Source organism: Microbacterium sp. CH1, from assembly GCF_001595495.1.
Classification (GTDB): domain Bacteria; phylum Actinomycetota; class Actinomycetes; order Actinomycetales; family Microbacteriaceae; genus Microbacterium.
On sequence record NZ_LOSO01000001.1, the window covers coordinates 1 to 56,496 of the forward strand.

At 71.1% G+C, this 56,496-nt stretch carries 54 protein-coding genes and 1 tRNA gene (1 of these 55 only partly in view); 11 read left to right on the forward strand and 44 right to left on the reverse strand.

The window, feature by feature from the left end:
* Positions 1–60 precede the first annotated feature (60 nt).
* Complete coding sequence (locus AUV07_RS00005; RefSeq protein WP_062632769.1) at positions 61–741, forward strand: YqaJ viral recombinase family protein; 681 nt, start codon at positions 61–63, stop codon at positions 739–741.
* A 27-nt stretch (positions 742–768) separates the two neighbouring features.
* Here AUV07_RS00005 and AUV07_RS00010 read toward each other — a convergent pair whose 3' ends face one another.
* Positions 769–1,653 (reverse strand): LysR family transcriptional regulator ArgP, encoded by an 885-nt coding sequence (locus AUV07_RS00010; protein ID WP_062632771.1) that lies wholly within the window; start codon positions 1,651–1,653, stop codon positions 769–771.
* Between the two features lie 69 nt (positions 1,654–1,722).
* On the opposite strand from AUV07_RS00010, the gene lysE reads away from it, so the two are divergent.
* Positions 1,723–2,376, forward strand: coding sequence for an L-lysine exporter (gene lysE, locus AUV07_RS00015; RefSeq protein WP_062632773.1), 654 nt, complete (start codon positions 1,723–1,725; stop codon positions 2,374–2,376).
* Positions 2,377–2,380: 4 nt separating this feature from the next.
* Here lysE and AUV07_RS00020 read toward each other — a convergent pair whose 3' ends face one another.
* The 9 genes from AUV07_RS00020 to AUV07_RS00060 all read right to left on the reverse strand — a co-directional run bounded on the left by AUV07_RS00020 (position 2,381) and on the right by AUV07_RS00060 (position 8,149).
* The gene (locus AUV07_RS00020; RefSeq protein ID WP_062632775.1) at positions 2,381–2,737 is read right to left on the reverse strand and encodes an iron chaperone; all 357 of its coding nucleotides are present in this window, start codon (positions 2,735–2,737) and stop codon (positions 2,381–2,383) included.
* A gap of 40 nt (positions 2,738–2,777) precedes the next feature.
* Positions 2,778–3,581, reverse strand: coding sequence for an amino acid ABC transporter ATP-binding protein (locus tag AUV07_RS00025; RefSeq protein WP_062632777.1), 804 nt, complete (start codon positions 3,579–3,581; stop codon positions 2,778–2,780).
* A complete protein-coding gene (locus AUV07_RS00030) occupies positions 3,568–4,233 on the reverse strand; it encodes an amino acid ABC transporter permease (RefSeq protein WP_062632779.1) in 666 nt (221 codons plus the stop codon). Before AUV07_RS00030 ends, AUV07_RS00025 begins: the two co-directional genes overlap by 14 nt.
* Positions 4,234–4,236: 3 nt before the next feature.
* On the reverse strand, positions 4,237–5,052 hold the full coding sequence (locus AUV07_RS00035; protein ID WP_062632781.1) for an amino acid ABC transporter substrate-binding protein: 816 nt from the start codon (positions 5,050–5,052) through the stop codon (positions 4,237–4,239).
* 197 nt (positions 5,053–5,249) lie between these two features.
* Positions 5,250–5,939 (reverse strand): 50S ribosomal protein L1, encoded by a 690-nt coding sequence (gene rplA, locus AUV07_RS00040; RefSeq protein ID WP_025102336.1) that lies wholly within the window; start codon positions 5,937–5,939, stop codon positions 5,250–5,252.
* An 11-nt stretch (positions 5,940–5,950) separates the two neighbouring features.
* Entirely contained in the window at positions 5,951–6,382 is a 432-nt protein-coding gene (gene rplK / locus AUV07_RS00045) for a 50S ribosomal protein L11 (protein WP_025102337.1), read from the reverse strand.
* 305 nt (positions 6,383–6,687) lie between these two features.
* Entirely contained in the window at positions 6,688–7,722 is a 1,035-nt protein-coding gene (gene nusG, locus AUV07_RS00050; RefSeq protein WP_025102338.1) for a transcription termination/antitermination protein NusG, read from the reverse strand.
* A gap of 42 nt (positions 7,723–7,764) precedes the next feature.
* On the reverse strand, positions 7,765–8,037 hold the full coding sequence (gene secE / locus AUV07_RS00055; RefSeq protein ID WP_025102339.1) for a preprotein translocase subunit SecE: 273 nt from the start codon (positions 8,035–8,037) through the stop codon (positions 7,765–7,767).
* 39 nt (positions 8,038–8,076) lie between these two features.
* Positions 8,077–8,149, reverse strand: a tRNA-Trp gene (locus AUV07_RS00060).
* Positions 8,150–8,341: 192 nt separating this feature from the next.
* Here AUV07_RS00060 and AUV07_RS00065 point away from each other — a divergent pair.
* Positions 8,342–10,162: an HSP90 family protein gene (locus AUV07_RS00065; protein ID WP_062632783.1), complete on the forward strand. Its 1,821-nt coding sequence runs from the start codon at positions 8,342–8,344 to the stop codon at positions 10,160–10,162.
* A 28-nt stretch (positions 10,163–10,190) separates the two neighbouring features.
* Positions 10,191–12,983: a hypothetical protein gene (locus AUV07_RS00070; RefSeq protein WP_062632785.1), complete on the forward strand. Its 2,793-nt coding sequence runs from the start codon at positions 10,191–10,193 to the stop codon at positions 12,981–12,983.
* Positions 12,984–13,046: 63 nt separating this feature from the next.
* Here AUV07_RS00070 and poxB read toward each other — a convergent pair whose 3' ends face one another.
* From poxB to gabT, 8 genes are all read right to left on the reverse strand, one after another.
* On the reverse strand, positions 13,047–14,771 hold the full coding sequence (poxB, locus tag AUV07_RS00075) for a ubiquinone-dependent pyruvate dehydrogenase (protein ID WP_062632787.1): 1,725 nt from the start codon (positions 14,769–14,771) through the stop codon (positions 13,047–13,049).
* Positions 14,772–14,811: 40 nt separating this feature from the next.
* Entirely contained in the window at positions 14,812–15,249 is a 438-nt protein-coding gene (locus AUV07_RS00080; protein WP_062632789.1) for a pyridoxamine 5'-phosphate oxidase family protein, read from the reverse strand.
* 122 nt (positions 15,250–15,371) lie between these two features.
* The gene (locus AUV07_RS00085) at positions 15,372–16,736 is read right to left on the reverse strand and encodes an NAD-dependent succinate-semialdehyde dehydrogenase (RefSeq protein ID WP_062632791.1); all 1,365 of its coding nucleotides are present in this window, start codon (positions 16,734–16,736) and stop codon (positions 15,372–15,374) included.
* 145 nt (positions 16,737–16,881) lie between these two features.
* Positions 16,882–18,348: an NAD-dependent succinate-semialdehyde dehydrogenase gene (locus AUV07_RS00090; RefSeq protein WP_062632793.1), complete on the reverse strand. Its 1,467-nt coding sequence runs from the start codon at positions 18,346–18,348 to the stop codon at positions 16,882–16,884.
* Between the two features lie 14 nt (positions 18,349–18,362).
* Entirely contained in the window at positions 18,363–19,919 is a 1,557-nt protein-coding gene (locus AUV07_RS00095) for an APC family permease (RefSeq protein WP_062632795.1), read from the reverse strand.
* The gene (locus tag AUV07_RS00100; protein WP_062632797.1) at positions 19,919–20,803 is read right to left on the reverse strand and encodes a universal stress protein; all 885 of its coding nucleotides are present in this window, start codon (positions 20,801–20,803) and stop codon (positions 19,919–19,921) included. The genes AUV07_RS00095 and AUV07_RS00100 overlap by 1 nt, the downstream gene beginning before the upstream one ends.
* Positions 20,803–22,185, reverse strand: a complete 1,383-nt coding sequence (locus tag AUV07_RS00105; protein ID WP_062632799.1) for a flavin monoamine oxidase family protein — start codon at positions 22,183–22,185, stop codon at positions 20,803–20,805. Before AUV07_RS00105 ends, AUV07_RS00100 begins: the two co-directional genes overlap by 1 nt.
* 91 nt (positions 22,186–22,276) lie before the next feature.
* Positions 22,277–23,638 (reverse strand): 4-aminobutyrate--2-oxoglutarate transaminase, encoded by a 1,362-nt coding sequence (gene gabT, locus AUV07_RS00110; protein WP_062633027.1) that lies wholly within the window; start codon positions 23,636–23,638, stop codon positions 22,277–22,279.
* A gap of 93 nt (positions 23,639–23,731) precedes the next feature.
* Between gabT and AUV07_RS00115 the strand changes: the two genes are divergently transcribed.
* Entirely contained in the window at positions 23,732–25,240 is a 1,509-nt protein-coding gene (locus AUV07_RS00115) for a PucR family transcriptional regulator (protein WP_062632801.1), read from the forward strand.
* 129 nt (positions 25,241–25,369) lie between these two features.
* Here the strand turns inward: AUV07_RS00115 and AUV07_RS00120 are convergent, their stop codons facing one another.
* The 6 genes from AUV07_RS00120 to AUV07_RS00145 are packed head-to-tail and all read right to left on the reverse strand — an operon-like array spanning position 25,370 to position 30,354.
* On the reverse strand, positions 25,370–26,224 hold the full coding sequence (locus tag AUV07_RS00120; RefSeq protein WP_062632803.1) for a MurR/RpiR family transcriptional regulator: 855 nt from the start codon (positions 26,222–26,224) through the stop codon (positions 25,370–25,372).
* Complete coding sequence (phnE, locus tag AUV07_RS00125) at positions 26,211–27,026, reverse strand: phosphonate ABC transporter, permease protein PhnE (RefSeq protein ID WP_062632805.1); 816 nt, start codon at positions 27,024–27,026, stop codon at positions 26,211–26,213. Before phnE (AUV07_RS00125) ends, AUV07_RS00120 begins: the two co-directional genes overlap by 14 nt.
* Positions 27,023–27,850 carry a phosphonate ABC transporter, permease protein PhnE gene (phnE, locus tag AUV07_RS00130; protein WP_062632806.1) on the reverse strand — a complete coding sequence of 276 codons (828 nt, stop codon included), beginning with the start codon at positions 27,848–27,850 and terminating at the stop codon, positions 27,023–27,025. Before phnE (AUV07_RS00130) ends, phnE (AUV07_RS00125) begins: the two co-directional genes overlap by 4 nt.
* Positions 27,847–28,650, reverse strand: coding sequence for a phosphonate ABC transporter ATP-binding protein (gene phnC, locus AUV07_RS00135; RefSeq protein ID WP_062633029.1), 804 nt, complete (start codon positions 28,648–28,650; stop codon positions 27,847–27,849). The genes phnE (AUV07_RS00130) and phnC overlap by 4 nt, the downstream gene beginning before the upstream one ends.
* 22 nt (positions 28,651–28,672) lie before the next feature.
* Positions 28,673–29,662, reverse strand: coding sequence for a phosphate/phosphite/phosphonate ABC transporter substrate-binding protein (gene phnD / locus AUV07_RS00140; protein ID WP_062632808.1), 990 nt, complete (start codon positions 29,660–29,662; stop codon positions 28,673–28,675).
* Positions 29,663–29,664: 2 nt separating this feature from the next.
* Positions 29,665–30,354, reverse strand: a complete 690-nt coding sequence (locus AUV07_RS00145) for an HAD family hydrolase (protein ID WP_062632810.1) — start codon at positions 30,352–30,354, stop codon at positions 29,665–29,667.
* A 118-nt stretch (positions 30,355–30,472) separates the two neighbouring features.
* On the opposite strand from AUV07_RS00145, the gene AUV07_RS00150 reads away from it, so the two are divergent.
* Positions 30,473–31,123 carry an amino acid deaminase gene (locus AUV07_RS00150; protein ID WP_231868155.1) on the forward strand — a complete coding sequence of 217 codons (651 nt, stop codon included), beginning with the start codon at positions 30,473–30,475 and terminating at the stop codon, positions 31,121–31,123.
* A 133-nt stretch (positions 31,124–31,256) separates the two neighbouring features.
* Here the strand turns inward: AUV07_RS00150 and AUV07_RS00155 are convergent, their stop codons facing one another.
* A complete protein-coding gene (locus tag AUV07_RS00155) occupies positions 31,257–32,381 on the reverse strand; it encodes a DUF6226 family protein (protein WP_062632814.1) in 1,125 nt (374 codons plus the stop codon).
* A gap of 22 nt (positions 32,382–32,403) precedes the next feature.
* Complete coding sequence (locus AUV07_RS00160; protein WP_062632816.1) at positions 32,404–33,849, reverse strand: helix-turn-helix transcriptional regulator; 1,446 nt, start codon at positions 33,847–33,849, stop codon at positions 32,404–32,406.
* A 242-nt stretch (positions 33,850–34,091) separates the two neighbouring features.
* On the opposite strand from AUV07_RS00160, the gene aceA reads away from it, so the two are divergent.
* From aceA to AUV07_RS00175, 3 genes are all read left to right on the forward strand, one after another.
* Positions 34,092–35,417, forward strand: a complete 1,326-nt coding sequence (gene aceA / locus AUV07_RS00165; protein ID WP_062632818.1) for an isocitrate lyase — start codon at positions 34,092–34,094, stop codon at positions 35,415–35,417.
* Between the two features lie 109 nt (positions 35,418–35,526).
* The gene (aceB, locus tag AUV07_RS00170) at positions 35,527–37,161 is read left to right on the forward strand and encodes a malate synthase A (protein ID WP_062632820.1); all 1,635 of its coding nucleotides are present in this window, start codon (positions 35,527–35,529) and stop codon (positions 37,159–37,161) included.
* Between the two features lie 89 nt (positions 37,162–37,250).
* Positions 37,251–37,682, forward strand: coding sequence for a hypothetical protein (locus AUV07_RS00175; RefSeq protein WP_062632822.1), 432 nt, complete (start codon positions 37,251–37,253; stop codon positions 37,680–37,682).
* A gap of 16 nt (positions 37,683–37,698) precedes the next feature.
* Here the strand turns inward: AUV07_RS00175 and AUV07_RS00180 are convergent, their stop codons facing one another.
* Positions 37,699–38,217, reverse strand: a complete 519-nt coding sequence (locus AUV07_RS00180) for an Lrp/AsnC family transcriptional regulator (RefSeq protein WP_029989076.1) — start codon at positions 38,215–38,217, stop codon at positions 37,699–37,701.
* A gap of 107 nt (positions 38,218–38,324) precedes the next feature.
* On the opposite strand from AUV07_RS00180, the gene ald reads away from it, so the two are divergent.
* Together ald and AUV07_RS00190 are read left to right on the forward strand one after the other, a co-directional pair.
* Entirely contained in the window at positions 38,325–39,419 is a 1,095-nt protein-coding gene (gene ald / locus AUV07_RS00185; RefSeq protein WP_062632824.1) for an alanine dehydrogenase, read from the forward strand.
* Between the two features lie 81 nt (positions 39,420–39,500).
* Complete coding sequence (locus AUV07_RS00190; RefSeq protein ID WP_062632826.1) at positions 39,501–40,727, forward strand: pyridoxal phosphate-dependent aminotransferase; 1,227 nt, start codon at positions 39,501–39,503, stop codon at positions 40,725–40,727.
* Positions 40,728–40,823: 96 nt separating this feature from the next.
* Here AUV07_RS00190 and AUV07_RS00195 read toward each other — a convergent pair whose 3' ends face one another.
* The 17 genes from AUV07_RS00195 to AUV07_RS00275 form a co-directional block, all read right to left on the reverse strand.
* Positions 40,824–41,225, reverse strand: a complete 402-nt coding sequence (locus AUV07_RS00195; RefSeq protein ID WP_062632828.1) for a VOC family protein — start codon at positions 41,223–41,225, stop codon at positions 40,824–40,826.
* 93 nt (positions 41,226–41,318) lie between these two features.
* Positions 41,319–42,740: a GntP family transporter gene (locus AUV07_RS00200; RefSeq protein ID WP_062632830.1), complete on the reverse strand. Its 1,422-nt coding sequence runs from the start codon at positions 42,738–42,740 to the stop codon at positions 41,319–41,321.
* 39 nt (positions 42,741–42,779) lie between these two features.
* Positions 42,780–43,670 carry an NAD(P)-dependent oxidoreductase gene (locus tag AUV07_RS00205; RefSeq protein ID WP_062632832.1) on the reverse strand — a complete coding sequence of 297 codons (891 nt, stop codon included), beginning with the start codon at positions 43,668–43,670 and terminating at the stop codon, positions 42,780–42,782.
* Positions 43,667–45,094 carry a four-carbon acid sugar kinase family protein gene (locus AUV07_RS00210; protein ID WP_062632834.1) on the reverse strand — a complete coding sequence of 476 codons (1,428 nt, stop codon included), beginning with the start codon at positions 45,092–45,094 and terminating at the stop codon, positions 43,667–43,669. Before AUV07_RS00210 ends, AUV07_RS00205 begins: the two co-directional genes overlap by 4 nt.
* Before the next feature lie 136 nt (positions 45,095–45,230).
* On the reverse strand, positions 45,231–45,941 hold the full coding sequence (locus AUV07_RS00215; protein WP_062632836.1) for a FadR/GntR family transcriptional regulator: 711 nt from the start codon (positions 45,939–45,941) through the stop codon (positions 45,231–45,233).
* Complete coding sequence (locus AUV07_RS00220) at positions 45,938–47,068, reverse strand: UDP-N-acetylmuramate dehydrogenase (RefSeq protein ID WP_062632838.1); 1,131 nt, start codon at positions 47,066–47,068, stop codon at positions 45,938–45,940. Before AUV07_RS00220 ends, AUV07_RS00215 begins: the two co-directional genes overlap by 4 nt.
* The gene (locus AUV07_RS00225; RefSeq protein ID WP_062632840.1) at positions 47,065–47,469 is read right to left on the reverse strand and encodes a MaoC/PaaZ C-terminal domain-containing protein; all 405 of its coding nucleotides are present in this window, start codon (positions 47,467–47,469) and stop codon (positions 47,065–47,067) included. Before AUV07_RS00225 ends, AUV07_RS00220 begins: the two co-directional genes overlap by 4 nt.
* Positions 47,466–47,921: an FAS1-like dehydratase domain-containing protein gene (locus AUV07_RS00230; RefSeq protein ID WP_062632842.1), complete on the reverse strand. Its 456-nt coding sequence runs from the start codon at positions 47,919–47,921 to the stop codon at positions 47,466–47,468. Before AUV07_RS00230 ends, AUV07_RS00225 begins: the two co-directional genes overlap by 4 nt.
* Positions 47,922–47,979: 58 nt before the next feature.
* Entirely contained in the window at positions 47,980–49,182 is a 1,203-nt protein-coding gene (locus AUV07_RS00235) for a glycerate kinase family protein (protein ID WP_062632844.1), read from the reverse strand.
* Positions 49,183–49,283: 101 nt separating this feature from the next.
* Positions 49,284–50,843 carry an SLC13 family permease gene (locus AUV07_RS00240; RefSeq protein ID WP_157523833.1) on the reverse strand — a complete coding sequence of 520 codons (1,560 nt, stop codon included), beginning with the start codon at positions 50,841–50,843 and terminating at the stop codon, positions 49,284–49,286.
* Positions 50,840–51,499, reverse strand: coding sequence for a response regulator transcription factor (locus AUV07_RS00245; RefSeq protein WP_062632846.1), 660 nt, complete (start codon positions 51,497–51,499; stop codon positions 50,840–50,842). The genes AUV07_RS00240 and AUV07_RS00245 overlap by 4 nt, the downstream gene beginning before the upstream one ends.
* 1 nt (position 51,500) lies before the next feature.
* Complete coding sequence (locus AUV07_RS00250) at positions 51,501–52,970, reverse strand: sensor histidine kinase (protein WP_062633031.1); 1,470 nt, start codon at positions 52,968–52,970, stop codon at positions 51,501–51,503.
* Positions 52,963–53,271 (reverse strand): hypothetical protein, encoded by a 309-nt coding sequence (locus AUV07_RS00255; RefSeq protein ID WP_062632848.1) that lies wholly within the window; start codon positions 53,269–53,271, stop codon positions 52,963–52,965. Before AUV07_RS00255 ends, AUV07_RS00250 begins: the two co-directional genes overlap by 8 nt.
* A gap of 72 nt (positions 53,272–53,343) precedes the next feature.
* The gene (locus AUV07_RS00260) at positions 53,344–54,141 is read right to left on the reverse strand and encodes a sulfite exporter TauE/SafE family protein (protein WP_062632850.1); all 798 of its coding nucleotides are present in this window, start codon (positions 54,139–54,141) and stop codon (positions 53,344–53,346) included.
* A 46-nt stretch (positions 54,142–54,187) separates the two neighbouring features.
* Entirely contained in the window at positions 54,188–55,735 is a 1,548-nt protein-coding gene (locus AUV07_RS00265) for a tripartite tricarboxylate transporter permease (protein ID WP_062632853.1), read from the reverse strand.
* Entirely contained in the window at positions 55,735–56,295 is a 561-nt protein-coding gene (locus AUV07_RS00270; RefSeq protein WP_082802798.1) for a tripartite tricarboxylate transporter TctB family protein, read from the reverse strand. The genes AUV07_RS00265 and AUV07_RS00270 overlap by 1 nt, the downstream gene beginning before the upstream one ends.
* A gap of 1 nt (position 56,296) precedes the next feature.
* Positions 56,297–56,496, reverse strand: partial view of a Bug family tripartite tricarboxylate transporter substrate binding protein gene (locus tag AUV07_RS00275; protein ID WP_062632855.1) — the 3' end only. The gene runs 820 nt beyond the window's last position; 200 of the gene's 1,020 nt are visible here — the last part of the coding sequence; the start codon falls outside the window, past its right edge — the gene reads right to left on this strand; it ends in the stop codon at positions 56,297–56,299.

Genomic DNA, 56,496 nt, shown 5'->3' on the forward strand with positions numbered 1-56,496 from the left:
CGACGGGAGGGGGCGGCGTGTACGACGGGAACGGGGGTGGGGGAGAGTTAGAGTCTTCTGGTGACCCCGGAACTCCAAGCTCGCATCGTCGCGGACTCGCGCGACCGCGTGGCATGGATGAGGGCACGCTCTCGCGGCATCACGGCCACCGACGTCGCCGGGCTCACCAGCGAGCGCTCGATCGCCCGTGCTGCCGACGCCAAGCTCGGCGGCGGGCCGCGGTTCGGCGGCAACGCCTACACCGACCACGGCCGGCGCCGCGAGCCGGAGATCGCCGCCTGGGTCGCCGCGACGCACGGCATCTTCCCCTCCTCCGCGCTGTTCCGCGCCGAGATCGAGCACCGCCACCTGGCGACGCCCGATGGCATCTCGGTGGACGCGGACGGTCGCGTCAGCCTCGCGGAGATCAAGACCACCAACAAGGCCTTCCGGGGGATCCCCCGCACCTACCTGCGCCAGGTGTGGTGGCAGCAGCACGTGCTGGGCGCCGAGCGCACCCTGTTCGTGTGGGAGGAGCACGTCGACTTCTCCCCCGTCCACGACGAGCCCCGCTGCGTCTGGATCGACCGCGACGAGCGCGAGATCGCGAAACTCGTGGGGCTCGCCACCGACCTCATCGACGAGCTGTACCGCCGCACGACCGGACGCACGGTCCCGGCCCGCTCCGCGTCCCCGGTGGACAGCCGTCGCGAGCAGCTCCGCGAGCGTGACGCCTTCCGCGCCCTCGCTCTCGCCGACTGACCACCCGGCGACGCCGTCCCGGCCGTGTCAGGGTTCGCGAGCGAGCACCCGACGCGCCTCCCCCGCGACCTCGGACGCGATCGTGTCGAGGAGCGCGGAGCGCAGGGTCCACTGCTGCCAGTACAGCGCCACGCGCAGGATCGGACCGCCCAGCGCCACGAGTCCCGGCACCTCCTGCAGCCGCGGCACCATCCCCCAGCCGAGACCGAGGCCGACAGCCAGCGCATAGTCGTGCGACGCCGGGACGTAGTGCCGGGGAACGCCGGCCGCCGGCACTCCGCGCGCGGCCAGCCACTCGTGCTGCAGGGTGTCCCGGCGGTCGAAGTCGACGAACGGCGCGTGCGCCAGAGCATCGGGGGTCACGCCGTCCGGGAACCATCGGCGGGCGTAGGCGGGTTCGGCCATGGCGCGGTACTCGAGCACGCCGAGGGGCGCGACCGTGCACCCCGCGACCGCCGTGGCTTCGCTGGTGACCGCCGCCATGACGGTCCCGGATTCGAGCAGGCGGGCGGTGAAGTTCTGATCGTCGCGGTGCAGGTCGACATCGATGTCGTGCGCGGCGGAGAGCCGGGCCATCGGTGCCAAGAACCAGGTCGCCATCGAATCCGCGTTGACGGCGAGTGGCACGCTGATCCGCCGCCCCTCGGTGCTCCCCTCGATCCCGACTCCCGCGAGAGCATCCTCTTCCAGCAGAGCGATCTGCCGCGCGAGCCGCACGACGGACTCCCCCGCCTCGGTGAGGCGGACCGGCTTGCTGCGCACGAGGAGGATCCGCCCGAGCTGCTGCTCCAGCGCCTTGAGTCGCTGACTGACCGCGGACGGGGTGACCTGCAGCCGACGCGATGCCGCATCGAGGGTGCCCTCGTCGGCGACGGCGGCGAGCGTGGCGGCGAGCTCCGGGTCGATCCTCACATCAGTGATGCTAATGGTGCGGAAGGAATCTTCGCTGCACCTGATGCTCCGTCCTCCTAGGCTCGACGCATGCTCACCGTCCTCGCCGGTCTCGGCCTCGGTCTCTCCCTTATCGTCGCGATCGGCGCACAGAACGTGTTCGTGCTGCGTCAGGGAATCCGGCGCGAGCACGTCCTCGCCGTCGTGATCGTCTGCGCGCTCTCCGATGCCGTGCTGATCATCGCCGGTGTCGCCGGGCTCGGGTTCGTGCTGTCCGCCGCACCCTGGCTCGTCGTCGTGGCCCGCTGGGCAGGGGCGCTGTTCCTGCTCGGATACGGACTGCTTGCGGCGCGGCGGGCCTGGCGGGGCGGCGAGGAGCTGGTCGTCGACGGGGGCGACGCCCCGGTCCTGGAGGCGTCCGGGGGCACTGGCACGCTCACCCGCACCCGCCTCGCCCCGGTGATCCTCACGACCCTGGCGTTGACGTGGCTGAACCCGCATGTGTACCTCGACACGGTGCTGATGCTCGGGTCGATCGCGGCGACGCACGGGGAGGAGCGGTGGCTGTTCGCGGCCGGGGCGGTCGCGGCGAGCATCCTCTGGTTCGCGGCCCTCGGCTTCGGCGCCCGCTACCTCGGACGATGGCTGCGCACCCCGCGCTCCTGGCGCATCCTCGACGCGGTGATCGCGGTCGTGATGATCACGCTGGCGGTGAGCCTCGTGCTCCCGGTGCTCGGCGGCTAGGCGTTCACCCGGCGTCGATCTGCGACACCCGCGCCCGGATAAGCGCGCGGACCGCCTGCACCGGCAGGGGGTGCTCCGGCTGGAACCGGATCGTCCCCTTGTCGAGGCTGACCCCGGGGTGACCGGCGAGGAGGTCCGCCACGGCAGCGACCGCCTCGGGGCTGAACGGGTAGACGCCGATGTGCTTCTTCGCGCGCATCACCGAGAGCAGCGGCTTGCCGTCGTACACGAGCGCCGGCATGCCGTAGCCGGTGCCCTGCTCGGCCTCCGGCACCTCTTCACCGGCGATCGCGTACACACGATCGATCACCGCACGGTCCGCGGCGTCGAGGTCGGTCAGGTAGTCGTCGATGGTGCCCACGCACCGCATCCTGCCATCGAATCCTCTCGGGGTCGAGGGCTCACGCGCCGTCGAGGGGCCGGAGGATGCGCGTGAGGAACCGCTGCGTGCGCTCGTGCTGCGGAGCGCTGAACAGCTGGGCAGGTGGTCCCTGCTCCATGACGACGCCGCCATCCAGGAAGAGCACATGATCGGCTGCCTCCCGCGCGAAGCTCAGCTCATGCGTGACGACGGCCATCGTCCATCCCTCATCGGCGAGCTCCTTGATGACCAGCAGCACTTCTCCCACGAGCTCGGGGTCGAGCGCGCTCGTCGGCTCGTCGAACAGCAGCAGGTCCGGCTGCAGAGCCAGGGCGCGCACGATGCCGACGCGCTGCTGCTGCCCGCCGGAGAGCTGATGCGGCCTCGCGTCCGCCTTGTCGGCGAGGCCCACCCGGGCGAGCAGGGCCTGCGCTTCGGCGACGACCTCGGCCTTCGGACGCCCCTGCACCCGCCACGGCCCCTCGATCACGTTCTCCAGCACCGTCAGATGCGGGAAGAGGTTGTGGTGCTGGAACACCATCGCCGACCGATCGCGGAGCGCGAGCCGCTGCTGCTTCGCGACGCGCGGCTTCGGGCGGACCTCCGGTGCGAAGTCGATCTCCGGGCCTCCGGACATCGCGATGGTGCCGGCGTCCGGCGTCTCCAGGCCGTTCAGGGCTCGCAGGACGGTCGTCTTTCCGGAGCCGCTCGGCCCGATGAGCACCACGACCTCGCCGCGGTGCAGGGTGAGGTCGAAGCCTCGAAGCACCTCGGTGGCGCCGAAGCTCTTGTGCAGGCCGCGGGCGGTGAGCAGCGGTCCGGTCGTGGGTTCAGTGCGCGACACGACTGTCGAGCCTCCTCTCCAGGGCGCTCTGCCCGAAGGAGAGCACCAGGCAGATCACCCAGTAGACCAGCGCCGCAGCCAGATACAGCACCATGAACTCGAGCGTGGTGGAGGCGATCTGCTGCGCCACCTTGAACAGCTCCGTCACGAGGATCAGCGACGTGAGGGAGGTGTCCTTCACGAGCGAGATGAACGTGTTGGACAGCGGCGGCACCGACACCCGCGCGGCCTGCGGCAGGATGATGCGGGTCAGCGTGCGGGTGCGGTTCATGCCGATCGTGTACGCGGCCTCCCACTGCCCCTTCGGCACCGAGAGGATCGCCGCCCGCACGACCTCGGCGCCGTAGCCGCCGACGTTGAGCGAGAGCGCGATGATGGCGCTCGGCCACGGATCGAGGGTCACCCCGACGGACGGCAGGCCGTAGAAGATCACGAAGAGCTGCACGAGCATCGGCGTGCCGCGGATCACCGAGATGTAGAACCGCGCGATGCCGGACACCACCGGATGCACCGAGATCCGCATCAGCGCCATGCCGATCGCGATCACGAGCCCCAGCGCGAACGACACCAGGGCGAGCGGGATCGTCGCCGTCAGCCCCGCCCAGGCGATCGGCCCGAGCGAGGAGAAGAAGAGCTCCCAGGGATTCTGCATCGCCTACTGCGAGACGTCTTCGCCGAAGTACTTCTCGCTGATCTCGGCCAGGGTGCCGTCGGCACGGAGCGTGTCGAGCGCTTCGTCGACCGCATCGACGAGCGCCTCCTTGTCCTTCGTGAAGACGAAGGCCTGCTCACCGGCATCGTCGGTCTCCGCCGCGATCTTCAGGCCCGTCGGGCTGTTGGTCGTCTCGTAGTCGAGGAACGTCAGCTTGTCGTTGACGGTCGCGTCCACCCGGCCCTGTCGGAGGAGCTCCACGGCCTGCGCCCACCCCTCGACGCCCTCGACCTTGGCGCCGGACTCGGTGGCCAGCTCGTACCAGTTGCTCGTGAGGGACTGCGCCGTCGTCTTGCCCTCGAGGTCGTCGAAGGACGAGATGGAGTCGTCGTCCTCCTTCACCACGATCACGCCGGGCGACACCGTGTACGGGGTGCTGAAGAGGTACTTCGCCTCGCGCTCCTCGTTGATCGACACCTGGTTCGCGATCACGTCGAAGCGGCCCGCGTCGAGACCCGCGAAGATCGCGTCCCACTGCGTCTCCTGGAACTCGACCTTCAGGCCGAGCTCGTCGGCGACGGCCTGGATGATCTCGACGTCGTAGCCGGTGAGGTCGCCGGAGCCGCCGTCGCCGTGGAAGCTGAACGGGCGGTAGGTGCCCTCGGTCGCGACCGTCAGCGTGCCGTCCTTCACCAGGCCGAAGTCGGAGCCCGCGGCGCTCTCGCCGTCCGTGCTCGCAGGGGTGCTGGACCCGCTGCAGGCGGTCAGCGCGGCGGCGGCGACGACGAGTGCGGTGACGGCGATGAGACGACGGGACATGGACCCTCCTGGGGTGAGAAAGCGCGGGTGCGAGTTTACGCGACGACCGCGGGAACTCCCCCACAGTACGCGGCGCCTCCGACGTCCGCGCATCGGATGACGCCGGATGTCGCGGGCCGAACCGCCCCGGGAACGCAGAACGCCCCCGGGCGGACCCGGGGGCGTTCGGTGCGACAGGTGCGAGACCCGTCGACGCGTCAGATGGCGTTGACGTCCAGCGGGATGCCGGGGCCGAACGTGGTCGACACCGCACCCTTCTGGATGTAACGGCCCTTGGCGCTGGACGGCTTGAGGCGGACGATCTCCTCGAGCGCGGCGTCGATGTTCTCGTTCAGCTGCTCGGCCGAGAAGGAGGCCTTGCCGATGACGAAGTGCACGTTGGCGTGCTTGTCGACGCGGAACTCGATCTTTCCGCCCTTGATCTCTTCGACGGCCTTGGCCGGGTTCGGAGTCACGGTGCCGGTCTTCGGGTTCGGCATCAGGCCACGGGGACCGAGCACCTTGCCGAGACGGCCGACCTGGCCCATGAGCTCCGGGGTCGAGACCGCGGAGTCGAAGTTGGTCCAGCCGTCGGCGACCTTCTGGATGAGTTCGGCGCCGCCGACCTCATCGGCGCCGGCGGCGATCGCCGCCTCGGCCGCAGGGCCGGTGGCGAACACGATGACGCGGGCGGTCTTACCGGTGCCGTGGGGCAGGATGACGGTGCCGCGCACCATCTGGTCCGCCTTGCGGGGGTCGACAGCGAGCTTCAGCGCGACCTCGACGGTCGAGTCGAACTTCGCCGAACCCGTCTCCTTCGCGAGCGCGACGGCCTCGGACGGCGTGTAGAAACGGTCTGCCTCGATCTTCTCGGCGGCAGCCTTGTAAGCCTTGGACTTGGTAGCCATGATTATTCTCCTCAGCCCTCGACCGTGATGCCCATGGAACGGGCGGTGCCGGCGATGATCTTGGAGGCGGCCTCGATGTCGTTCGCGTTCAGGTCGGCCTGCTTCTGCTCGGCGATCTGACGGACCTGGTCCTTGGTGATCTTGCCGACCTTGACGGTGTGCGGGGTGGCCGAAGCCTTCTGCACGCCGGCGGCCTTCTTGATGAGCTCCGCCGCGGGCGGGGTCTTCAGGACGAAGGTGAAGCTGCGGTCCTCGTAGACGGTGATCTCGACGGGGATGACGTTGCCGCGCTGCGACTCGGTCGCGGCGTTGTACGCCTTGCAGAACTCCATGATGTTGACGCCATGCTGACCGAGCGCGGGGCCGATCGGCGGCGCCGGGTTGGCGGCACCGGCGTTGATCTGAAGCTTGATCAGGCCGGTCACCTTCTTCTTCGGTGCCATTCTCTTTCCTTTCCTCGAGGCGGATGCGAGCATCCGCTTCTCCCACGGCTCCGGCCTCTCCGGCCCGTGGTCGTCTGCGCGCCCTTCGACAAGCTCAGGGACCCATGCGGGCTATCGCACAAACCACGTAAGTCTACCTGATCACTCCCCCACTCGCGAGCCGGCCCCTTGCGTTCGAGCCGGCCCTGTGCGTGCGTCCGCAACGGGCCGGGAGACACGAAAGGGGGTGGGTCGGGGAAGAGAAAACGGCCGCCCCGGGAGGGACGGCCGTTCTCGTGCACTTCGGCAGGCTCAGTGACCCACGGTCAGATCATCTTGGTGACCTGGTCGAACGACAGCTCGACCGGGGTCTCGCGCTCGAAGAGCGAGACGAGGACCGTGAGCTTGCCGCTCTCCGGCTTGATCTCGCTGATCGAACCGGGAAGACCGGCGAACGAGCCCTCCTTGATCGTGATGGTCTCGCCGACCTCGAAGTCGACCTCGGCGGGAAGCGGACGGGCGACGGCGACGCCGCCCTTGGCCGCGATGTTCTTGGCGGTCGGGACGTCCTTGACCTCGACGAGGGACTTCAGCATGTTGAAGGCCTCTTCGAAGCGCAGCGGCGTCGGGTTGTGGGCGTTGCCCACGAAGCCGGTGACGCCGGGGGTGTGCCGCACGACCGACCAAGTGTCTTCCGTGAGCTCCATGCGCACCAGCACGTAGCCGGGGATGCGCACGCGGGTGACCATCTTGCGCTGGCCGTTCTTGATCTCGACGACGTCCTCCATCGGGACCTCGACCTGGTAGATCTCGTCCTCGACCTCGAGCGTCGACTTGCGCTGCTCGATGTTCGCCTTGACCTTGCGCTCGAAGCCGGCGTACGAGTGGATGACATACCACTTGCCGGGGAGCATGCGCAGGTCCATGCGGAAGGCCTCGTACGGGTCTTCCTCGGACGCCGACTCGTCCTCGTCGGACTCGGCGGCGGGACGGTCGTCCTCGCCGTTCACGTCGGGCCCCTCGTACGGGGTCACCTCGTCGGCCGCCTCGGCCTCCTGCTCCGCGACCTCTTCGGCCACGGAGTCGTTGAGGACCTCGGCGGCGGCTTCGGACTCCGCGGCCTCGTCCAGGTTCAGAGCGTCGTTCACGATGGCGTCCGCCTCCGGGTCGTCGATGTCGATGTCGATGTCTTCCGTCTCCTGCTCGCCGTCCTCGTCCTCGACGTGGACCGCGACGTGCTCGGCAGAGGTGACCGAGAGCTCCTCGGCGGCGAGCACGTTGCCCTCCTGGGCCTCGTCCTCCTCGCTGGACTGCTCTGCGGCGGTCGCCCAGTCGGCGTCGTCGGAATATCGTTCAGACACGTTGCTTCTTCTCCATAGCTGCGGCGGTCGCCGCGGGGGTCATCAGCCAGGGATTCCGAACACGTAGTGCGTCAGGAGCCCGAAGACGTAGTCGAGACCGTAGACGATGCCCATGACGATCAGGACGAAGACGAGCACCACACCCGTGAACTTGAAAAGCTCCTTGCGGGTCGGGGTGACGACCTTGCGCAGTTCGGCGATGACCTGGCGGATGAACAGGGCGATGCCCCCGAAGAACCGGGAGAAGGGGTTGCCCTTCTTCTGGCGCGTGGCGCCGGCCGCGACGACGTCGCCGCGCGGTTCGTCCTGATCCATCCTGAATGTACCTTTCGTGTGTCAGCGTGCGCTGACGCGCAGGGCGGACAGGAATCGAACCTGCAACCTGCGGTTTTGGAGACCGCTGCTCTGCCAATTGAGCTACCGCCCTAGAGACCCGGAGGTCTCGGGGATGCCCTCCCCACCCTGCCACCGGCCGATGTCGTAGACGCCAGGCACGGCGAAAGAATGCAGAGAACAACTGCTCACCAAGCATACGGCATCGATCCGGTGGTGCCGAACAGGAAGCCGAACCCGCGTTGTTGCTAGGCTCGGCGGGCGGACGAAGCAGGAAGGGACGCATGTGAGTGGGGATGTGCAGCAGTTCCAGGTGGACCTGCGCGGAGTCGTCGATCTGCTCAGCCGGCACATCTACTCCAGTCCCCGGGTCTATCTGCGGGAACTGCTCCAGAACGCGAGGGACGCGATCGCGGCGCGCCGTGAGGTCGACGGCGGCGGCAGCCGCATCCGGATCACGCCGCTGACCGCGCAGTCAGGCGAGTTCGTGCTCCGCGACGACGGCGTGGGATTGACCGCCACCGAGGTCGCCGATCTGCTCGCGACCGTCGGGCGCAGCTCCAAGCGGGACATCTTCGACCTCCCCCGGAGCGACTTCCTCGGCCAGTTCGGCATCGGGCTGCTGAGCTGCTTCATGGTCGCCGACACCATCGTCATCCGGTCCCGCAGCGCCAGAGGCGGCTCCGCGGTGGAGTGGACGGGCAGCGCGGACGGCACCTTCCGCGTCACGGAGATCGGTGACGACCTTCCGATCGGCACCAGCGTGCACCTCGTGCCGCGCTTCGATACCGACGAGCTGCTGCGGCCGGCGGCCGTACACGAGCTCGCGACCACCTTCGGGGAGTTCCTGCCGGTGCGGGTGACCATCGACGCGCCCGGTGGGGACATCGATGTGACGCGCGAGCCTCCCTTCCTCGACCCCGCCGCCGACGTCGAGGCGGCCGTGCAGTACGGTCGCGACCTGCTCGGGGCCGCCCCGCTGGACGTGATCCCGCTGAGCGAACCGGCGACCGGGACGCAGGGCCTGGCGTACGTCCTGCCCTTCGCTCCTCCGCCCGGCGCCCGGCAGGCGACCCGCATGTACCTGGGGCGCATGCTGCTGTCCGAGCGCGTCGACGACGTGCTGCCCGACTGGGCCTTCTTCGTGCGCGCCGTCGTCGACTCCACCGGCCTCGCGCCGACCGCGAGCCGCGAGTCCCTCGTCGAGGACACGGCCCTGGAGCACGTCCGGGAGCAGCTCGGCGCCGGGATCCGCCGCTGGGTGCTCGAGCTCGGTCTGCGCGAACCGCATCGCCTCGCCCAGTTCGTGGCCGTGCACGAGGTCGGACTCAAGTCGCTGGTGCGTCATGACGAGGAGCTCGCGCGCTTCATCACACGCTGGCTCACCGTGGAGACCACGCACGGCACGCTGCGGATCGGCGAGCTCGTGGAACGGTATCCGCAGGTGCGCTACGCCCAGACGGTCGACGAGTTCCGCCAGGTGGCCGGCATCTCGCCCTCGGACGAGGTGCTCGTCAACGGCGGCTACCTCTACGACGCGGACCTGATCCGTCTGCTCCCCGACCTCTACCCGCAGGTCACGGTGGAGAAGGTCGACGTGACCGGGGAGCTCGATCGCCTCGACCCGCCGCCGCTCGACGACCGGGACATCGCGATGGCGCTGGAGTCCCGCGCCGGCGCCGTGCTCGCCGGCTCCGACTGTGCCGTCGTCGTCAGGGCGATCGATCGCCCCGAGCTGACCGGACTCTACGTCGCGGATCCCGAGGTGCTGCGCACGATCGACCGCGGGCGCACCAAGGGCATCGCGAGCACGCTCTGGGGCGGGGTACTCGACCGGATCGATCAGACGCTCTCCTCCGCGCGGGACGACGACCTCACGGCGCGACTGTGCCTGAACTGGTCGAACCGCGTCGTCCGCGCCCTCGTCCGCGTCGAGGACGACGCCGTGTTCGCGCGCACGGTCCAGCTGCTCTACATCCAGGCGCTCCTCGCGGGACACCACCCGCTCTCGGACGCCGACCGGGCCCTCATGACCAGCGCCCTGTCCGACCTCGTCTCGCTCTCCGCCGGCATCGAGGGGGACACGCTCCCCTTCGACGCGCGCTGACACCCCCGACTACCCGAAAGGGCCTTCCATGGCACGTCCGAAGAAGCGCTTCCAGCAGCTCATCGAGGAGATCGACCGCACCCCGTGGGGTCCGGCGGAGCAGGCCCTCGTGGCGGAGGCCGTCGCGCTGGCCATCGAGATCGGCGACGAAAGGCTGGAGTACGAGGCCCGCATGCGCCAGACCGCCTCGGCGAACATGGTCGGGGCCACCGACGTCATGCTCAACTCGTTCGCCTGGTGCCTCGCGCATCACGACGCCGACCCGCAGCGGTTCCCCGCCGACCTCGACAACGGCGGGGCCGACCTCATGTGGCAGTTCAAGTGGATGGCGTCGTCCCTGCGCTCCTCCCCCGCCTTCTCGCAGGAGCAGATCGCCGCGGTGCTCGACGACATGGAGGCGCACTACCGCGCCGCGGGACTCGGCCTCAGCGGCGTGCTGACCGCCCGCTTCGAGGACGCCTGGGACGCCGGTCGGTTCGACGCCGCCGAGGCCCTGCGCGTGCAGCTCGAGGCCACGCCGCGGGACGAGCACAGCCACTGCGACGCCTGCAGCCGCAGCCAGTTCGCGGGCTTCTTCGCGGAGACCGACCGCGACGCCGACGCCATCCGCCTCGTCGAGGAGATGCTCGAGGGCGGCTTCTCGTGCGGCGAGGAGCCCGAGCACGCTCTGTCCCGCGTGCTGCTCCCGTATCTGCGCGCCGGTCGCACGGAGGACGCGAAGACCGCGCACCTGCGCAGCTACCGCCTGGCGAAGGACAACCCGGACAACCTGCGCATCGTGGCCAACAACATCGTGTTCGCCGCGATCACCGGCAACGAGGCGCGGGCGCTGGCCCTGATCGAGAAGCACATCGCGTGGCTGGCCCACGACGGCCTCAACGTCGACGCGCACTTCGCCGCCCTCACGGCCTTCGCGGTCGCTCTCGACCGCGTCACCGCTGCCGGACACGGCGACACCCCGGTCCGCGGTGCCGACGCCCCGGCGCTCGTGCCGCTGCTGGGCGCGCACGACGGCCCGTGGAGCGCCGCCGAGCTCGCCGCGACCGCCTGGTCGACGGCCGAGCGCATCGGCGCACAGTTCGACGAGCGGGACGGCACCGACGGGCACGCCCGCAGCCTCGCCCGGATGCGCGCTCTCGCCGACGAGAGCTACGACGTCCCGATCCGCTCCGACGCGTTCGTCGCCCCCGCGCCCGCCACGACCCCGACCGACCCGGACGGCTGGTTCGAGCGGGCCATGCAGCTCGCGCAGTTCGGCGCCGAGCAGGAGACCCTCGCCGCGCTCCCACACGCCATGGAAGTCGACGACGCCGCCAAGCGCGCGCAGCTCCTGTCGATGCACCTCGGCATCCTCGTCGCACTCGATCGCGGGGACGAGGCCGTGCGCCTCCTCCCCGAGCGGATCGCCGCGCTTCGGGCCGCCGGGAACGACGCGCAGGCCGACCTCGAGGAACGGCTCGGCCTGGCGACCTTCGGCCTGCACACCGACGAGACCATGGCGGCGCTCGAAGAGGAACTGGCCGAGGCCGACCGTCTTCCTGCGTGGTCGCGCGGCGACCTGGCGATCAGCCGCGCATCGCTGCACCTGCGGGCGGAGGAGCCGGATGCGGCGCTGGACCTCGCGGAGCTCGCCGCCCGCTCGTTCGCGGAGGCCGAGGACACCCGGCTGTCCAACACCACGACCCTCGTCGCGATCAGTGCCGTGCTGAGCACGGGCGACCTCGACGCCGGGCGCACGCTCCTCGACCGCTTCCTCGCACAGGAGGACCTGTCCGCCGGACACCGAGCCCGCGCACTGCAGACCCGGGCGCGCGTGCGCGGCGGCTCGGGCGCGTACCAGGACGGCGCGGTCGACGCCGACGAGGCGTGCCGGCTGCTCGCCGAGCTCGGCGCCACCCGGGCTCTCGCCGAGGCCCATGTGCTCGCGGGCGCGCTCTGGGAGGACGCCGAGGAGCCCGAGAAGGCCGTCGCCCGCTACCGTCTGGCCGCTCGGCTGCAGGACGAGGGCGATCGCACCGGCGTCGATTTCCGGCTGGCCAGGGCGATGCTCCGCGCGGGAGACGCCGAGGAGGCAGCCGAGCTCTTCGGGGACGTGCTCCAGCGCGAGGAGAACGCCGAGACACCTGCGGGTTCGCGCGCCATGACCGCCTCCCTCCTGGCCCGGTCGCTCGCCGAGTCCGGCGAGTTCGGTCAGGCGGTCGGCGCACACGGCTACGCCGCCGAGCTGTTCGGACAGGCGGAGGCCCACGCCGACCAGGCCATGGCCATGACGGAGCAGGCGAAGATCCTCGCCCGCTTCGAGGAGCACGACGACGCCGTGCGGCTGCTGGAGGGCGCTGCGGACATCGTGCGGCGTGCCCCCGAGGCCGTCGGCGCGCTGTCCGAGGTGCTGCACAGCCTCGGCCAGGCCTATGCAGGCCGGGGTGACGAGCGCGCCTTCCCCCTCTTCGACGAGGTCGCCGCGCTCGCCCAGGAGCACGAAGCCGGCTGGCTGCTCGCCGACGTGACCGACTCCCGCGGCCGCGCACTGGCCCAGCTGGGCCGGATCGATGAGGCCGTCGCCGCTGCTCTCACCGCCGCCGACGGCTTCGCGGCGCTGGGCGATCAGGGCGCCGCAGGAAGCTCGGAGCTGTTCGCGGGCCGGGTGCTCGCGGGGAACGACCGCCCGGCCGATGCCGTGCCGGTGTACCGGAGCGCCCTGGAGCATGCCGAGGGCTTCCCGCCGCTGCGTCAGGTGGCGGCGCTGGAGCTCGGCGACGTGCTGGAGGCGCTGGGGCGGCACGCCGACGCCGCCGAGGTCAGGGCACTCGTCGAGAGCTGACGCGACACCGGCGCGGGATCCGGAGGGGATCCCGCGCCGGTGCGGATGCGGCGGAGGGCCGCGTCAGAAGAGCTGACGCCAGTTCGCCCGCGCGAGGTCGAGCAGTTCGTCACCGCGACCCGACATGACCGTGCGGATGGCGTAGAGCGCGAAGCCCTTGACCTGCGCGGCCTCGATCGCCGGCGGCATGGACAGCTCCTGCCGCTCGGTCACGACGTCGAGCAGCGCGGGACCGTCGTGCGCGAGGACCTCGCGGACGGCCTCCGGCAGATCCTCGCTGCGCTCCACCCGACGGGCGAAGATCCCCATGGCCTCGGCGATCGCGGCGAAGCTGGGGTTGTCCAGCCCGGTGCCGTAGGTGACGAAGCCGGCGGCCTTCATCTCCAGCTCCACGAAGTTCAGCGACGAGTTGTTCACCACGATCGTCTTGACCGGGAGTCCGTTCTGGGTGAGCGTGAGCAGCTCGCCGAGCATCATCGCGAGGCCGCCGTCACCGGCGAGCGCCACGACCTGACGATCCGGATGCGCGACCTGCGCGCCGATGCCGTGCATCAGGGCGTTCGCCATCGAGCCGTGCGTGAACGATCCGATCAGCCGGCGCCCCTCGGTCATGGACAGGTACCGCGCGGCCCAGACGGTCGGCGACCCCACGTCGGCGGTGAAGATCGCATCGTCGGCGGCGTACTCGTCGAGCAGCCGGGCGAGGTACTGCGGGTGGATGGGGCGGGCGCCCTTGGCCGGCACCGCGAGCTCGTCGAGCTTCTTCCGCGTCTTCCGGTAGTGGGCCACGGCGTCGTCGAGGTGGCCGCGGTCGTCCTTCCGTGCGATGCGGGGCAGCAGGGCTTCGGCGGTGGCCTTCACATCACCGACGAGACCGAGGTCGAGCGGGTGGCGCTTGCCGAGCTGGGATCCGCGGATGTCGACCTGGATGGTGGTCGCGTGCTCCGGGTAGAACTGCTCGTACGGGAAGTCGCTGCCGAGGACGAGGAGCGTGTCGGCGGCCTCCATGGCTCGATAGCCCGACGCGAAGCCGAGCAGTCCCGTCATGCCGACGTCGAAGGGGTTGTCGTATTCGATGAACTCCTTGCCGCGCAGCGCGTGGACGATGGGGGCACCGAGCGCGTCGGCCAGCGCGATCACCTCGTCGTGCGCCCCCTCGACGCCGGCCCCGGCGAGGATGGTGACCTTCTTGGCCGCGTTCAGCATGGTCGCGGCCTTCTCCAGCTCCGGGCCGCTGGGCTGGATCAGCGGGCGGGTGCGCTCGATCACCACGGCGCGGTCGTCCGCGATCTCGGACAGCGCCACGTCGCCCGGGATCACGAGGACGGCGACGCCGCGCTGCTCGATGGCCGCGCGCATCGCGATCTCCATCAGCCGCGGCATCTGCGACGGGTCAGCGACGTACTCGACGTACACGCTGCACTCGCGGAACAGCTCCTGCGGGTGCGTCTCCTGGAAGTAGCCGGTGCCGATCTCGACGGTCGGGATGTGCGCGGCGATGGCCAGCACCGGCACGCGAGAGCGCTGCGCGTCGTACAGGCCGTTGATGAGGTGCAGGTTGCCGGGGCCGCACGAGCCCGCCACGACGGCGAGGTCTCCGGTGGTGCCGGCGTCGGCCGCGGCGGCGAAGGCGGCGGATTCCTCGTGGCGCACGTGCACCCAGCGGATCCGGCCGTCCTTGCGGAGGGCGTCCGTGAGACCGTTCAGGGAGTCGCCCGGGATGCCGTAGACCCGGTCGACTCCGTTGGCGTTCAGAGTCTTGACGATGTTCTCAGCGACGTTGGCCATACCCCGACCCTACGCCCGCCGAGGCCTCCCCGGGCCGGACTCAGTACTCCTGCGGGCCGTCCCGGTCAGGCTCGGGATCGCGCTGGAACGCGCGGCCGGACACCGATGTCGGGGCGATGCGCACGTACACCCGCTTGTCGGTCGGGATCCACGGGCGCAGACCCGCCGCCTCCGCCCGCTCGATGTCGGCGTCGGTCTCCAGCGCCTCGGCACGCCCGCGGACGATGACGCTCCAGGCGGCGGTGTCGGTGTGGTCGTCGACCTCGAAGAGAACGTCGGCGTTGACCGTCAGCTCGAACAGCTTGCTCCCGGGGGCCGTGCGGAACAGGAGTCCTTCGCCGTCGACGGCGTAGTTCACGGGGAAGATGTCGATCGTCTCGCCGACCCTGGTGACGAGCCGCCCGAGCTCCTGGCTGCGCAGGTGCTCCCAGCTCTGCTCCGCGGTGAGGGTCTGGACCGGATCCGTGTGCGCACTCATGCCGCCATTGTGCCTCGTCCGTCTTCGACGCGCACCCCGTCGACCCGGCCCCTCTCGTGCGAGCGGCCCCCTTGCGTGCGCACGCAAGGGGGCCGCTCGGCCGCAAGGGGGTGGGTCGACGGTCAGCCGATGCGGATCAGCTTCTTGTTGACGAACTCGTCGGCGGCCAGGTGGCCGAGCTCGCGGGCCGTGCCGCTGCGCTTGATGCCGCCGAACGGGAGCTCGGGGCTGTCGGCGAGCACGAGGTTCACGTAGACCATGCCGGCCTCGATCCGGTCGGCCACCCGCTCCGCCTGCGCCTCGTCCGTCGTGAAGACGTAGGAGCCGAGACCGAACGTGGTGTCATTGGCCAGCGCGACCGCCGCATCCTCGTCCGCGACGCGGTAGACGACGGCCGCGGGGCCGAACAGCTCCTCGCGGTAGACGTCCATCTCCGGGGTCACGTCGGCGAGCACGGTCGGTGCGAAGAACGCCCCGTCGCGCGTGCCGCCCGTGAGCAGGGTCGCCCCCTGGGCCACGGCGGTGTCGATCTGCTTCTGCAGGTTCTCCGCCGCCGCCTCCGACGAGACCGGACCGAGGACCGTGTCGTCGAGCGTGGGATCGGTCGCCTCGACGGCCGCCATCGCCGCCGTGAACTTCTCCACGAACGCGTCGTAGAGCTCGTCGACGATGATGAAGCGCTTGGCGCCGTTGCAGGCCTGGCCGTTGTTGTCGAGGCGCGCGTCCACACCCGCCTGCACGGTGGCATCGAGGTCGTCGGTGGAGAGCACGATGAACGGGTCGGACCCGCCGAGCTCCAACGCGACCTTCTTGAGGTTGCGCCCAGCGACCTCGGCGACCGCGGCGCCGGCACGCTCGGAGCCGGTCAGCGACACACCCTGCACGCGCGGGTCTGCGATCATCGCCGCGATCTGGTCGTTCGTGGCGAGCACGTTCTGGTACGCGCCCTTCGGGAAGCCCGCGTCGTGGTAGATCGCCTCGATCGCGCTCGACGACTCCGGGCACTGCGGCGCAGGCTTGAGGAGGATCGTGTTGCCGACGATCAGGTTCGGCGCGGCGAAGCGCACGATCTGGTACGCCGGGAAGTTCCACGGCATGATCCCCACGAGCGGCCCCAGCGAGGAGCGGCGGATGATCGCCGAGCCCTCACCGAGGATCTTGATGGGCTGGTCGGCCATGATGTCCTCGGCCTGGTCCGCGTAGTACTCCGCGATGTCGGCGGCGAAGTCGACCTCGCCGAGTGCGGCCTCCCGCGGCTTGCCCATCTCGCGCACGAAGATGTCGGCCAGCTCCTCGCGGCGCTCCCGGTGGAGCTCGGCCGCGCGACGCAGCAGCGCGGCACGGTCGGCGACCGTGGTGGAGCGCGACCACTCGCGATGCGCCTCGTCGGCGGCCGCGACGGCCTCCTCGATCCGGGCGTCGGTGAACGTTTCGTACGACGCCAGGGTCTCGCCGGTGGCGGGGTTGACGACGGCGTAGTCGGTCATGGGTTGTCCTCTCGTGTGCTGGGGCCCTTCGACAGGCTCAGGGACCCAGGCCGTTCGTGTGCTGGGGCCCTTCGACAGGCTCAGGGACCCAGGCCGTTCGGGGGGGGTGGGGCCCTTCGACGAGCTCAGGGACCCACGCGGAAGGTCAGGAGACCGGGATCAGCGTGTACTTGGTGGACAGGTACTCGTGAATGCCCTCGAAGCCGCCCTCGCGACCGACGCCGGACTGCTTGACGCCGCCGAAAGGAGCCGCCGCGTTGGAGACGACACCCACGTTCAGACCCATCATGCCGGTCTCCAGCGCGTCGATCATCCGCTGACCGCGCTGCAGGTTCTCGGTGAAGACGTAGGAGACGAGGCCGTACTCGGTGTCGTTGGCGAGGCGCACGGCCTCGTCCTCGGTCTCGAAGGTCGCGATCGCGAGCACCGGGCCGAAGATCTCCTCGCGGAGGATCGCGGACCCGGGGACGACGTCGGTGAGGACCGTGGGCTCGTAGAACGTGCCGGTGCCCTCGAGCGCCTTGCCGCCCGCGAGCAGGGTCGCGCCGCGCTCGACGGCGTCGTCCACGAGCTCGCCGGCCTTGGCCACCGCGTCCTCGTCGATGAGCGGGCCGATCGCCACGCCCTCCTCCGTGCCGCGGCCGATCTTCATGCCGTTGACACGCTCGGTGACGCGCTTGGCGAACTCGCCCGCGACGTCCCTGTGCACGATGAAGCGGTTCGCCGCCGTGCAGGCCTGACCGATGTTGCGGAACTTCGCGGCGAGAGCGCCGTCCACGGCCTTGTCGAGGTCCGCGTCGTCGAACACGACGAACGGCGCGTTGCCGCCGAGCTCCATCGAGACCCGCAGCACGCCCTCCGCCGCCTGGGCGATGAGCTTGCGGCCGACCTCGGTCGACCCGGTGAAGGACAGCTTGCGCAGGCGCGGGTCGGCGATGATCGGCGCGGACAGGGCGCTCGACTTCGAGGTCTGCACGACGTTGACGACGCCCTTCGGCAGACCGGCCTCCTCGAGCAGCGTCGTGAAGAAGATGGTCGTGAGCGGCGTGAGTGCCGGGGGCTTGATCACGACGGTGCAGCCGGCGGCGAGGGCCGGCGCGATCTTGCGCGTGGCCATCGCGAACGGGAAGTTCCACGGCGTCACGAAGAACGACGGGCCGACGGGGCGCTGCGACACGATCATGTGACCGGTGCCCTCGGGGTTGAGGCCGTAGCGGCCGCTGATGCGCACGGCCTCCTCGCTGAACCAGCGGAGGAACTCGCCGCCGTACGCGACCTCGCCGCGGGCCTCGGCGAGGGGCTTGCCCATCTCGAGCGTCATCAGCAGCGCAAGGTCCTCCTTGCGCTCCTGCACGAGGTCGAACGCCCGGCGCAGGATCTCGCCGCGCACGCGCGGCGCGGTCGCGGCCCACTCGTCCTGCGCGGCGACGGCCGCGTCGAGCGCCCGGATGCCGTCCGCGGGGGTGGCGTCGGCGATCGTGCGGATCACCTGGTTGGTCGAGGGGTCCTTGACGTCGAAGGTCGCGCCGGTCTCTCCCTCGATCCATTCCCCGCCGATGAAGAGGCCGGTGGGGATGCTGTCGAGCAGCGCCTGCTCGTTCTGAGTGCTCATGGAGTCTCTCTCTTTCAGACGGACGTGGGACGACGGCGGCGGCTGGGCGGAGCGTCCATACCCAGCGTCTCACCGCGGAAGAAGGCGGGGCGGCGGATGGCGTTCCAGATCATCACGGCGACGCCGACGACGATGATGAGGATGCCGAGGATGAAGACGATCCCGATGCCGCCGATCTCCGACCCGGAGCCGTAGGCCGGGTCCATGGAGTCGATCAGCGTGGTGAAGAACAGGATCGCGAGGATGATGCCGCCCACCAGCGGGAACAGGAACGTGAAGAAGACGTTCCGCGCCGAGTCGAACCACTGCTTGCGGAAGTACCAGACGCAGGCGAACGCGGTGATCCCGTAGTAGAAGCAGATCATCATGCCGAGCGTGAGGATCGTGTCCCACAGCGTGTCCTCGCTGACCACGCGCATCACGGCGTAGAACGCGGAGGCCACGATGGCCGACACGATCGTGGCGTAGCCGGGGGTGAAGAACCGCGGGCTCACCTTCGCGAACGACTTCGGGAGCGCACCGTAGTGGCCCATCGCGAGCAGGGTGCGGGCCGGACCGACGAACGTCGACTGCAGCGACGACGCCGAGCTCGTGAGCACCGCGAGGGAGACGAGGAACGCGAGCGGCCCAAGGATCGGTCCGGAGAGGTGGAAGAACACGTTCTCCTGGATGTCGCCGTTGCCGAGGCCGAGCTCCCCCGTGCCGACGCCCGCGAACATGATCATCGCGACGGCGAGGAGCAGGTACAGCGAGACGATCGTGAGCACGGTGACGGTGGCCGCGCGCCCCGGGGTCTTCTCCGGGTCCTTCGTCTCCTCGTTCATGGTGAGGGTGACGTCCCAGCCCCAGAAGATGAAGATCGACAGCGACAGACCGGCGGCGACGGCGCTGAACGACGAGATCGCGAACGGGTTGAACCAATTGAGGTCGAACGGCTGGTAGTCGAAGCCGTTGCCACCCACGGCCTGCACGATCGCGGCGACCGCGAAGAACACGAGCACGAGGATCTGGAATCCGACCAGCCAGTACTGCAGCTTCTGCGTGGTCTGCATGTCGCGGTACGACACCCACGTCGCGCCGAGCATGAACAGCAGGCAGACGCCGATGTTGATCCAGGTCACGCCGGCGAGATCGGCGATCTCCGGATTGCCCGTGATCTGCGACAGCAGCAGGAACAGGAAGTCGACCGCGACGCCGGCGAGGTTGGACAGCACGAGGATCGTGGCGACCACGAGGCCCCAGCCGGCCATCCAGCCCACCCACGGTCCGAACGCCCTGGCGGCCCAGGTGAAGGACGTACCGGAGTCGGGCATGCGGTTGTTGAGCTCGCGGTAGCCGAAGGCCACGAGGAGCATCGGGATGAAGCCGACGAGGATGATCGCCGGGATCTGCGCGCCGACCTCGGATGCGGTGGGGCCGACGGCGGCCGTGAAGGTGTAGGCGGGGGCGATGCACGAGATGCCGATCACGACGGCGCCGATCAGGCCGACGGTGCCGGCGCTCAGGCCCTTCGTCGAGATTCCGGTCGTGACGCCGGATGCGGGCTCCGTCGCCCGGTTGGTGCTGCTCATCAGCGGTCTCCTGCTTCATCGCGGGTACGCGGGACGACGATCATGGGGACGGGCAGCTCGTGCAGCATCTTCGCCGCCGTGGAGCCCAGGAAGAGGCGGCGCGGCTGCGCCAGCCGGCTGGAGCCGACGAGCACGACCTCACCGGGGAGCCAGGAGAGCCCGGCGACGGCGTCCTCCACCGTCTCGCCGGGGGCCTCCTCGACGACGGCGCCGAGACCGTCCGGCAGCCGCTCGGCGGCCACGGCCAGCACCTGGTGCGCGTGCTCGCTGCCGGCGAGGCGGATGGCGCCGGTGTCGAGCCCCGGCGGCACGTCGAACGGCACGAGGGACACCAGACGCAGGCTCACCTCGGCGGCGCCGGCGAGGGCCACGGCCTGGTCCAGCACGCCCTCCGCGCCCGGACGGGTGCCGACGGCGACGGTGACGCGCGGGAGCACGTGGTCGTCCTGCTGCGCGAGGCCCGCCGGCGCGAGAGCCACCGGGATCGGCGAGGAGTGCAGCAGCTCCGATGCGACGCTGCCCAGGCGGTGCCGACCGAAGAGGCCCCCGCCGGCGGTGCCGATCACGATGACGCTGGCGTCGAATTCCTCACCGGCGGCGATGAGGCCCTCGGCGAACGACTCCGAGAAGCGCACGTGGCCGCTGCGCACGAGCTCCTGCGGCAGGCGCACGACCGCGTCCTGCAGCCAGCTCCGGGCCTGCTTCCGGATGACGTCCTCGTAGGCGCGCTCCGGCGGCACGGCGGCGCTCCGGGTGCCCTCGGTCGGCAGCACGATCACGAGGTGCAGGGTCGCCCCGATGCTGCGCGCCAGTCGCGCGCCCAGCGCCGCCGCGTCGGCCCCCGCATCCGTCGCCGTGTAGCCGACGACGACCGAGCCGGTCATCAGCCGATGCTCTCGGGAGCGCCGGCCTCGCGGCGGGCGTCGACGATGTTCGCCGCGACGAGGTGGCCCATGCGGATCGCCCCGTCGACGTGCTGGTACCCCGCTCCGGCCATGTCGCTGCAGGCGAAGTGGATCGGTCCGACCGGCGTGCGCAGGTCGGCGCCGTAGCGGTGCAGTCCGCCGAGGTCGAAGCTCGCGGCGTACGCGCCGCGGGTCCACTCCTCGCTGCCCCAGTCGCTCTCGTAGTAGACGACGGGGTTCTTGGCCTCGGGACCGTAGTAGTGCGAGAGCGACTCGAGGATGCGCTCCTTGCGCTCCTCGGCCGACAGCTCGAACACGCCGTCGGCGTTCGCGTCGGACACGAAGCCCACCAGGGTGCCGCGCTCGTCGCCGTGGTTGGTGTTGTCGTACGCCTCGTGCGAGAGCTCGTACGGGCTGAACGCCGTGCCGCTCAGGCCCTGCTCGCGCCAGAACGGGCGGTCGTAGACCGCGTGCACCTTGATGACGAAGCCCATCGACAGGTGCTGGTGCAGCTGGTGCTGACGACGCGGCAGCGGCGGAACGAAGGAGATGCGGTTGTAGAGGATGGGGGCGTGCGCGAGGATCGCGTACCGTGCCCGGACCGTGAGGTCGTCGGTGGTCGCCACGACCCCGTCATCCGACCACTCCAGGCTGCGGACGGGCTGGTTCAGCAGCACGTCCTCCCCCAGGCGCTCGGCGAGGCGGAGCGGCACCTGCTGCAGCCCGCCGACGACGCGCTTGTCGAGGATGAAGTCGGCGTCGACGAGGTTCGAGTAGGAGCCGGCGGACGCCGCCATGAGCAGCGACTGCAGCAGCGAGAACGCGTGCGTCGGCTTGGTCAGCATCGCCGAGCCGGTCGCGAAGGCGAGGTTGCGCACGGCCTCGTCGTCATCGGTCTGCGAGCGCAGCCAGGCGTCCCACGAGATGGAGTCCCACTCGGCCGCGTTCGGGTGCTCCCACGGGCGGTCCGGGTCGATCTCGGCGACGAGGGCGTCGAGGATGCCGGTGATGCGGGCGATCACGGCCTCGGTCTCCGCCGACACCGGGAACATCTCGCCCGTGAAGCGATGGGCCTTCCCGTCCGGGCCGACGTAGACGCTGTCACCCTCGCGGTAGCGGCTGTAGGTCTCGAGCCCCAGCTCCTCGATCGTGTCCTTGAGGGCGTCCTGGTCGGGCGAGACCCACTGGCCGCCGATCTCCAGCATGGCGCCGTCGATCACGTCAGTCCACAGCCGGCCGCCCACGCGGTCGCGGGCCTCCAGCACGGCGACCGACAGTCCGGCCTTCCGCAGGTCGTTGGCCGCCGTGAGCCCTGCGGCTCCGGCGCCCACGATCAGCACGTCGCGGGTGATCTCAGCCATCTGCAACTCCTTCGTCGTCGGGGGATGCGGGGGAAGAAGTACCGGTCGCGTCCCGAAATCCCCCGATCCGGGGACGCGACCGGACAGTGTGTCAGGCGCCGGCGAGCGCCTCGGCCACGACGTCGAGGCCCTCGTTCAGCAGCTCGTCGCCGATGGACAGCGGCGGGAGGAAGCGGATGACGTTGCCGTACGTGCCGCAGGTGAGGACGATGACGCCCTGAGCGATGCACGCCTTGGCCACGGCGGCCGTGAGCGCGGCGTCCGGAGCCTTGGTCTCCGGGTCCACGAACTCGGCCGCGACCATCGCGCCGTGACCGCGGACGTCTCCGATGCGGGCGTCCTCGGCCTGGAGAGCGGTGAGGCGGCCGATGAGGATCTCGCCGATCTCGCGGGCCCGCTCGATGACGCCGTCGTTCTCGAACACGTCGATGGCCGCGAGCGCCGCGGCGCAGGCGATCGGGTTGCCGCCGTAGGTGCCGCCGAGGCCGCCGGAGTGCGAGGCGTCCATGATCTCGGCGCGACCGGTCACGGCCGCGAGGGGCAGCCCGCCCGCGATGCCCTTGGCGGTGGTGATGAGGTCGGGCTCGATGCCGAAGATCTCGCTGGCGAACATGTGCCCCGTGCGGGCGAAGCCGGTCTGCACCTCGTCGGCGATGAAGACGACGCCGTTCGCGCGACACCAGTCGACGATCGCGGGGAGGAAGCCGTCGGCGGGGACGATGAAGCCGCCCTCGCCCTGGATGGGCTCGATGATGACGGCCGCGAGGTTGTCGGCGCCGATCTGCTTCTCGAGCTGGAGGATCACGCGGGCCGCGGCCTCGCCGCCCTCGAGTCCGTCGCGGAACGGGTAGGACATCGGCGCGCGGTAGACCTCGGGGGCGAACGGGCCGAAGCCGCTCTTGTAGGGCATCGACTTCGCGGTCAGCGCCATGGTGAGGTTCGTGCGGCCGTGGTAGCCGTGGTCGAACGCGACGACGGCCTGGCGTCCGGTGTGCTTGCGGGCGATCTTGATCGCGTTCTCGACGGCCTCGGCGCCGGAGTTGAACAGGGCGCTCTTCTTGGCGAAGTCGCCGGGGGTGACGCGGTTGAGCGCCTCGGCGACGCCGACGTACGACTCGTACGGCGAGATCATGAAGCAGGTGTGCGTGAACTGCGCGGCCTGCGCGGCGACGGCCGCGGCGACCTTCGGGTGCGCGTTGCCGACCGTGGTCACCGCGATGCCGGAGCCGAGGTCGATGAGCGAGTTGCCGTCGGCGTCGACGACCACCCCTCCCCCGGCCGCGACGGCGGCGACGGGCACGGTGTGTCCGACACCGGCGGCGACCGCGTCCGCCTTGCGGGCGAGGACCTCGGCCGACCGCGGGCCGGGGAGTTCCGTGACGAGGCGACGCTCCTGCGGGAGGTCGGGGCCGCCGAGGGGGACTGCGGGTGCTGCGGTGTCGAGGAGAGCCATGTCGCGAGCGTACGGCGGCAGCGGAGACGCCCGCATTCGCCGGGTCGTACAATCGGAGAATTGATTTCGCCGTCTCGTACAACCGGAGATCGCATGGCCCCTACCGATCCGCCCACGCTGTCCGCCCTGCTGCGGCGCCGTGATCTGGACCTGCGCCTCGTCTCCGCTGCCGCCGACCTGCCGGACGGCGCACTCGACCGGCCGCTGCGCTGGGTGCACAGCTCGGATCTCGCGGACCCGACGCCCTTCCTCGCGGAAGACCTGGTGCTCCTGACCACGGGTACCCAGTTCGACGACGCGGACGCCATCCCGCCCTACGTCGTGCGCCTCGCCGAGCGCGGGGTGCTGGGGCTCGGGTTCGGCACCGACGTGCATCGCTCGGGAACGCCGGAGGAGTTGATCGCGGCGTGCGCCGACCAGGGCATTCCGCTGTTCGAGGTGCCGTACCGCACGCCGTTCATCGCCGTGGCCCGCGCGCACTCCGAAGCGATCGCGGCGCAGGCCTACGCCCGACGCACCTGGGCGCTCGACACCCAGCGCGCCCTGGCCCTCGCGGCGCTCCGACCGCGCGGGCTGGACGCCATCGTCACCGAGCTCGGCCGTCGTCTCGGAGCCTGGGCCGGCATGTTCGACGCGGCGGGCGACCTGCTCGTCGCCCACCCCCGCGATGCCTTCTCGACGACGGTCCGGGAAGAGCTCGGGAGGCGGGTCCAGGAGATCCTCGACCGCGGACTGGAGGCGGGGCAGTCCCTCACGCTCGAGGCGCGCACCTTCATGCTCTTCACGGTGGGGCGGGGCGGGCACCTGCGCGGCGTCCTTGCCGTGGAGGCCGACGCCCTCGACCAGGAGGCCAGAGCCGTCGTCACGTCGGTCATCGCGATGGCCGGACTCGCGCGGGAGCAGAGCGAGCAGCTCACCCGCGGCCGTCGCCGCCTGCACACGCAGCTGCTGCGCTCGCTCCTGGGCGACGACCCCGGCCTCGCGCGCCGGGTGCTCGGGAGCCTCCCGCCCGCCCCCGTGGTGGTCGCCGTGACCGGAGACGCCCCGGCGGAGCCGCTCCTCGACTGGTGGGAGCGCCGGCGCCTCGACCACGGCACTCCCGCGTTCCTCGCCGATTCCGAGGACGGCGTCGTCATCTGCATCTCTGCGACCGACGAGCCGCTTCTCGACGATGTGGCCGCCCGCTTCACCGCCCGCGTCGGCGTCTCCGCTCCGGAGGGGTACGACGCCTTCTCCCGTGCACACGCGCAGGCGCTCGTCGCCCTCCGTCAGCCCGGCACGAGCGGCGCCGTCCGGTACGCCGACACGGTCGGGTCGAGCCTGCTCACCGCTCTGGCCACGGATGAGGCCCGACTCGTCGCGGAGTCGCGTCTCGCCCCGCTCCGGGAACACGACGCCGCCCACGGCACTGCGCTCGAACACGCGCTGCGCACCTGGCTCGACCACGACGCGCGGGCCGAGCAGGCCGCAGCCGCCCTCGGCATCCACCGCCACACCCTCCGCTCCCGGGTCTCCCACGCCGGCGCCCTCCTCGGGGTCGACCTGACGACCTTCCCCGCCCGGGCCGAGGTGTGGGCACTGCTGCAGACCGCCCGCGACTGACCCGGCCCACCCGTCCCTCCCTCTCCCCTTTCCCCCGCGACGCCTGCACGACCTCGCCACGCCTGCACGACGGATCGACACGAGGAGTCGCGCACACGGACCGAGGTCGTGCAGGCGGACCGGGTCGTCTCAGCCGTCGAGGTTGTCGGACACCACCTCGAGCGCGTAGGCGCGGGCCTGGACCGCGTCATCGCCCCGGGCGGAGGTGACGGCGGCCGCGAACACCTCGGCGAACACGAGGAAGGCGACGCGGGAGGCGTGCTGCAGCTCCTCGCGGAAGCTCACACCTGCGGGGGCGATCACCAGGGAGAGGGACGCCGCGTCGGTCAGCGCGGAGGACGCGAACGAGGTCAGCGCGATCACCGTCGCACCGCCACGGTCGGCGGCGGTCGCGACGCGCAGACTCGCCTCGTTCGCTCCGGAACCGCTGACGATCACGCACACGTCCTGCTCCGTGAGGTGTCGGGCCGCGATCTGCTGGGCGATCGCGTCGGCAATGAACTCCGCCGGTCGTCCCGCCGCCGTGAGCCGCATCGCCAGGTCGCTCGCGATCGGGGACGACAGACCGTTCGCCAGGACCAGCACACGACGCGCGGAAGCAGTCGCGGCGACTGCCGCATCGACGGTCACAGGGTCGAGGAGGCTCGCCAGCACAGGGAGGGACGCCGCGACTCGGTCGATCTCGCCGCGCATCCGTCCGAGGACACCGGGCCCGTGATCGACCGCTGCGTCTGCGCTCCCCCCGCCGAGCTCGGCGGCCAGCGCGACCCGGAGCTGCGGGTAGCCGCGGTAGCCGAAGCCCTGGCACGCGCGGACGACGGTGGCGCGGCCGACGCCGGCCCGGTCGGCGAGTTCCTGCGCGGTCCACTCCACGACGGCGTCGGCGGAGTCCAGGATGAGCTCGGCTACCCGGCGCTCCGCCGGCTGCAGGGTGTTCCGGACCGCGGCGATGCGGACGGTCGGCGGGGCACTAGGCGCGAACACGGGCGCGGGCTCCCTCCATGATCCGACGGCGGATCGCGCCGGATGCTGCGTCGATCAGCATCGTCACCACGACCACCACGATGAGCAGGACACCCACCGTCGACCACTCACGGTACTGGGTGTACGAGGTGAGCATGTCGCCGATCCCGCCGACGCCGATGAGGCCCAGCACGGCCGACGAGCGCACGTTGATCTCGAAGCGGTAGAGCCAGAACGACCAGAACGCCGGTTCCGCCTGCGGCCACACCCCCCATCGCAGCACCTGGAGGGTACCGCCGCCGGCCGCATGCGCCGCCTCGATGGGGCCGCGGGGAACGGCTTCGACGGCTTCGTAACCCCATTTGCCGAGGGTGCCGATGCCGTTGAGCGCGAGGGCCAGGGCTCCCGTGAAGGGCGTGAGCCCCGTGACCGAGAGGATGACGATCGCGATGATGATCTCCGGGACAGCGCGGATGAGCGAGAACAGCCCGCGGAGCAGACTGCGCAGCCAGACCGGCCCGAAACCGCGGGCGGCCAGCAGGCTCAACGGGGTCGCGAGGAGGATGCCGAGCACGGTGCCGACCCAGGCCATCTCGATGCTCCGCCACGTCTGCCACAGGGCCTCCGGGAGCTTCTCCCACTCCGGATCGCCGAACATGAGCACGGTGTAACGCACGATCTCCGCCGGCAGGTCGAGGAGGCGTGCCCAGGAGATGTCGATCGACCAGAAGGCGAGCACGACGACGACGGTCACCAGGCCCCACCCGACGAGGAGCCAGGGACGACGAGGTCGAGCGGGGACGGCGGTGAGCGGGACGGTCATACGAGCCTCCGTCGGATGGCGTCGGAGACGACGTCGATCACGATCACCACGATGAGGATCTCGAGGATGATGAGCGCGAGCTGGTCGTAACGGTAGAACGTGCGGACGGCATCGATGAGCAGCCCCATCCCGCCGGCGCCGACAAGGCCGAGCACGGTCGACGCGCGCACGTTGAGCTCGAAGACGTACAGGGACTGGTTCGCGAAGGCGGGCCAGGCGTCCGGGAGGGCGAGCGTGCGGTTGATCTGGGTCTGCGTCGCCCCCACAGCCCTGCCGGCTTCGAGGGGGCCACGGTCGTTCGTGTCGATCGCCTCGGACACGAGCTTGACGATGATCCCGACGTTGAACAGCACCAGCGCCAGGATCCCCGGGAGGGCACCCACGCCCACCATGGCAACGAGGATGGCGGCGTACAGCAGGTCGGGGACGCTGCGGACGACGTTGAGGACACCTCGCACCGCCAGCCGCGCGGCCGCGTTCGGGTTCGTCGCCCGCGCGGCCCAGAAGCTGAGCGGGAGCGATACGGCGGCACCGATCGCCGTGGCGATGACCGCCATCTGCAGGGTCTCGAGCAGCGGCGGGACGGTGCGCGGGAAGAACGACCAGTCGGGCACGAGCAGCTTCAGCACCTTGTCGGCGCCGTTCTGCCAGTGGCGCGCGATCGCGTCGAGGTCGACCCCGATACCGATGCCGGGCAGACACATGACGACCGTCACCGCGACCACACCGGCCAGGACAGCGGGTCCCTTCCAGGCGCCGGGCGGACGCGCGGGGGCGTCGAGCGGTGCCGACGCGGTCCCCGGGGCGACGGCGGGGGCGGTCATGCGTGCAGCCGATCGTCCGGAGTGAGCGAGCGGCCGTAGATGCTCTCGAAGTCGGCGTCCGAGGCACCGGCCGCGGGGCCGTCGTAGACGACTTCCCCCGCGCGCATGCCGATCATCCGGGCGCCGTACTCGCGGGCGAGGTCGAGCAGGTGGAGGTTGACGAGCACCGTGATGCCGAGGTCACGGTTGATCCGGCGAAGATCGTTCATCACGCCGTGCGCCGTGGGCGGGTCGAGGCTCGCCACCGGCTCGTCCGCCAGAACGACGCGGGGCTCCTGCGCCAAAGCGCGGGCGATCGCGACGCGCTGCTGCTGGCCGCCGGAGAGATCAGAGGCCCGCGCGTGCAGCTTCGGCAGGATCCCGACCCGGTCCAGCGCGTGGTACGCGCGCTGCCGGTCGGCCTCGGGATAGGCACCGAGGAGCGTGCGCCACAGCGGCGTGTGGGCCAGGCGTCCGACGAGCACGTTCTGCATCACGCTGGCGCGCCCGGCGAGGTTGAACCCTTGGAAGACCATCCCGATGTCGCCCCGGAGCCGTCGCAGCGTGCGCGGCGAGGCACCGCTCACGCGATGCCCGCCGACGTCGAGGGTGCCGGAGGTGACCGGTACCAGGCCGTTGATCGTGCGGATGAGCGTGGACTTCCCCGATCCGGAGAGTCCGACGACCGCGACCATCTCGCCGGCGGCGATGTCCAGCGAGACACGGTTCAGTCCGACCGTGCCGTTCGGGTACCGCACAGTCACCTCGTCGAGGCGGATGGACCACGGCGTGGACGCCGCGGCCGCAGCCGCGACGTCCACCGGGTGATGTGGAGCGGACAACTTACTGCAGCCCCAGGGCCTCGGCGGCCCGGGCGACGACGTCGAGCGACGCGGGGTCGGCCGGTGCGAGCTTGGTGATCGAGTAGATGCTCTCCAGGATCGCGGAGCCCTCCTCCGTGTTCGAGAACTCCTCGAGCGCGGTCGTGATGCGCCCCTGCAGCTCCGGGGACAGGTCGGCCGAGAGGGCGACGCCGTCGTTCGGGATCTCCTCGGTCATGGCGAAGACGACGACCTTCTCCCCCACGTCCGGGGTGTCCTTCTGCACGATCGTGCGGGCATCCCAGAAGCTGAAGCCCACCTCCGCGTCGCCGTTGTAGACCGCCAGCACGGATGCGTCGTTCGCGGTCACCGGGATCTGCTCGATGTCGGCATCCGTGTCCAGACCTGCCTCCTGCAGCGCGAGGATCGGGTAGATGTAGCCGGCGGGGGACCCAGGGCCGAGCACGGCGACCTTCGCGCCCTCCACCTTGTCGATGCTGTCGAGGCCCGCGGGACCGGTCATGGCATCGGCGCCGTTGCAGAACAGCATCCCGTCGCGGGCGACCGGCTCGTCCTCGCAGTACTTGTCGGGGTTGTTCGTCATGAACTGCGCCGGGTAGGTGATGTTGCCGTTGCGCTCCGTCTGCAGCACGACGGAGGCGTCGTACATGTCGTTCGCCTGCCAGAGCTGCAGCGACGGAAGGAAGCCGATCTGCGCCTGCCCTGCGCCCATCGCCTCGACGGCGGCCTGGTAGTCCTTCGAGACGACGCCGGTCACCTCGATCCCGAGCTCCTCCGTGAGGTAGTCGGTGAGCGGGGCGGCCGTCTCGACGAGGCCGTCCTGGTCCTGGGAGGGGACGAGGGCGAGGACCAGCGAGTCGGGGTCTTCGCCCGGGGCCGTGGTCGGGTCGGACCCGGCGGCGGTGCCGGAGCACCCGGCGAGCGCGACGGTCAGCAGGGCGCCGGCGGCGGCGAGGCCGAGAGCCGGGCGACGGGAGGGGGAGGTTCGCATGATCATCCTTCGATGGGGGTGGGTGAGATGGACGGAACGGAGGAGTCGGTGGCCCGCAGCCAGGCTTCGAGCTGCGGGGCGAGCGTGGCGAAGTCGGCAGCGCGGAAGGTCGGGACCGCGGTCGGGTCGGCGAAACCCCCGATCAGCGCGGTGGCGTGGCCGCGGGCGTGCGCGGGGGCGAGGTCGTTGCGCCACATGTCGCCGATGCTCAGGACGCGGGCATCGGACGGCAGCGTGTCGAGGACCTTCTCCATCCCGGCCGGCTTGCGGGCGTCGGTCACGATGCGGTCGAACAGCCCGGCAAGCCCGAGGTGCTCCAGCGCCTCCGGAAGACGCACGGCGGGGGCGTTGGTCACCAGCACGCGCTCCGCTACGGGGCCGGCGGTCCGGAGGAACTCGACCAGACCGCTTGGCACCGTGACCGGTGCCGCCGCCGTGGCGAGCTGGGCCCGGCTGGCCAGGTAGGCCGCGCTGAGCACGGCACGGTCGGCGCCGAGGCTGTCCGCCGCGCGGCGGACGACGTCGTACCCGTCGACGGCGTCAGGGCCCGCGGCGGCGAGCGCGGTGCGGATGCCGTGGAGGAAGCGCTCCGACGTCCCGAGCGCGGTGGCCACGTGTCGGGCATAGGCGAGGACGGGCCCGTCGCCGAGGGCGATCGTGCCGTCGAAGTCGAAGAGGAGGATGGTGGTCACGGGATTCCTTCTGTGCGGACGCTTCGTCCACCATGGGCAATCGAGATGGACAGAACGCCCACGGCGTGTGAACGCCGCGTGAACACTCCGTCCACATCGCCCGCCTATGGTGAACGTCGTGTCCCAACTCGCTGCCCTTATGCATGCCGCCGACCACGCCGCGACCAACACCCGTGCCGCCGCGCAGAGGGCGATCCACGCGTTGCCCTGGCTCGACGCCTCGATCCGCGCCGATCGAGAGGCGGGGCGCTTCGCCGCGTGGGGCCGGTCGACCGCGGTCGACGAGAACACCGGCACGGGTGTCATCGCGCCGGCCGTGTTCGACGAGCTCCACCGGCGCGCGGACCTCCCTGCCACCTGGCCGGTCGGCAACGCCGGGCTCCTGCACTGCTACGGCTACCTGCTCTCGCGGGAGCCCACTCCCTACGGCCTCAAGAGCGACCGCTGGCTGACCCCGACGCTGGCTGTCGCCTGCGGACTCCCCGAGGACGCCTTCCTGCCCTGGATCCCCGGTCCGACACTCCTCGATCGAGCGACCGCCGCGGCCGCCGCCCTGTCCGCGCGCCCCCACGCATCGACGGTCATCGTCGACGGCCGCGAGAGTCGGGTCTCCCTGGGCGCGTCGGAAGGTCCGGCCGCCCTCGCCTACGCGGTCGCACCGTCTCCGAGACTGCCTCCGCTCCCGGTCACGCTCTTCCCCGTGACTGACGCGGCGGCGGTCCTCACCGAGTTCGCCACGCTGCCGCGACTCCGCTGGAACGCCGTGTAGTCAGGGCGTGCGCTCAATCCGGATGCACGATCCTGGGCCGGATGCACGACAGATCCGTCCGCCCGGTCGTGCACCCGCAACACGGTCGTGCAGGCGGGGCACGGACGGGCGGAGCGGGGGCCGGGGTCGGGGGTCAGGCGGGGGTCGAGCTGAGGGGCCAGGCGGGCCACCAGCCGTCGTCAAGCCCGCGCAGCAGGGCGGCCGCGCGCTCTCGCGCCTCCGTGGGCACCTCGGGGGCGGGGCCCGAGCTGCTCTCCCGCCGCTCGCCGTCCGGCGACCGGATCTCCGTGTACAGCCACGCACGGTGACCGACGGGGTACTTCTCCCGGAAGCCGCCAGCGGCGATCGACAGCACGATCCGCTCCAGCTCGTCCGCCGCGGTCTCGGCGGTCTCATCGCACGCATCGCAGATGCACGACGGCACGATCGCGTGGAACAGGGCGCCGGCCTCGACGCAGACGGAGGGAACGGCCGGCGTGATCGTGATCTGCGCACCGCGCGCCGGTGCGAGCACGATGCGCTCCGTCCCGTCCTCCCCCGCCTCTCGCCGCACCTCGACCTCGTACTCGCGGGAGAGGTGCTCGACGAGCGCGTCGACGACGAGGGAGAGCGGTGCGAAGCGTTCCGGGTGGGACTCCCGGGAGTACGACTCCTCCGGCGCGATGCCGTCGGGCCAGCGGTGTCCGTAGCGGATGACCTCGCCGCTCTCGTCATGGAAGTCCAGCAGCGGGAGAGCAGGCCGGACGTAGGTGCGCGCCGGGACGACGACCGCGGGAGCGGAATCCTCCGCGGACAGCGCCCTCATCTCCTGGTCATCGAGATCGTCCTGCTCCCACGACGCGAGCATCTGCAGGAGCGCGTCCCGCTGCTCGGGCTGCTGCACCATCCCCTGCACGAGGCCCGCGACCGGGATCGAGAGGGTGTTCGTCCCGATCTCCGGCTCGCCCGTCATCCGCCACGTCGCGGCCGGGTGCACGACCGCGATGACGTTCCCCACGAACCGCGCCGCCGCCGTGGCCAGCGTCTCGCTCTCGAGCACCTCAGGATGACCGGCGACGAAGTCCCACGTCGCCCCGAGGTCGACGGCGAGCACGGCGGGGTCGGTCCCCTGGCCCCGCGCGAACTCGGCGAAGGGCTCGAAGCCGTCGACGAACCGGACGGGTCCGGGCGCGTCCGCCTGCGGCGGCATCCACAGGATCGCCGCCGCACCCGCCTCGGGCATCGGACCGAAGGGACCGGGGAAGACGTCGCTGCTCATCGACCGAGCGTACCGAGCGGGATCACCGGGGCGCGTGGGACTCCAGGAACTCGTACACGTCGGTGGTGTCCACACCCGGGAAGGCTCCCGTGGGCAGAGTCGCCAGCAGCGTGCGCGGGGTCTTCACGTTGGGCCAGGAGTTCTCGCGCCACCGCTCCTCCAGCTCGGCGGGAGCCCGGCGGCAGCACACCTCGACCGAGTGCTTCGAGACGCTGCGGTGCGGGGTGTCCCTGCCCACGAACCACCTCGTGTCGTCGAACCGCACCCCCACGCTCACCGAGTGCAGGCCCTCGCTCGACGCCTCCACGCGGGCGGTGCACCAGTAGGTGCCGTTGCCGGTGTCGGTGTACTGGTAGTACGGGTTGAAGCGGTCGTCCTCGTCGAAGACCACCCGGGAGGTCCACCGGCGACAGCACATCTGCCCCTCGATGGCGCCGAGGCGGTCGGTCGGGAAGTTCACGTCGTCGTTCTCGTACGCCTTGGTGATCGTGCCCGACTCGTGCACCTTGAGGAAGTGGACGGGGATGTCGAGGTGCCGCGTGGCGAGGTTCGTGAACCGGTGCGCCGCCGTCTCGTACGACACCGAGTACGCATCCCGGAGGTCTTCGATGGAGATCGCGCGCCGCTGCTTCGCGTCCTTCAGGGCGGGGACGACGTCGGCCTCCGGCATCAGCAGGGCGCCGGTGAGGTAGTTCGTCTCCACGCGCTGCCGGAGGAACTCGGCGTAGCTGCGCGGCTCGGCGTGCCCCAGGATGCGACTCGACAGCGCCTGCAGCACCGCGGTGCGCGCATCGCCCTTCGCCGGCACGCTGCTCGACAGGTACAGCCGGCCGTTGGCGAGGTCGGCGACGCTGCGGGTGGTCTGCGGCAGATCGGGCGCGTAGTGGAGGGTGAAGCCGAGGTGCGCCGCGATCTCGGACGCGGTGCGCTGGGTCAGCGGTCCCCCGGGATGGCCGACGGCCGCGAGGATCTCGGCCGCCTTCGCCTCGAGGTCGGCGAAGTGGTTGTCCTGTCGCCGCATCAAGTGTCGGAGCTCCACGTTGGCGCGCCGGGCCTCCTCGGGCGTCGCGGCGCGCTCGTCCTTCAGCCGGTCGATCTCACCCTGCAGGGCGAGCAGCGCCTTGAGCGCCTCCGTCGGCACGCTCTTGGCGATGCGGAACGGCGCGATGCCCAGCGCCTGGAACGTCTGTCCCTTCATCGCGCGCTCCAGGGCGATCTCGATCGCGCTGCGCTCGTCGAGCGGCTCCCCGGAAAGCAGCGCGTCGATGGTCACCCCGAGCGCGCGGGCGATGGCCTGCAGCTGCGTGAGCTTGGGCTCGCGCTTGCCCGTCTCGATCATCGACAGCTGGCTCGGCGCCCGATCGAGCGCGGCGGCGAGCTCCTCGAGCGTCAGGCCCCGAGCTGTGCGCAGCTGGCGGATGCGTCGGCCGACGGTGAGGGCGTCGGTGTCTTCCGTGGCGTCGTCCATGTCGGCTCCTCTCAGCCCGCCGTCCGCGTCGGTGCGGGATCGGGAACGCTCCGCGCGAGGCCGCGCCGGGATCCTTCTTGATCTCGCCAGGCCGGGTGAGCGGGGTGTGAGGGCCGAGTCTGTCACGAAAACAGAAATTCGCGCAAACTTCTCCTCGATTCGGCGAGGGAGAGCATGGGAACTTCACACAGAGTGGAGGCACGCCATCGGCACCGACGCCGATTCCCATCCGAGGAGACACCATGACGAACACCGCAGCGACCCCCACCCCGCGCCCCGCCGGCCTGCGCGCCGGCGACCAGGTCCAGACGGCCGCGGAGCTTCAGGAGATCTGGGACACCGACCCGCGGTGGGACGGCGTCGAGCGCACCTACTCCGCAGAGGACGTCATCCGCATCCGCGGCTCGGTCCGCGAGGACGCCACCCTCGCCCACCGCGGCGCGGAGAACCTCTGGAACCTCCTGCACACGGAGGACTACATCCGGGCTCTCGGCGCCTACACCGGAGGCCAGGCCGTGCAGCAGGTGCGCGCCGGGTTGAAGGCCATCTACCTCTCCGGCTGGCAGGTCGCCGCGGACGGCAACCTCGCCGGACAGACCTACCCCGATCAGTCGCTCTACCCCGCGAACTCGGTCCCGGCGGTCGTGCGCCGCATCAACAACGCTCTGCTCCGGCAGGACCAGCTCGAGCACGCCGAGGGCGAGATCACGCAGGACTGGCTCGCGCCGATCGTCGCCGACGCCGAGGCCGGATTCGGCGGACCGCTGAACGCCTACGAGCTCGCGCAGTCCCTCATCCAGTCCGGTGCCGCCGGCATCCACTGGGAGGACCAGCTCGCCAGCGAGAAGAAGTGCGGCCACCTCGGCGGCAAGGTGCTCGTGCCCACCCAGCAGCACATCCGCACACTGAACGCAGCACGCCTCGCGGCGGACGTCGCCGGCGTGCCGACCGTCATCATCGCCCGCACCGACGCCCTCGCCGCCGATCTGCTCACCAGCGACGTCGACGAGCGCGACCGGGAGTACACCACCGGCGAGCGCACCTCGGAGGGCTTCTACCGGATCCGCCCGGGCATCGAGTCGGTCATCAGCCGCGGCCTCGCGTTCGCCCCCTACGCCGACCTGCTCTGGGTCGAGACCGGGGAGCCGGACATCGCGCTGGCCCGGGAGTTCGCCGCGGCGATCCACGCACAGTTCCCCGGTAAGCTCCTGGCCTACAACTGCTCGCCGAGCTTCAACTGGAAGCGCCACCTGTCGGACGCCGAGATCGCGACGTTCCAGCAGGAGCTGGCAGACCTGGGCTACAAGTTCCAGTTCATCACCCTGGCCGGGTTCCACGCCCTGAACCACTCCATGTTCGACCTCGCCCGCGGTTACGCCGAGCGCGCCATGAGCGCCTACGTCGAGCTGCAGGAAGCCGAGTTCGCCGCCGAGGCCGACGGCTACACCGCCACCAAGCACCAGCGCGAGGCGGGCACCGGTTACTTCGACGTCATCTCCACCGCGCTCAACCCCGACAGCGCGACCCTCGCCCTGGCCGGCTCCACCGAGACCGCCCAGTTCCACTGATTCTCCCCCCGAGACCCCCAGTTCTCGTCGAGACCCCGCCCCGCACACGCCGGGAGCCCGGGGTCTCGACGACAACCCGGGGGCTCGGCATAAGGCAAAGGACACGATCATGACCACCGCACCGATGCAGACGACCCGACAGGGACCCGCGATCGAGATCGCCGGGCCGATGCGCGACCGCTACGACGAGATCCTCACCCCGGAGGCGCTCGCCTTCCTCACCGAGCTCCACCACCGATTCGCCTCCCGCCGTCATGACCGGCTGGCCGACCGGATGCGTCGCCGCTTCGAGATCGGCAACGGGCACGACCCCCAGTTCCGCGAGGACACCGCGCACATCCGTCAGGACTCCACGTGGCGGGTCGCGGGCGCCGGCCCCGGGCTCGAAGACCGCCGCGTCGAGATCACCGGCCCCACCGACCCGAAGATGACGATCAACGCCCTGAACTCCGGGGCTCGCGTCTGGCTCGCCGACCAGGAGGACGCCACGAGCCCCACCTGGAGGAACGTCATCGAGGGGCAGCTGTCGCTTCGCGACGCGATCCGCGGCGAGCTCTCCTTCACCTCCCCCGAGGGCAGGGAGTACCGCGTCACCGCCGAGCGCACCCCCACGATCGTGATGCGTCCGCGCGGGTGGCATCTGCCGGAGAAGCACCTCGCCTTCATCGACCGCGCCGGCCGCCGCACCTCGGCGTCCGGCTCGCTGGTCGACTTCGGCCTCTACTTCCTGCACAACGCGCAGGCGCTGATCGAGGCGGGACGCGGACCGTACTTCTACATCGCGAAGCTCGAGTCCAGCGAAGAGGCGAAGCTGTGGGACGACGTGTTCTCCTTCAGCGAGGAGTACATCGGCATCCCGCACGGCACCGTCCGCGCGACCGTGCTCATCGAGACCCTGCCCGCCGCGTTCGAGATGGACGAGATCCTGTACGAGCTGCGCGACCACTGCGCGGGCCTCAACGCCGGGCGCTGGGACTACATCTTCTCCATCATCAAGAACTACCGCGGCCGCGGCGCCCGCTTCGTGCTCCCCGACCGCAGCGAGGTCACGATGACGGTGCCGTTCATGCGGGCCTACACCGAGCTGCTCGTGCAGACGTGCCACAAGCGCGGCGCTTTCGCGATCGGCGGCATGAGCGCGTTCATCCCCAACCGTCGCGACCCCGAGGTCACGGCGCGCGCGGTCGAGAAGGTGTCGGCCGACAAGAAGCGCGAGGCCGGCGACGGCTTCGACGGCACCTGGGTCGCCCATCCGGATCTCATCCCGACGGCGCAGGCCGAGTTCGACGCCGTGCTCGGAGACCGCCCGAACCAGATCGACCGCCAGCGCGACGACGTGCACGTGGAGGCGCGCGACCTGCTCGACCTGCACATCGGTCGGCCGATCACGGCGCAGGGCGTGCGGGACAACGTCTCCGTGGCCATCCGCTACCTGGAGGCCTGGCTGCGCGGGCTCGGCGCCGTGGCGATCGACAACCTCATGGAGGATGCCGCGACCGCGGAGATCAGCCGCTCGCAGGTGTGGCAGTGGATCCACCAGGACCGCACCACGCAGGACGGCAGGCCCATCACGGTCGAGTACGTCGAGGGGCTGATCGGCGAGGTGCTGGACGAGGTCGAGCGACGCGAAGGCGACCGCTTCGACGACGCCGCCGAGATCTTCCGCGAGGTCGCCCTCCGCGAGGAGTTCCCGACCTTCCTCACCCTGGGCGCCTACAGCCGGTTCCTGGTCGACGAGGACTGACGATGCCGGGATGCCGCGGGCCGCGAGGTCCGCGGCATCCTCACGTCCCACCCGGCCCGCACGCTCCCTGCCGGGCGTAGCCTGGAGCCATGAGCGCCGTATGGGACAGCATCGCCGAGGAGTTCCTGCACCTCTATCCGCGGGGGCGACGGCTGGTCGCGGTCGCCGGGGCCGACGCCGAGCGTTCGCGCGCGGCCGCGGATGGTCTGGCCGCCGCTCTCACCGCCGCCGGCCAGACCGTCGAGCGCGCACACACCGCCGACGGGGAGGAAGCCGCCCTCCGCGCCGACGTCGTGGGGCCGTTCCGCGCCATCGACAGCGACGCCGTGCTCCTCGTGTCCGGACCGGGCGCGATCGTGTCGCCGAGCGTACGCGGGATGTGGAACTACGTCCTCTGGCAGCTGGCAGGAGACGAGCCCCCGCACACCGCGGCGAACGCCCTCGTCGACGTGACCGATCCGGCCCATCCCACCCGGCGTTTCGCCGACTACTGCGCCGTCCCCTCCTCGTTCGAGACCTGAGTCGCCGCGCGCCGACTCAGTGGAACGACGCGGCGACCGAGTTGCGGTGGTAGTCGAACACGATGCTCGTGCGGGTCGATGCCACGCTGCTCTGCGCGGACAGGTGCTCGAGCACGAACTCGCGCATCTCCGATGAGTCGGCGACCGCGATGTGCAGGAGGAAGTCGTCGTCTCCGCCGAGGAAGAACACCTGGATCACCTGCGGCAGCGCGCGCACGCGATCCGCGAACTCCACGATGCTCTCCCGCCGAGCGGCCGGGCGCAGACTCACGCCGATGATCGCCTGGAGTCCGGCGCCGAGCTCGCGTTCGTCGACGCTCGCGTGGAACCCCGTGATGACCCCGCGCTCAATCAGCCCGCGCAGGCGTGCGTGTGCCGTCGACGGGGCGACTCCCAGTCGTCCGGCCAGCTCGGCGTTCGTCATCCTCCCGTCGGCGGTGAGGAGCTGTACGATCCGCGCGTCGGTGGGGTCGAGCGCGGGGGCCCGAACGCTGTTCGGCTCGGATGACGCGGCGGCAGTGGTCATACGAAGCATTATTCAGGATTCGAGCGTTCACCGAAGAGTCTTCATCGAATCTGGCGATGTCTCGACGTTTCTGCGATCCTTGTCTGCACCCTGCGCCCCTGAGACCTGGAGGATCGATGAAGATCGGCGTCCCGACCGAAGTCAAGAACAACGAGAACCGCGTCGCCCTCACCCCGGCCGGCGCCGATCGGCTCGTGCGGGAAGGGCACCGCGTGCTCGTGCAGTCGGGAGCCGGCGTCGGGTCGAGCATCGACGACGACGCGTACCGCGCGGCCGGTGCCGAGATCGTCGCGACCGCCGCCGACGCGTGGGGCGAGGCCGACCTGCTCATCAAGGTCAAGGAGCCCGTCGCCGAGGAGTACGGCTTCCTCCGTCCCGACCTCACGCTCTTCACCTACCTCCACCTCGCGGCCGATCGCCCGCTGACCGAGGCGCTCGTCGCGGCCGGCACGACCGCCGTCGCCTACGAGACCGTGCAGCTGCCGGATCGCACACTGCCCCTGCTCGTGCCGATGAGCGAGATCGCCGGCCGCCTCTCCGTCATCATGGGGTCCCACTCCCTGCTGCGTTCGCAGGGCGGCCGCGGCATGCTGCTGGGCGGCATCGCCGGCACCCCGCGGGCCAAGACCGTGGTGATCGGCGGCGGCGTCGCGGGCGAGCACGCCGCCGCGAACGCGCTCGGGCTCGGGTCCAAGGTCACCGTCGTCGACGTGGCGCTCCCCCGCCTGCGCGAGCTCGAGCACCGCTACGGCGGCGCCCTGGAGACGCGCGCGTCGAGCCGGTACGACATCGCCGAGGAGCTGACGACGGCGGATCTCGTCATCGGATCCGTCCTGATCCCCGGCGCCGCGGCCCCCAAGCTCGTGACCGACGACATGGTCGCGGCCATGAAGCCGGGGTCCGTGCTCGTCGACATCGCGATCGATCAGGGCGGTTGCTTCGAGGGCTCCCGTCCGACGACCCACGACGACCCGACCTTCGCCGTGCACCATTCGATCTACTACTGCGTCGCGAACATGCCGGGAGCCGTGCCGACGACCGCGACCCGGGCGCTGACGAACGCCACCCTGCCCTACGTCTCGGCGATCGCGGCCAAGGGCTGGGAGCGGGCGGCCTCCGACGACGCTGCCCTCGCGAAGGGGCTCAACGTGCAGGGGGGACGCATCACCCTGGACGCCGTCGCCCAGGCGCACGGCCTCACGACCGACTGACCTGCCGAACCCGAAAGAACCTCGGATCTTGGCGTCATCCCACACCTCCCCCGCCGTATCGACCCGAGTACGCTCGTAACCGTGACCGAACGCGCTCCTCTCTCCCGCAAGCTGTCCGCCATCGCCGAGTCCGCGACCCTCAAGGTCGACGCCAAGGCCAAGGCCCTCAAGGCCGAGGGCAAGCCCGTCATCTCGTATGCCGCGGGCGAGCCCGACTTCGCCACGCCGCAGTTCATCGTGGATGCGGCGGCCGAGGCACTGGCCGACCCGGCGAGCTACCGGTACACCCCCGCCCCCGGGCTGCCGGCGCTGCGCGAGGCGATCGCCGCCAAGACGCTCCGCGACTCTGGTCTCGAGGTCTCCCCCGGCCAGATCATCGTCACCAACGGCGGCAAGCAGTCGGTGTACCAGGCGTTCCAGGCCGTCGTGAACCCCGGCGACGAGGTGCTGCTGCCGGCCCCGTACTGGACGACCTACCCGGAGGCGATCCGTCTCGCGGACGGCACGCCCGTCGAGGTCTTCGCCGGCGCCGACCAGGAGTACAAGGTGACCGTCGAGCAGCTCGAGGCCGCCCGGACCGACCGCACGACGGTCCTCGTGTTCGTGTCGCCGTCGAACCCCACCGGCTCGGTGTACACCGCCGAGGAGACGAAGGCCATCGGCGAGTGGGCGGTGGAGCACGGCATCTGGATCATCAGCGACGAGATCTACCAGAACCTCACCTACCCTTCGACGGACTCAGGGACCGCGGTGACGGCGACCTCGATCGTGGAGGCCGTGCCGGAGGCCGCGAACCAGACGATCCTCGTCAACGGGGTCGCCAAGACCTACGCGATGACCGGCTGGCGCGTGGGCTGGATGGTGGGTCCGGCCGACGCCATCAAGATCGCCGGCAACCTGCAGTCGCACCTCACCAGCAACGTGAACAACGTCGCGCAGAAGGCGGCGATCGCGGCGCTCAACGGCCCGCAGGACGAGGCCGAGAAGATGCGCGAGGCCTTCGACCGCCGCCGCCAGCTCATCGTGTCGGAGCTGTCGAAGATCGACGGGCTCGTGGTCCCGAACCCGCTCGGCGCGTTCTACGTCTACCCCGACGTGCAGGGCCTGCTCGGTCGCACGTGGGGCGGCGTGACTCCGACCACCTCGCTGGAGCTCGCCGACCTCATCCTCGACCAGGCCGAGGTCGCGGTCGTCCCCGGCGAGGCGTTCGGTCCGTCGGGCTACATCCGCATGTCGTACGCGCTCGGCGACGAGCAGCTCCTGGAGGGCGTGCAGCGCCTCCAGCGCCTGTTCTCCTCGACCTCCTGACGCCGAGACCCCGGTTTACCGCCGAGACCCCCTCGTACCTGCGCAGGTACGAGGGGGTCTCGGCGTGAACGCGGGGTCTCGGCGTGGGAGGCGGGGTCAGTCGTCGGGGTGGAAGCCGATCAGCCAGCGGATGCCGTAGCGGTCGACGAGCGTGCCGTCGACGTCGCCCCACGGGCGCTGTTGCAGCGGATCGATGACGCGGCCGCCGGCAGAGAGCTCGTCGAACCAGCGGGTCAGCGTTCCGGGGGCGGCGGTGCCGAGGAGCGAGAGGAACATCCCGCTCATCTGGACCGCGTCGTCATCGGCTCCCGCGTCGGCCCCGGCGAGTTCGACCGGCCCGCTGAGCTGGCCGTGCGCGACCGCGTCGCCCGGACCGTCGTGGCGACCGGCGCTCGCGTAGTCCATCAGCTGGAGCTCGCCGCCGAAGACGTCGCGGTAGTGGCCGAGCGCTTCGGCGGCGTTGCCGGGGAACAGCAGGTACGGGATCAGTCCGCTCATCCCGCGAGCGTAGTCCGCGGCAGCCCCCGCGGCCACCCGCCGGGGACGACGAACGGCCGCCACCCGGAGGCGACGGCCGTTCATGCGGACGGGTCAGGAGACCGGGATCACCGCGTACAGGATCCAGGTCAGCGCGAAGCCGGCCACGCCGAGCACCGTCGTGAGCGGCGTCCACGTGCGCAGACCGTCCTTGACCGAGAGGCCCAGGTACCGCGTGACCACCCAGAATCCGGAGTCGTTCACGTGGCTGAGACCGAGGCCGCCGTAGCCGATGGCGACCGCGAGCAGCGCGGTGTGCACGGTGTCGAGCCCCATCGCGGAGACCGACGGCAGCAGGAGCCCCGCGGTGGTGGCGATCGCGACGGTGGCGGACCCCTGGGCGGCGCGCATGATGAGGGAGATGAGGAAGGCCGCGAGCAGCAGGGGCATGCCGCTGGACGCGAGCACCTCGGCGACCGCTCCACCGATTCCGGTCTCGGTCAGGACGCGGCCGAAGGCACCACCGGCACCCGTGACGAGGATGATGACGGCCGCGGCCGGCAGCGCCGACTCCATGACCTCGCCGAGGTGGGAGGCCGACCAGCCGCGGCGCACGCCGAGCAGGTACATCGCGGCGGCGATCGCGACCATGAGGGCGAAGATCGGCTGACCGACCATGCTGAGGAATCCGTTCCAGAACGTGCCCGCCTCGAACAGCGGCGCGACCGCCGTGCCGAGCATGATGAGCACGAGCGGCAGGAGGATGAGGCCGAGGACGGTACCGGCGCCCGGCGCCTTCTCGCCCTCGCCGAGTCCGCCGGTGAGCGTCGACTTCTCCGTGCCGAAGTTGTCGTACATCTCCTTCGTGGCCGCGAGCATCGCGAACTCGCGGGTGTTGATCCACTTCGCCACGAGGTAGGACAGGACCGCGAGCGGCACGGAGATCGCGAGGGAGAAGATCGTGACCCAGCCGATGTCGGCACCGAGGATCGCGGAACCGCCGACGATGCCCGGGTGCGGGGGCACCGCGACGTGCACGGCGAGCATGATGCCCGCGACCGGCAGGCCGAACTTGATCGGGTTGAGACCGGCCACCTTCGAGAAGGCGAACACGATGGGGATGAGGATGATGAAGCCGGCGTCGAAGAACACCGGGATCGCCAGGATGCCGGCGGCGATGACGAGCGCGATGCCGACGCGCTTCGGGCCCAGCCAGCTGGTGAAGCGTCCGGCGAGCGACTCGGCGCCGCCGGACAGCTCGATGATCTTGCCGAGCATCGAGCCGAGGGCGACGAGCACGGCCACCGAGCCGAGGGTGCCGCCGACACCAGCGATGATCGCCTGGATGACGCCGAGCTGCTCGGGGGTGTCACCGTCGGCGGGGATCGTGGTCAGCGGCAGACCTGCCGCGATGCCGACGATGATCGACACGAGGATGAGGGCGTAGAACGCCTGCATCTTGAACCGGATGATGAGCAGGAGCAGCAGGCCGAGGCCTGCCAGGCCGATCAGGATGAGGATCGGAAGAGGAAGCATCTCTGGATCTCTTCTTTCAGTGGGGGCGCGACGTCGCGCTCAGGACAGTCGTTCGGGTGCGACGACGCGGATGACGGCGGAGTCGTCCAGGGCGCCGAGGCCCTGCGCTTCGCCGAGGAGGAACAGCTGCTCGGCCGCGGCGGCGACCGGCGTGGACAGGTGCGCCCGGCGGGCGGCGTCGCCGACGATGCCGAGGTCCTTGACGAAGATGTCGAGGCGGCTGAGCACCTCGGCGCCGTCCTCGTCGTAGGCCTGCAGGGCGCGCGGACCGCGGTTGCCGAGCATGAAGGAGTTCGCAGCACCGGCCGTCAGCGCGTCCAGCGTGCGGGCGCGGTCCAGTCCGAGGGCGTCGGCGAGCGCGAGCGCCTCCGCGGCCGCCGCGATGTGCACGCCGCAGAGGAGCTGGTTGACGGTCTTCAGCGCCTGGCCGTCCCCGGGCTTGTCGCCGACGATGGACAGCGTCGAGGCGAGCTGGTCGAGCACGGGCCGCGCGATCTCCAGAGCGGTCGGGGTGGCGCCGACGACGATGAGGAGGTCGCCCTCCCCGGCACGGACCGGCCCTCCGGACAGCGGAGCGTCCACGAGCTGCGCACCGTGCGTGGCGAGCTGGGCGGCGATCGCATCGATGCCGTCCGTGCCCACCGTGCTGGTGAGGATCACGACCGCGCCGTCGGCGAGGTGCGGGGCGAGCCCGTCCTCGCCGAAGAGCAGCGCCTCGAGCTGCGCGCCGGTGCGGACGGCGACGAGCACCGCGTCGGCACCATCCACGGCGTCCGCCGCCGAGGAGGCCGGCGTGACACCCGCCTCTGCGGCGAGGGCGACGCGTTCGGCAGCGATGTCGAAGCCGCGCACCGCGAAGCGCTCGGCGAGGCGGGTGGCCATCGGCAGCCCCATGGCGCCGAGTCCGATGACAGCGACGGTGGATGTCATGAGTGTCCTTCCGGGTTGTTTCCATCGTCGCCTGCGAGCGTGGCGACGACCGTGACGAGGGAGTCCGCGTCGCCGACGTTGCCGGCGAACACGACGTACGGGATGCCGACCGCGGGGCCGGTCTCGGGCTGCCACAGCGAGACGAGGCCGGGCAGCATCGGACCGAGCACGGTGGCCCGGCGGATCTCGAGGGCCTCGCTCGCGACATCGCTGGAGGTGATTCCGCCCTTCGCGATGACGAAGCGGGGCGGAGCGATGGCGAGCACCCGACGCACGAGCTCCACCACGCCGCTGGAGATGCGGCGGGCGATCGCGAGGCTCTCGTCGCCGTCGGCGCCCGTGATGAGTTCGCGGGTGGTGTGCACGATCACGGTCCCCGTGGCGAGCGCTTCGGCGACGGCGTGCGCCTGCGTCTCGAGATGGGACTCGCGGTCCGGGCCGACGAGGGCGCGCACGTCGAGTTCGACCGTGCGGGTGCGGGGCCGCGCCGCCGTGAGGGCTTCGAGCTGGGCGGTGGTGAGCGGCACGTGGCTGCCGACGACCACGAGACCGCCGCGATCGTGCGCGAAGGGGATGTCCTCCGCCCGCACCGGCTCGGCGATCTCCTGTCCGATGTGCGCGCGCACGTAGGGCGGACCGACGCGGAGGAGCACGTCCCGGTCCCGCAGGCGGTGCAGCGCGAGCGCGACGACGCGCATGTCCGATTCCTCGACCACGTCGACCACGACGACCGTGCCGTCGGCCAGCGCCTCGAGGAAGCCGGCCACGGCGTCCACCCCGGCGCGGATGGTGCGGATGTCGAGACCCGCGACCGCAGACGCCGGGATGCGTCCGCCGGTCTTCTCGGCGACCCACTTGCGCAGGTCGGAAGAGGCGTAGCCGAAGGTCGCGTCCGCCGCGAACGGCGTCTCGCCGACCGGGGTGGCCTCGCCGCCGGTCACCCAGTAGTGCACGGAGTCGACCGTGATGCGCCCGGCGTCCGGGAATGCGGGGACGAGCAGGGTCAGCGCGGGGGCGTGGCCCGTGCGGGATCCGATCTCCGCGGAGAGGACATCGGTCTCGAGCGGGAAGTGGCCGCGCAGCGTCGAGTCGCCCCGGGAGACGAACGTCACGCGCCGCCCCTGGGCCTCGGCGGCGGCGAGTGCCACGTCGACGATCTCGCGATTGCGGGCGGCCGCGGCCTCCTCGTCGAGGGACCGGGTGTTCGTGAGCACATAGACGGCGGCGGCGCCGGTCGCGAGCGCCTCGTCCAGGTCGGCGCGCTCCCATCGGGTGAGGACCGGGAGGTTCGCGACCGACTGCGTGCCGGTCGGGTCGTCGTCGAGGACGAGGAGCACGTCGGCGGGGTCGACCTCGGTGCGGACGTCGGCCGCGGTAACGGCGACGGGTGCAGGCAGGGGGGCCAGCAGGTCGTCGATGTGCACACGAACTCCTTCGTTCCGGAAGATGGCCTGTGGTGGGGGCCACGGGCCAGGGGAATCTGCATCGTTATCCGATATCAGATAACGATGAGCGTACCCCACGATCACCGTCCCTCCAAACCGACGGAGAGCGTGCTGCTCAGCGCCCGTGGACGTAGTGCAGCAGGTCGTCGCGGGTCTGGCGCATGTGGCTGCGCATGGCCTGGCGGGCAGCCGCACCGGACCCGGTCCGCATCGCGTCCAGCACCGCCGCATGCTCGGCCAGCGCGTGCTCGCGGATGTCCGGGATCGCACTGGTCTCGCTGCGGGTCGCCTGCAGCATCGTCGTCAGCGGACGCATCGAGGCGACGAGGATGCGGTTCTCCGCCGCGCGGATGATCACATCGTGGAAGGCGAGGTCGGCGGCCACGAACGCGTCCACGTCGGCCCGCTCGTGCGCCGCCTGCATCTCCTCGAGGAGCGCGGCCATCTCGGCGAGGTGCTCCTCGGTGCGGCGCCCCGCCGCGAACTCCGCCGCCCCGGTCTCGAACATCATGCGCATCTCGAGCATCTCCAGCGAGGAGCGCTCTCGCGCACCCGCGCTCTGGGCGTGCCGCACGACCGCGTCGAGGCCCGTCCACTCGTCGGTCGGCGCGATGCGGTGTCGGGTGCCTGGCACCGCGACGATCACGCCCTGCGCCTGCAGGAGGCGGACGCCCTCGCGCATCGTGAGGCGGGAGACCCCGAATTGCTCGGCGAGCTCCCCCTCGGGCGGCAGCGGCTGTCCTGCCTCGAGCCGACCCGCGATGATGGCGTCGAGCAGCCCGTCCACGACGGCCTGCGTCCGCGACACCCGCTCGAGCTTCGTCACAGGTCGACGCCCACCAGCACCGGCTCCGGCTGCAACACGAGACCGAACTCGGAGTGCACGCGGTTCTGGATGAAGCGGGCGAGCTCGGCGACCTCGGCCGCCGTGGCGCCACCCCGGTTGGTGAGCGCCAGGGCGTGCTTGGTCGAGACGGACGCCCGTGAGCGGGGCAGCTTGAACCCCTTGCGGATGCCGGCCTGCTCGATCAGCCAGGCGGCGCTCACCTTCACGTCCGGCGCCTCGGTCTTCGTCGGCGGCACGTGTCCGTCGTAGGAGGCGAGGGGGATGACGGTCACGGCGTCGAGGTCGGGGGCGACCGGCCAGCGCGGGCACTCCGGCGGGAGGGACCGGGCCTGCGCGGCCGTGACGATCGCGTTCTGGAAGAAGGAGCCGACCCCGTGCGTGTCCGGGTCGTCGGCGTCGAGCAGCATGCCCTTCGATGCGCGCGTGGCGAGGATGCGCTCTCGGACCCATGTCAGCGGCACCGGGGTGTCGTCGGTCAGACCGAGAGCGCGGCGCAGCTGCTCCCCACGGACCACGCGTTCGCGAGCGACGAGGAGATCGACCGTGAGGGACAGGATCACGGCCCGGCGCTGCGGCTCGCTCCCGTGATGGTGCTTGAGCACCGAGGTGCGGAATCCGAGCCCGAGCTCGGTCGCCGGAACAGTGGAGATCTCGCCGGAGTCCTCGTCGATCAGCTCGACCTCGACCAGGGTCTCCTGGATCTCCTGCCCGTAGGCGCCGATGTTCTGCACGGGCGCGGCTCCGACCGTGCCGGGGATGCCGCTCATGGCTTCGAGCCCGGCGTAGCCCCGCTCGACCGCGTACGACACCAGGTCGTCCCACCCGTGTCCGGCCTGCGCGCGCAGACGGACGCGACCGGCGTGCGGCGATGGGAGCTCGTCGATGCCGCTCGTGCGGATGCGGAGGACGGTGCCCTCGAACGGCTCGTCGCCGACGAAGAGGTTCGAGCCCCCGCCGAGCACCAGCCAGGGGTCGCCCTCCGCCCAGGTCTCCCGGAGAACCGCGACGAGCTCCGCCGTCGTCGTCGCCTCGCGCATCCGCGCGGGGGCGGCGCCGGTGCGGAGCGTGGTGAGCTCGGCCAGCCGGATCGGCTCGACGTCGCTCATCGGACGGCGACGCGCAGCTGCGCCTTGACGAGCACGGTGGTGTCGCCCGTCGTGACCTTGAGGTCGATGCGCGCGGACTCCTCGTCCACCGCGCCGACCGTCGCGACGACGTGCACGTCGGCGCCGGTCTCGGGATCGACCACCACGGGCTTCGTGAAGCGCACGCCGTAGTCGAGGATCCGGGTCTGCGGGTCGAGCGCGGCGACGACCACCGACGAGGCGATCCCCATGGTCAGCATGCCGTGCGCGAGCACGCCGGGAAGGCCCACCGCGGCGGCGACGTCGTCGCGGTAGTGGATCGGGTTGAAGTCTCCGGAGGCGCCGGCGTAGCGGACGAGCGACTCCCTCGTCAGGTGCACGGTGCGCTCGGCCAGCACGTCTCCCACGGTGAACGCGCTCATGCGGCCTCCTCCTCGGCGCCCACGAGCAGCACGCTCGTGGCGGTGACGACATGCGCGCCCCCGTCGTCGGTGATCTCGGCCTCGCTCGTGATCATGGCGTTGCCGCCCATCATGCGGATGCCGGTGACGCGCAGCTGCGCCGTCAGCTCGTCTCCCGCGACGATCGGCCTGGTGTAGCGGAACCGCTGCTCGGCGTGGATGGTCCGCGCCAGGACGATGCCGGAATCCGGTTCGGCCAGCAGCTGCTGCAGCGTGAGGTCCTGCAGGACCATCGCGAAGGTCGGCGGCGCGACGACGTCGGCGAAGCCCGCCGCACGGGCCGCCTCGACGTCGGTGTGCTGGGGGGCGTCGGCGAAGACGGCGCGCGCGAACTCGCGCACCTTCTCCCGTCCGACGAGGTAGGGGGCGGTCGGCGGGAACTCCCGGCCGACGAGTTCTTGGTTCACTGCCACCCGTCGATCCTACCGAGGGCGACCGACGGCCCGCCGCGCGCGGGCCGTCCGAAAACCCTCAGGCGGCTCTGGCCGACATCGCCGAACCGAGCAGGACGAGACGCATGGTGCGCTCAGCGGCATCGCGGAGCAGCTCCTCGCCGTGCTCCACCGCCTCCTCCAGCGGCATCGGCACGGTGAGGATCGACGCGATCGCGTCGATGCCGATGTCGTGCACGGCCGGGGCGCCGCGTCCGAGCGAACCCGCCAGGCCGAGCACCGGTACCCCGGCGACGCGGGCGCGCATCGCGATCTCCGCCGGGACCTTGCCGCGCGGCGTCTGGAAGTCGATCGCGCCCTCGGCCGTGATCACGAGGTCGGCCTCCGTCATCAGCGCGTCGAGGTCGTGCGGCATGAGTCCGCCGTCGAGGAGCACCTCGAAGCGGGGTGCGAGCCGGGCGCCGAAAGCCGCGGCGAGCCCCGCGCCGAGTCCTCCGGAGGCGCCGGTCCCCGCGCCGGTACGTACGTCCATCCCGCCTCCGAAGGGACTCTGCTCCTCCAGCAGCGTGGCCCAGGCGTCGAGCGCGTCCGAGAGCCGCTCGACCTCCGCCGGCGACGCCCCCTTCTGCGGACCGAACACCCTGGCGACGCCGCGGGGGCCGCAGAGCACGTTGTGGATGTTGCAGGCGAGGACCATCTCGACCTCGGCGAGACGCGGGTGCACGCCCGAGAAGTCGAGGGACGCGGCCTCCGCCAGGTGTCCGCCGCCCGCCGGGACGACGCGGCCCGCCCGGTCGAGGATGCGCACGCCCAGAGCCGTCAGCGCGCCCGCTCCCCCGTCGCTCGTGCCGGAGTCTCCGCAGCCGACCACGATGCGCTCAGCGCCGTCATCAAGGGCCGCGGCGATGAGCTGCCCGACCCCCGTGGTCGTGGTGGCCGCCGGATCGCGGCGATCACGCGGGACGAGTCGGAGTCCCGCTGCGGCCGCCATCTCCACCACCGCGGTGCCGCGCGCCGCCCCTCCGAGGCGCGCCCAGTGCGCCACCACCGGTTCCCCGACGGGTCCGGTCACGGTCGCAGGCACCAGAGCACCGCCGGTGGACGCGGCGAGCGCGGCCGCCGTCCCCTCGCCCCCGTCGGGTACGGGGAACTCGTCGACGCGCACGCCGGGGATGACGCGGCGCACGCCGGCGGCGATGGCTCGGGCCACGGCGTCGGCGCCGAGGCTCTCCTTGAAGCCGCTCGGAGCGACGAGGATGCGCTGGGGAGCGTGGATGGACATGAGGACCTCCTTCTGCGCCCTCGGGGGCGCGCGACAGCCCGGACGCGGGCACGACGGACACCGGTACGCCGGCGGCGCACGCGGAACAGTGGTGACGGTGGTCAGCGCAGCAGCGGCAGACCCTGGAGCGGCCAGATCCAGAGGGCGAAGACGGCCACGAGGACGAACATGGCGGGCGCGAGCACGACGGACAGCCGGCGCAGGTCGGAGGGATCGAAGCCGCCGGAGACGACCTGGGGATCGGCGAACATCGCGACCGGCTTGGCAGAGCTCGGCAGGGTGTGGCAGAACCCGGCCGCCGCCGTCGATGCGAACGCGGCGGCCATGGGTTCCACGCCGAGTCCCGGTGCGAGGGCGATCACCGCGGGGATGATCGCCGCGGATCGCGCCGATCGGGAGGGGATGAGCAGATGCGCGAGCGTGGACAGGGCGATCACGGCGAGAAGGAAGCCGATGGCGCCCGCCGCTCCGAGCCCACGCAGCGGCTCGAGGGCGGCTGTGCTGAGCCAGGTCGCAGCCCCCGAGTCGGTGAGCGCCGTGGCGAGCGCGAGTGTGGTGGCCAGGAACAGCAGCAACGACCAGGGTACGCGCGCGACTGCGGCCGGGAAGGTGGTGCAGCCGATGCCCGGAGCGACGGCGGCGACCGCTCCACACAGCGCGACGAGCGCAGGAGGCAGGCCGTGCAGAGGCTCGCTGCTCCACAGCGCGATCGCCGTACCGATGAGGAGGGCCGCACGCCACTCGGCCGCGGAGAGCGGGCCGGTCACGCGGACACCGGCGGCCTTCTCGATGTCGCCCGTGGTCACCCGCACCCGTGCCGTGCGGTCGGCGCGGTCCACGAAGCGCCACAGGATGAGCTCCGCGGCGAGGTGCGACGAGACCACCGCCAGCGGCAGGCCGAGCCACAGCCACGACAGGAAGGAGAAGCCGGGCTCTCCCGCCGCCCGCAGGAGCTGATCGGTGATGATGTGCGCTCCGGCGCCGAGCAGCGAGGCGACGGCGGAGAGGAGCACGACCGTCGGCATCAGCAGTGCGAGGGCCCGGACGACGCGCCCTCGTCCGTCGAGAGCCGTCGACAGGGCTCCGAAGACCGGGACCGCGAGCGCCGCCCTTCCGGAGGTCGCGGGCACGGCGAACGCCGAGAGGGTGAGCGCGACGGTCGTGAGGTGGAACAGGCTCCTCGGGCCGCGAGCGAGACGGACGAGCTGCGCGGCCGCGCGGAGCGGGAGGCCCGAGGTCGACACCGCCGCCGCCATCACGAACGCACCGATCAGCAGCCAGATCGTCTCGTCTCCGAGCGACGCGAAGAACTGCTCGACCGGGAGGACGCCCGCGACGATGAGCGCGATGGCCGCGAGGAAAGCGACCAGGGTGTCGTCGAGGCGCGTCGCGCTCCACGCCCAGACCGCAAGGAGGAACACCGACACGGTGACGGCGATCGGCACCGTGATCCCGCGCCCGCTCGCGTCCGGGTTCAGTGCGCCGATGACCATCGCCGCACCTGCCGCCACGACGAGCACGAGGCCGACGAGGGACAGCGCGCGCCGCGACTTCACCGCATCGGGCCGGCTGATGATCGGGAGGGGGTCGGGGCGCAGCGGCGGGACGGTCGCGAACCGAGTGCGCGCTGCGGCGACGGAGAGTGCGGCGGGATCGTTCATCGGAACCGGTACCCCGCTCCCCGCACCGTCTCGATGCGGTCGGTGCCGATCTTGCCGCGCAGCGCACGCACATAGACGTCGACGACGTTCGACGCGGGATCGAAGTCCATGCCCCAGACGTGGCCGATGAGCTGGTCGCGGGAGAGTACCTGACCGGCGTTCTGCAGGAAGACCTCGAGCAGCGCGAACTCGCGTGACGTGAGTTCGCGCACCTCGCCGGCCACGGTCACCGTCCGCGACCGGACGTCCACGCTGACGTCGCCGTGCGTGAGCGCGGCCCCGCCGCTGCGCCCTTCGCCGTCGCCGATCCGCAGCCGCACCCGGGCGAGCAGCTCGGCGAACTGGAACGGCTTGGTCATGTAGTCGTTCGCACCCCCTTCGAGCCCCCGGACGGTGTCGATCACGGAGTCCCGTGCCGTGAGGATGACGACCGGCGTGGAGACCCCCTCGCCGCGGAGGTGGGCGAGGACGTCGAAGCCGTCGATGCCGCCGAGGCCGATGTCGAGGACGACGAGGTCGAACAGGCCGCTGCGGGCCATGAGCAGCGCGGTGTGCCCGTCGGTCGCGTCGGCGGTGTCGTAGCCCGCGGCACGGAGTCCGCGGCGCACGAAGGACGTGATGTGCGGATCGTCCTCCGCGATGAGGATGCGGCGCATGTCAGCTCTTCCCTTCGGTCGCGTCCGTGTCCGGGACGGGTGCGGGCAGGTCGATCCCGAATGTGGCCCCTTCGCCGAGCACGCTGTCTACCCACGCTGAGCCGCCGTGCCCGTCGGTGATGGCCCGCACGATCGCGAGGCCGAGCCCGGAGCCGCGGCGCGCACCGGCACTGTCCCCGCGGGTGAACCGGTCGAAGATGCGCTCGGCGTCGGCCGGAGCCACACCGGGACCGGTGTCCTGCACCCAGAGCCGCAGCCGCCGCTCGGGGCCGTGCCCCTCGAAGCGCGAGCCGATCCGGATCGTGTCGCCATCCTCCGTGACCTGCACGGCATTGGCCGCGAGCTGGAGCACGGCCTGTGTGACGCGCTGCGGGTCGAGGGGGACCACGCCCTCCGCGACCTCCATCAGCTGCCAGCGCCGGTCGCCCAGCATCTGCGCCTTCGCCTCGATGTCGAGCGTGAGGGTCGCGATGTCGCACGCGGCCAGGCGCACGAAGTCGGGCTGCTCCGCCCGTGCGAGCACCAGGAGGTCCGTCACGATGCGGCTCATGCGGTCCAGCTCCTCGCTGACGAGGCGCAGGGTCGCCGCGCGCTCCTCCGGGTCTTCGCTGAGGAGCTCCAGGTGCCCGCGGACGATCGTGATCGGCGTACGCAGTTCATGACCGGCGTCGTCGACGAAGCGCTGCTGCGTCGCGTGGACCGCCTCCAGCCGGTCGAGCATCTGGTTGAACGTCGTGGCGACGGCCGCGATGTCGTCGCTCCCCTCGACGGGTACGCGGGCCGTGAGGTCGTGCTCGCCGATGTCCCGCGCCACGCGATACACCTCGCGGACCGGAGCGAGGATCTGACCGGCGACCAGCCACGCGACACCGGAGCTGAGGAGCACCCCGATCAGGGCGACCCAGGCGATCGCCCCGAAGCTGCGATCGACCTGTGCGCGCGGCTCTGCCGTGAACTGCACGATGAGCACCGCGCCGTCCTGTCCCCCGCCGGTGAAGTCCATCCGTCCCCAGCGGACCGGGCCGGTCTCGGGCGTCGCCAAGGCTCCGGAGACCGCGGTGTCGGTGAGCATCCGCTCCACCAGCGCCGCGTGGGTCTCCAGGGTGCGCGAGCCGCCGTCTTCGGCGACCGCGATCGGGGTGCCGTCGAGGGCCGCGACCACGACCTCGTCCTCGTGCACGGACTGGCGGGCGACGTATTCCCGGAGCAACTCCTCGGCGGTCGTGAGGCCGCCGGCAGCGGCATCCTCTGCGAAGCGCGCGAACTCCGCCGCCTCCTGCTCGATCTCGCCATTCGCCGTCTGCTCGACCGCGGCGAGGAAGAGACTGCGGCCGATGAGTCCGATCGCGAGCACGGTGATCATCGTGCTGAGGATGATCCAGAGCGTGATGCGCCACCGGGCGGGGAGCGTACGGCGGCGCAACGTGCGCAGCGGGGCGCCGGGGGCCCGGAGGGATACGGGCTCAGTCATCGTCGCCGCCGTCGTCGTCATCGTCATCGCCCACCGGTGGAGCCGGCGCTGGAGCCGGTGCTGGTGCCGGCGCGGGAGCGGGCGGGGGCGGCGGAGCAGGGGCGGGGGCGGGGGCGACCGACTCGGTCGGTGTGGGCGTGGGAACGGGCGTCGGGGTCGGCGTCGCGAGCTGGACGGTGAGCGGGGTCTCCGGCAGCCGGGGGGACGCCGGCATCTGGGCGAGAGCGACGCTCCCGATCGCGAACGCCACGGGCACCGCGATCAGCGCGCCGGGGATCAGGATGCGTCGTGCGGTGCTCATGCCTCCATCGTGCCCGGGGCGGATGAGGAGGAGATGAGGTGAGGATGAAGATCTCTTCATCCTCACGGACGGTCAGCCGCGCCGACGCCCGCGGATGGCCTTGAGGGCCATCTGCACCGCGATCACGACGAGATACGCGGCGAAGAGGAGGTTGCCGACGGTCGGGTCGACGATGGTCGCCAGCCAGGCGCCGAGGGCCGTCGTGGTGCACGCCGAGACGCCGATGAGCAACGCCGCGAGGAGATCGACGTTGCGGTTGCGGAGGTTGCCGACCGTGCCGGAGAGGGCGGTCGGGATCATCATGAGCAGCGAGGTGCCCTTCGCGACGAGGTCGCTCGTGCCGAACGCGAGCATGAGCACCGGGACGACGATGACACCGCCGCCCACGCCGATGAGTCCGGCGAGGACGCCGGTTCCGATTCCCACGACCACCAGGGCGATCCCGGAGAGCCAGGTGAGCTCGAAGACGGCGTCGCGCGAGGGGATCACGAGGAAGAGACTCACGATCACGACGACGAGGAAGCCGACGAAGCCCCAGCGGAGGGCGGTCTGCGAGATCCGCGGGAGCAGGCGGGTGCCGATCTGCGCGCCGACCACGGCCCCGGCGGCGAGGATCAGGGCCGGGATCCAGGCGACGGAGCCCGACGCCGCGTAGGAGATGACCCCGACGGCCGCCGTCGGGACGATCGCCGCCAGCGAGGTCCCGGCTGCGAGCCGCTGGTCGAACGCGAGCAGGAGCACCAGCAGCGGGACGATCACCGTGCCGCCGCCGACGCCGAAGAGCCCGGAGAGGATGCCGGCGAGGAGGCCGATGCCGATGAACGTGGCGTAGGCGCGGGGCCCGCGCTTCAGGACCGTCGCATCGCTCACCGGATCAGCCTACTCCCGGCCTCTCCCCTCCCCGAATCGGGCGGGCTCAGACCTCCGAGTCCGCTTTGACGGGCACCGCGATGGACTCCGTGAGCGCCTGCTCGTACCGGCGCTGCCGGCGACGCAGCCACAGCCCGCCGGCGATGAGGAGCGCGAGGATCACGTAGGCGACCGCGGAGAACGGCTGCGCGATGAGCGTCGTCAGGTCGCCCTGACTGAGCTGCAGCGCACGACGGAGCTGCTCCTCCCCCATCGGCCCGAGGATCATGCCCACCACCAGCGGCGCCACCGGGAATCCGTACCGCCGCAGGAAATAGCCGAGGATGCCGATGATCAGCAGGATGAGGATGTCGACGACCGCGAAGTTCAGCGCGTACGCGCCGAAGGCGGCGAACAGGAGGATTCCGGCGTACAGGTACGGCCGCGGGATCTGCAGGAGCTTCACCCACATGCCCACCAGCGGCAGGTTCAGCACGAGCAGGATCACGTTGCCGATGTAGAGGCTCGCCACCAGCGCCCACACAAGGTCTGCCTGTCCGGTGAACAGCTGCGGCCCCGGCTGCAGCCCGTAGGTCTGGAACGCGGTGAGGATGATCGCCGCGGTCGCCGTCGTCGGCAGCCCGAGCGTGAGCAGCGGCACGAGCACACCCGCGGCCGCGGCGTTGTTCGCCGACTCCGGGCCCGCGACGCCTTCGATGGCCCCGCGGCCGAACTCGTCCTTGCGCCGCGAGAGCTTGCGCTCGGTGGCGTAGGACAGGAAGGTCGCCACGTCGGCGCCACCGGCCGGGATGGTGCCGATCGGGAAGCCGATGGCGGTGCCGCGGAGCCAGGGCTTCCAGGAGCGGCGCCAGTCGTCCTTCGTCATCCAGCTGCGCCACCCGCGCGACACGGGGATCACGTCGATCGCGCCGTGCCTCAGCCGGGCCGCGACGTACAGCGTCTCGCCGACGGCGAAGAGGCCGACCGCCACGAGCACCACGTCGATGCCGTCCGCCAGCGGCAGCAGGCCGAGCGTGTACCGCTGCTGCCCCGAGAGCCAGTCGGTGCCGACCAGGCCGAGGAACAGGCCGACGCCGAGCGACAGCAGGCCGCGCGGCACGGAGGACCCCATCAGCGCACCGACCGTGACGAACGCCACGACGATGAGGGCGACGTAGTCGGCGGGCCCGAGGTTCACGGCGAACTGCGCGAGCACCGGGGCGAGCAGCGTCAGGCCGACGGTGGCGAGGGTGCCCGCGACGAACGACCCGAGCGCCGCGGTGGCCAGCGCCGCCGCGCCCCGCCCGAGCTTGGCCATCTTGTTGCCCTCGATCGCCGTCACGATCGACGACGACTCCCCCGGGGTGTTCAGCAGGATGCTCGTGGTCGACCCGCCGTACATGCCGCCGTAGTAGATGCCCGCGAACGTGATGAGCGCCGCGGCCGGCTCGAGCGTATAGGTGAGCGGAAGGAGCAGGGCCACGGTCATCGCCGGCCCGATCCCGGGCAGGACGCCCACGGCCGTGCCGATCAGCACGCCGAAGAAGGCGAACACGAGGTACTGGGGCTGCAGCGCGGTCGCGAACCCCTCGAGGAGCAGACTCCAGCTGTCCATCAGAACATCCTTCTCAGCCAGCCGAGCGCCGGTCCCCACGGGAGCGACAGCCCGAGCAGACCGCCGAACACGACCTGCACGACCAGCGCGATGATCGCGCCGATGAGGAGCGCCATCCACCACCGGCGGGCGCCGAGCGCCCACGCGACGCCGCCGAACAGCAGCGCCGCTGCCGGGGCCCAGCCGAGCGGCTCGATGAGGAGCAGATGGGCGACCACGAGCGCCACGATCTTCACGAGGGTGAGCCAGTCGGTCGGCAGGCTCTGATCGACGTCCTCCCCCTCCTCCGGCACACCGCGGTGCCCGCGGAGGATGCTCACCACGACGGCGAGAGACGAGCCGAGCAGCAGCACCGAGACGAACAGCGGGAAGACCGTCGGCCCGACCTGGCCACCCGCGGGCACATGGATGGTGAACACGCCGGCGAACGCGAACACGCCGAGCGCCACCATGAGCAGGGCGAAGACGAGCTCCCCCCGCGGCAGGGACGCGACGAGGCGTGCGGACCGACGGGCGTCGGTCCGCACCTCCTCGCCGGGTCCGGAAGACCCGGTCGTCATGTCAGCCGACCAGCCCGATGTTCTGCAGCGTCGTGGTGACCTCGGTGATGTTGCCGTCGAGGAACTCGTCGAACTCGGCGCCCGTGAGGAAGGCATCCGCCCAGCCCCGCGTCTCCAGCTCGTCCTTCCAGGCTTCGGACGCCTCCAACTCGGTGACGATGCGCTCGAGCTCCGAGCGCTCGGCGTCGCTGATGCCGCCCG

Bases quoted from the DNA above. Each gene is read 5' to 3' on its own strand.
- lysE (WP_062632773.1), top strand. From the start codon at position 1,723: ATGCTCACCGTCCTCGCCGGTCTCGGCCTCGGTCTCTCCCTTATCGTC.
- AUV07_RS00030 (WP_062632779.1), bottom strand. From the start codon at position 4,233: ATGCAGAATCCCTGGGAGCTCTTCTTCTCCTCGCTCGGGCCGATCGCC.
- AUV07_RS00035 (WP_062632781.1), bottom strand. From the start codon at position 5,052: ATGTCCCGTCGTCTCATCGCCGTCACCGCACTCGTCGTCGCCGCCGCC.
- rplA (WP_025102336.1), bottom strand. From the start codon at position 5,939: ATGGCTACCAAGTCCAAGGCTTACAAGGCTGCCGCCGAGAAGATCGAG.
- rplK (WP_025102337.1), bottom strand. From the start codon at position 6,382: ATGGCACCGAAGAAGAAGGTGACCGGCCTGATCAAGCTTCAGATCAAC.
- secE (WP_025102339.1), bottom strand. From the start codon at position 8,037: ATGGATCAGGACGAACCGCGCGGCGACGTCGTCGCGGCCGGCGCCACG.
- AUV07_RS00070 (WP_062632785.1), top strand. From the start codon at position 10,191: ATGGCACGTCCGAAGAAGCGCTTCCAGCAGCTCATCGAGGAGATCGAC.
- poxB (WP_062632787.1), bottom strand. From the start codon at position 14,771: ATGGCCAACGTCGCTGAGAACATCGTCAAGACTCTGAACGCCAACGGA.
- AUV07_RS00080 (WP_062632789.1), bottom strand. From the start codon at position 15,249: ATGAGTGCGCACACGGATCCGGTCCAGACCCTCACCGCGGAGCAGAGC.
- AUV07_RS00085 (WP_062632791.1), bottom strand. From the start codon at position 16,736: ATGACCGACTACGCCGTCGTCAACCCCGCCACCGGCGAGACCCTGGCG.
- AUV07_RS00090 (WP_062632793.1), bottom strand. From the start codon at position 18,348: ATGAGCACTCAGAACGAGCAGGCGCTGCTCGACAGCATCCCCACCGGC.
- AUV07_RS00095 (WP_062632795.1), bottom strand. From the start codon at position 19,919: ATGAGCAGCACCAACCGGGCGACGGAGCCCGCATCCGGCGTCACGACC.
- AUV07_RS00100 (WP_062632797.1), bottom strand. From the start codon at position 20,803: ATGACCGGCTCGGTCGTCGTCGGCTACACGGCGACGGATGCGGGGGCC.
- AUV07_RS00105 (WP_062632799.1), bottom strand. From the start codon at position 22,185: ATGGCTGAGATCACCCGCGACGTGCTGATCGTGGGCGCCGGAGCCGCA.
- gabT (WP_062633027.1), bottom strand. From the start codon at position 23,638: ATGGCTCTCCTCGACACCGCAGCACCCGCAGTCCCCCTCGGCGGCCCC.
- AUV07_RS00115 (WP_062632801.1), top strand. From the start codon at position 23,732: ATGGCCCCTACCGATCCGCCCACGCTGTCCGCCCTGCTGCGGCGCCGT.
- phnE (WP_062632805.1), bottom strand. From the start codon at position 27,026: ATGACCGTCCCGCTCACCGCCGTCCCCGCTCGACCTCGTCGTCCCTGG.
- phnE (WP_062632806.1), bottom strand. From the start codon at position 27,850: ATGACCGCCCCCGCCGTCGCCCCGGGGACCGCGTCGGCACCGCTCGAC.
- phnD (WP_062632808.1), bottom strand. From the start codon at position 29,662: ATGCGAACCTCCCCCTCCCGTCGCCCGGCTCTCGGCCTCGCCGCCGCC.
- AUV07_RS00155 (WP_062632814.1), bottom strand. From the start codon at position 32,381: ATGAGCAGCGACGTCTTCCCCGGTCCCTTCGGTCCGATGCCCGAGGCG.
- AUV07_RS00160 (WP_062632816.1), bottom strand. From the start codon at position 33,849: ATGGACGACGCCACGGAAGACACCGACGCCCTCACCGTCGGCCGACGC.
- aceA (WP_062632818.1), top strand. From the start codon at position 34,092: ATGACGAACACCGCAGCGACCCCCACCCCGCGCCCCGCCGGCCTGCGC.
- aceB (WP_062632820.1), top strand. From the start codon at position 35,527: ATGACCACCGCACCGATGCAGACGACCCGACAGGGACCCGCGATCGAG.
- AUV07_RS00175 (WP_062632822.1), top strand. From the start codon at position 37,251: ATGAGCGCCGTATGGGACAGCATCGCCGAGGAGTTCCTGCACCTCTAT.
- AUV07_RS00180 (WP_029989076.1), bottom strand. From the start codon at position 38,217: ATGCTTCGTATGACCACTGCCGCCGCGTCATCCGAGCCGAACAGCGTT.
- ald (WP_062632824.1), top strand. From the start codon at position 38,325: ATGAAGATCGGCGTCCCGACCGAAGTCAAGAACAACGAGAACCGCGTC.
- AUV07_RS00195 (WP_062632828.1), bottom strand. From the start codon at position 41,225: ATGAGCGGACTGATCCCGTACCTGCTGTTCCCCGGCAACGCCGCCGAA.
- AUV07_RS00200 (WP_062632830.1), bottom strand. From the start codon at position 42,740: ATGCTTCCTCTTCCGATCCTCATCCTGATCGGCCTGGCAGGCCTCGGC.
- AUV07_RS00205 (WP_062632832.1), bottom strand. From the start codon at position 43,670: ATGACATCCACCGTCGCTGTCATCGGACTCGGCGCCATGGGGCTGCCG.
- AUV07_RS00220 (WP_062632838.1), bottom strand. From the start codon at position 47,068: ATGAGCGACGTCGAGCCGATCCGGCTGGCCGAGCTCACCACGCTCCGC.
- AUV07_RS00225 (WP_062632840.1), bottom strand. From the start codon at position 47,469: ATGAGCGCGTTCACCGTGGGAGACGTGCTGGCCGAGCGCACCGTGCAC.
- AUV07_RS00235 (WP_062632844.1), bottom strand. From the start codon at position 49,182: ATGTCCATCCACGCTCCCCAGCGCATCCTCGTCGCTCCGAGCGGCTTC.
- AUV07_RS00240 (WP_157523833.1), bottom strand. From the start codon at position 50,843: ATGAACGATCCCGCCGCACTCTCCGTCGCCGCAGCGCGCACTCGGTTC.
- AUV07_RS00245 (WP_062632846.1), bottom strand. From the start codon at position 51,499: ATGCGCCGCATCCTCATCGCGGAGGACGATCCGCACATCACGTCCTTC.
- AUV07_RS00250 (WP_062633031.1), bottom strand. From the start codon at position 52,970: ATGACTGAGCCCGTATCCCTCCGGGCCCCCGGCGCCCCGCTGCGCACG.
- AUV07_RS00255 (WP_062632848.1), bottom strand. From the start codon at position 53,271: ATGAGCACCGCACGACGCATCCTGATCCCCGGCGCGCTGATCGCGGTG.
- AUV07_RS00265 (WP_062632853.1), bottom strand. From the start codon at position 55,735: ATGGACAGCTGGAGTCTGCTCCTCGAGGGGTTCGCGACCGCGCTGCAG.
- AUV07_RS00270 (WP_082802798.1), bottom strand. From the start codon at position 56,295: ATGACGACCGGGTCTTCCGGACCCGGCGAGGAGGTGCGGACCGACGCC.